This is a genomic window from Tranquillimonas rosea, from assembly GCF_900111315.1.
In the GTDB taxonomy this organism is placed as follows: Bacteria; Pseudomonadota; Alphaproteobacteria; order Rhodobacterales; family Rhodobacteraceae; genus Tranquillimonas; species Tranquillimonas rosea.
Map to the genome: position 1 here is coordinate 225,452 of NZ_FOGU01000001.1, position 55,302 is coordinate 280,753.

Consider the following 55,302-nt stretch of genomic DNA (forward strand, 5'->3'; position numbering starts at 1 on the left):
CCACGGTCGCTCTACGGGCGGGCGGCGCTGATCCTGATGGTGCCGATCGTGACGGTCCAACTGGTCGTCTCGGTGGTGTTCATCCAGGACCATTTCGAGGACGTGACCGAACAGCTCACCCGCTCGGTGGCGATGGAACTGTCGTTCATCAGCGACCAGGTCGACGCGGCGGGCGATCCTGCGTCCGCGCTGACGCGGACGTCCGCGCTGGCCGCGACGCTCGACACCACCATCGCGTTGCCCGCCGAGGGCGCGGTGCCGACCCGGCGGCGGTTCTACGACCTGTCGGGGCGCAAGGTGATCGAAGTACTCGACGCCCGGTTGCCGGGGCTGTCGGGCGTGGACCTGGCCAGCGACATGAGCGCGGTGACGCTGTCGATCGACACCGATCAGGGGCCGCTTCGCGCGACCTTCCCCCGCTCGCGCGTGTCGGCATCGAATCCGCACCAGCTGCTGGTGCTGATGGTGGCGGTCAGCGCGCTGATGACGCTGATCGCCTTCCTCTTCCTGCGTAACCAGCTGCGCCCGGTGAAGCGGCTGGCCGAGGCGGCTGATGCCTTCGGCAAGGGCCGCACATTGCCCTACAAGCCCTCGGGCGCGACCGAGATGCGCGCGGCCGGCAGTGCCTTCCTCGCCATGCGCAGCCGGATCGAGCGCCAGATCGAGCAGCGCACGCTGATGCTGTCGGGGGTGAGCCACGACCTGCGCACGCCGCTGACCCGGATGCGGCTGAACCTCTCGATGATGGAGGAGGATGCCGACACGCGCGCCCTGCAGGAGGATGTCGGCGACATGGAGGCGATGCTGGACGCATTCCTGGACTTCGCCCGTGCCGAGGCGCTCGACGACCCCGAGCCGACCGATCCCGCCTCTCTCGTCCGGGCGGTGGTGGAAAAGGCCCGCCGCGGCGGCCAGACCGTGAGCGAAGGCGCCCTGCCCGAGCCGGCGCAGGTGCCGCTGCGCCCGGTGGCCATCGCACGCGCCTTGAGCAACCTCGTGGGCAACGCCGTGCGCCACGGCACGCGGGCGCGCGTCGGCTGCACGCTGACACCCCGCGCGCTGGTGTTCTCGGTCGAGGATGACGGGCCCGGCATCCCCGAGGACATGCGCGAGGCGGCGGTCAAACCGTTCCTGCGCCTCGACCCGGCGCGCAACCAGGACAAGGGCGGCGGCGTCGGACTGGGCCTGTCGATCGCCGCCGACATCGCGCGCCAGCACGGCGGCCAGCTGCGCCTTGCCGACAGCGCCGAGCTGGGTGGGCTTAGGGCGGAAATCGTCATCGCGCGATAGCGCGCGGGCGCTTTCCCAACCGGCGGCGCTCTGCTAAGCGACGCGGATGCTGCGCATCGACAATATCACCTTCTCCATGGAGGGCCGCCCGCTGTTCGAGGAGGCCTCCGCGACGATCCCCGAGGGCCACAAGGTCGGCATCGTCGGCCGCAACGGGACCGGCAAGACCACCCTTTTCCGGCTGATCCGCGGCGAGCTGGCGCTGGAGGGCGGCGCGATCTCGCTGCCGCCGCGGGCCCGGATCGGCGGCGTCAGCCAGGAGGTGCCGGGATCCGAGACCTCGCTGATCGACACCGTGCTCGAGGCCGACACCGAGCGCAGCGCGCTGATGGCCGAGGCCGAGACCGCCGAAGGCGCCCGCATTGCCGAGGTGCAGACCCGGCTCGCCGACATCGACGCCTGGTCGGCCGAGGCGCGGGCGGCGACGATCCTCAAGGGTCTGGGCTTTACCGACGAAGAGCAGCGCATGCCCTGCTCGGCCTTCTCCGGCGGCTGGCGGATGCGCGTGGCGCTGGCGGCGGTGCTGTTCTCCGCCCCGGATCTGCTGCTGCTGGACGAACCGACGAACTATCTCGACCTCGAGGGCGCGCTTTGGCTCGAGAGCTATCTCGCGCGTTATCCGCACACCGTGCTGGTGATCTCGCACGACCGCGGCCTGCTGAACCGCTCGGTCGGCGCGATCCTGCACCTCGAGGACCGCAAGCTGTCGCTCTACCAGGGGCCCTACGACACCTTCGCGCGGACCCGGCACGCGCGGCTCGAGGCGCAGGCGGCGCAGGCCAAGAAGCAGGAGGCCCGCCGGGCGCATCTGCAAAGTTATGTCGACCGCTTCCGCTACAAGGCCGACAAGGCCCGGCAGGCGCAGAGCCGGATCAAGATGATCGAGAAGATGGAGACGATCCAGACGCCGCAGGAAGCGGCGCTGCGCGCCTTCACCTTCCCCGAACCCGAAGAGCTGTCGCCGCCGATCGTCAATCTCGACGGCGCCGCCGTCGGCTATGACGGCACCCCGGTCCTGTCGCGCCTGACCCTGCGCATAGACCAGGACGACCGGATCGCCCTGCTCGGCCGAAATGGCGAGGGCAAGTCGACCCTGTCCAAGCTGCTCGCCGGAAAGCTCTCGGCCCTCGACGGCAAGGTCACCACCGCCTCGAAGCTGCGGGTCGGCTACTTCGCCCAGCACCAGATCGAGGAACTGCGCCCCGAGGAGACGCCGATCGAGCATCTGCGACGTCTGCGGCCGGCCGAGTCGCCGGGACAGGCGCGGGCGCGGCTGGCGGGCTTCGGCCTTCAGGCGGCCCAGGCGGACACGATCTGCGGCAGCCTCTCCGGCGGTCAGAAGGCACGGCTGTCGCTGCTGATCGCGACGCTCGACGCGCCGCACATGCTGATCCTCGACGAGCCGACCAACCACCTCGACATCGAAAGCCGCGAGGCGCTGGTCGAGGCGCTGACCGCCTATACCGGCGCGGTGATCCTCGTCAGCCACGACATGCACCTGCTGTCGCTGGTGGCCGACCGGCTGTGGCTGGTGAAGGACGGCCGGGTTGCGCCCTTCGACGGCGATCTCGAAGCGTACCGCCAGATGCTGCTGGCCCCGCCGCCGTCCGAAAAGCCCAAGAAGCCGGCCGCCGACAAGCCGCGGCGTCCGAGCCGGGACAAGATCCTCGAGATGCGCAGCGAGGTGCGCAAGTGCGAGGCGCGGGTCGAAAAGCTGTCGGACATGCGCGACAAGCTTGCCGCGAAACTCGCCGACCCCGAACTCTATGACGACGGCCGCGTGGGCGAGCTCGAGACCTGGAACCGCAAGTACGCCGAGGTGATGGAGGCGACGGAGCGCGCCGAGGCCCTGTGGATGGCCGCACTCGAAAAGCTCGAGAAGGCCCAGGCGTGATCGACTTGGGCTTCACCGTGACGGCTTTCGTCACGCTGTTCGTCATCATCGACCCGGTCGGCATGGCGCCCGTCTTCGTCGCCCTGACCTCGGGCATGGACAGCGGCCACCGCCGCGCGGTCGCCCTGCGCGCCGTGGGCATCGGGGCGCTGCTGCTGACGCTCTTCGGGCTGTTCGGCGAGGCGGTGCTGGGCTTCGTCGGCATCACCATGCCCGCCTTCCGCATCGCGGGCGGCGTGCTGCTGTTCCTAACCGCGCTCGACATGCTGTTCGACCGGCGCACTCAGCGGCGACAGGACCAGTCCGCGCCGGCCGAGGACCCGTCGGTCTTTCCGCTGGCCACGCCGCTGATCGCCGGGCCGGGCGCCATTGCAACGATGATCCTGCTGGTCGGTCAGGCCGGCGGCGAATGGCAGTCGGTCGCGATGGTTCACGGAGTGATGCTGATCGTGCTGATGGCGACGCTGACGCTGTTCCTCGCCGCTCCGCTGATAGAGCGGGCGCTCGGAGATACCGGCGTGAACGTGGTCACGCGGCTTCTGGGAATGCTGCTGGCCGCGCTGTCGGTGCAGTTTGTGCTCGACGGGCTGCGCGCCGTGGGCGTGGTGTCGGCGCCGGCCTGATCTTGGCGCGGCCCCTCGCGGCGCTTATCTTCCCGAAATGACCGGAAACGACATCGGCAGTCTTGCCTATCTCGCCCTGCTGGGCGCCGCGCTGATCGCCTATTACCTGGCCGCGAACCGGGCCGACCTTGGGCGCACGCTGCGGCAGGCGATGCTCTGGGGCCTGATCTTCGTGGGCGTCGCGGCCGCGGCGGGCCTGTGGTCCGGCGTGCGAGACAGCGTCGTGCCGCGCCAATCCTACGTGGCAGAGGGCGGTGGCCGGATCGAGGCGCCGCTGCGGGCCGACGGGCATTACCACCTGACCCTCGGGATCAACGGGACGGACATCGATTTCATCGTCGACACCGGCGCGTCCGAGATCGTCCTGTCCCGAAGCGACGCGCGACGGGCCGGGCTGTCGCCGGACGAGCTGGCCTATGTGGGGCAGGCCCGCACCGCGAACGGAACAACGCCGATCGCGGGCGTGATGCTGGACGAGGTGACGCTCGGCCCCGTGACAGACCGCAATGTCCGCGCCTCGGTCAATGGCGGCGAGATGGCGGGCTCCCTGCTGGGCATGTCGTATCTGGATCGCTTCGCGCGGATCGAGATCGCCGACGACCGGCTGATCCTCGAACGCTGAGCAGCCGGCGGCCCGTCAGGCCGCCGGACCGCGCCACGCTCAGGGCTTGCGGCGCTTCGGCGGCTGGTGGCCGCCGGCCCCGCGCGCAGCCTTCGACTGCGGCGGCGTGAACCGTTTCGACGTGTCCGCCGCATTGGCGCCGCCGGTCCGGCGTGCCGGTGCCGCGCCGCTTCGCGCCGTCTTGGGTCCGCGGCCTTCGGGACGTCCCCCCGACCCGCCGCCGGTCTTCGCCGGTGCGTGCTTGCCCGAAGCGGGCTTCGCCGAGGCGGGTTTGGGCGACGCCGATTTGGCGTGAGCGGGCTTGGCGGCAGCGGATTTGGCGGGACGGCCTGCTGGCTTGGCGCCCGCCGCCTTGTCCTTGTGCCCGTCGCGCTTGTGGGCGGGGGCCGGTTCGTCCTGCGTCCGCGCCGGGGCGCCGGCCTTGCGCGTGTCGGACGCGGGCGTTTCTGCCTCCGTCCTCTCCTGCGCGACCGGAGCCGGCGCCTCCTGCACTTTCGGCATCACCGGGGCCTCTTTCGGGGCGGGCTTCGCTGGGGCTTTGGGCGGCCGGGGCGCCTCGGTTTCGCGGGGACGCCCGGTGTCGGGCGCGCTTTCGATCTGCCGCACGGTCACGCCGTCCTCGAGCACACCGTTCGCCCCCAACGTCGAAAGGAATGCCGGAAGCCGCGCCTCGGCGATTTCCACGAAGGTTTCGGTCTGCTGGACACGGATCGCACCGATCGCATCCTTGTCGAGCTGTCCCGCGCGGCACAGAAGCGGCAGCAGCCAGCGCGGCTCGGCGCGGTGGTCGCGTCCCACCGACAGCGCGACCCAGGCGCTGGGACCGAAGGGCGCGCGGGCCTTCTCCGGCCGCGCGTCGGGCGCCGAAAGCTCTTCGGGGGCCGAGTGGCGTTCGCGGTAAAGCCGAAGATAGGCCGCCGCGATCGTCCGCGGCGATTGCGCCTCGAGCAGCCGGTCGGCAAAGGCGGCCTCGTCGGCGCCGATCTCGTCCGACCACGACGGATCGGTCAAGAGCCGCTCTTCATCACGGCGCAGGATCTCTTCGGCGCCGGGCGCGGTGGTCCATTCGGCGGTGACGCGGGCGGTCTTCAACAGGCGCTCGGCCCGCTTGACCGCCTTCGGCGGCACCACCAGCGCCGAGGTGCCCTTGCGCCCTGCCCGGCCCGTCCGGCCCGAGCGGTGCAGCAGGCCTTCGGCGTTCGACGGCAGCTCGGCGTGGATCACCAACTCGAGATTCGGCAGGTCGATCCCGCGCGCCGCCACGTCGGTCGCGACGCAGACGCGGGCGCGACCGTCGCGCATCGCCTGCAGGGCATGGCTGCGCTCGGCCTGGCTGAGTTCGCCCGACAGGCACACCACGGCGAATCCCCGGTTGGCAAACCGGGCGGTCAGCCGGTTCACCGTCGCCCGCGTGTTGGCGAACACGATCGCGTTCTGCGCCTCGTGGTAGCGCAGGACGTTGATGATGGCGTTCTCGGCGTCCTGGGCCGCGACCTTCAGCGCCTGGTAGGAGATGTCGGCGTGCTGACTGCGGTCCGACTGGGTGGTCACGCGCACCGCGTCGCGTTGGTAATGCGTCGCGAGGGTGACGATCATCGGCGGCACGGTGGCCGAGAACATCAGCGTGCGCCGATCTTCCGGCGCTGCGCCGAGCATGAATTCCAGGTCCTCGCGAAAGCCCAGGTCCAGCATCTCGTCGGCCTCGTCGAGAACCACGGCCCGGAGGTGACCCATCTCGAGCGAGCCGCGCTGGATATGGTCGCGCAGGCGCCCCGGCGTGCCGACCACGATATGCGCCCCGCGCTCAAGCGCGCGGCGCTCGTCGCGCATGTCCATGCCGCCAACGCAGGTGGTGACGCGCGCGCCCGCACCGGCATAGAGCCACGTCAGCTCGCGGCTCACCTGAAAGGCCAGCTCACGCGTGGGGGCGATGATCAGCGCCAGCGGCGCGGCGGCGGGGCCGAGCGTGCCGGCATCGTCCAGCAGCGTGGGCCCGATCGCCAGGCCGAAGCCTACCGTCTTGCCCGACCCGGTCTGCGCCGACACCAGGAGGTCGGCATCGTGCAGCGCGGGATCGGTGACCGCCTCCTGCACGGGGGTCAACGTGTCATAGCCGCGCTCGGCGAGCGCATCGGAGAGGGTCTGGATCATTCAGGAAGCCGTTCTGGGTGGGTCCGGCGACGCGACCGCATCGCCGCCTGTCCTGCGACAGGGGAGCCGCTTCCTAACGCAATCGGGCGCGCATGTATAGCGCGGAATCAGGCCCTGTCCGATCCGCTCGGGTCTCAGCCGGCAAGCGCGGCGCGCAGGGCGGCCCGCTCGTCCTCTTCCGGACCGGCAAACGGCGCGCGGCCCGCGCGGCTGTACCAGTAGGCGGCATTGCCCTCGTCGCCCTCGAGCCGGTGGAGATGCGCGTGCAGCCACGCGGCCTCGGGGCCCGGATCGTCCTGCACGACCGCATGGGCGCCATCCCAGTCGCCTGCCTCGAGCTTGTCGAGAGCGTCTCTCAGTGTCTCGTGCATGTCAGGGCCTCCCTTGGCATTGTCCCGGCCCCAGCGCGCGGGGCGGCGCGATGTTCCCGCGGGCGGGTAGTTGCGGACGTCGGAGGGGGCTCTGCCCCCGCCGCCTGCGGCGGCCCCCCGGGATATTTCGGGAACCAAAGAGGGTCCGGTGTGGATCAGCTTTCGGCCTTCTTCTGCCACGCGCCGGTCTCTTCGGACCAGTAGACCGCCTTGCAGCCGGCGCGGGTCAGGTCGCGCCACTGGTCCCGTGCGCGGGCGAGCGCATCGCCGTCGCCGCCGTCGAAGAGGATGCAGGTACGCTCGAACGCGCCGACCTCGTCGGCGGCGATGGCGGCGCCCTCGATTCCCATCAGGCAGGCGGCGCGGTTCGGGACATCGGTCTCGAGGGTGAGCAGGACCGGCTGGTCGGCATCGTGGGGGCCGCCGGCGACGCCATGAGGCAGGAAGCCATCCTCGGCGCCGAGCCAGAGCTGGCGGTCGAGCATCTCGATCCGCCGTGGCGTGGCGCCGCGCACGACCACCCGCCAGCCCTGGGCCAGCGACCGATCCAGCAGGAGCGGCAGCGCGGCCTCGAGCGGGCGCTGGGTCAGGTGGTAGAAGTAGACGGCGCCCACGGGCCCCGGCCTCAGCTCTCGTAGCGGTCGCGCACCAGCCGGTCGAGCGCGAGCACCCCCCAGCCGGTCGCACCCTTGGGCGCGTAGGTCGTCTCGGCGGAGGTATTCCAGGCGACGCCGGCGATGTCGATATGCATCCAGGGCACGCCGTCCTGCACGAAGCGGTGCAGGAACTCGGCCGCGGTGATCGCGCCGGCGGGGCGGCCGCCCACGTGCTTGACGTCGGCGACGCGGGATTTCAGGAGCTTGGCGTAGCCTTCGCCCAGGGGCATCCGCCACGCGCCCTCGCCCTCTGCCTCGGCCGCCTTGAGGAAGGCACCGCAGAGCGCGTCCTCGTTGCAGAACACGCCCGCGTTCTCGCCGCCGAGCGCGATCATCATCGCGCCGGTCAGGGTGGCCAGATCGACCATGCCGGCGGGATGGAACCGCTCCTGCGCGTACCAGAGCACATCGGCCAGAACCATGCGCCCCTCGGCGTCTGTGTTGATGATCTCGACCGTGTCGCCCTTCATCGTGGTGATCACGTCGCCGGGACGGTAGGCGGCGCCGTCGGGCATGTTCTCGACCAGACCGACGAGGCCCACGACGTTCGCCTGCGCGCCGCGCCGGGCCAGCGTCTTCATGACGCCGGCGACGGTGCCAGCGCCGCCCATGTCCATCGTCATCTCTTCCATGCCGGCGCCGGGCTTGATGCTGATGCCGCCGGAATCGAAGACCACGCCCTTGCCGACCAGCGCAAAGGGCGGCGTGCCCGAGGCGCCGCCGTTCCATTGCAGGACGACGACCTTGGAGGGGCTCACGCTGCCCTGCCCCACGGCGAGGAGCCCGCCCATGCCCAACTCGGCCAGCTGGTCCTCGTCCAGAACCTCGACCTCGACGCCGAGCTCGGAGAGCTCGACGAGCCGCTCGGCGAAGGCGGTGGTGGTAAGCTTGTTGGCCGGGGCGTTCACCAGGTCGCGGGTGAAGAACACGCCCTCGGCGCAGGCGGCGACGCCCGCCGCCTCGGCCTCGGCCTCGGCGGCCTCGGGCTTGGTGACCATCAGGGTCACCGCGCCCGCCTCTTCGGCGGGCTCGCCCGACTTCATCTCGGTGTAGTCGTAGCCCCTGAGCGCGATCCCCAGGGCGATGTCGGCCACGCCCTTGATCGCCCCCGCGAGCGCCAGCACCGCCTTGCCGCCGGCGGCCTTCGCGACCTCGACCCCCGCCTTGCGGGCGGCCGCAACACCGGGGCGCCGGTTCAGCTTGACCACGACCACCGCCTCGGCGGCGAGGCCGGTGGGATAGGCCAGCGTGCGCGCCTCGCCCGCGGCGAGCTTGCCGAACGCCTCGGACGCCGCGAACCGCTCGAGCGCGCCGCGCGTCAGGCGGTTCACCCGGCGCGCGCCCTGGTCGAGCTTGCCGTCCTCGTCGAGAAAGACGGCGACGATCCCCTCGGCCGCGGCGACGGCGTCGAGATCGAGGGCGGCGAAGGTGAGGGGCGCGGGCGTCGTCATCGGGCTCTCCATGTCATCGGGGCGGTCTGCGGGCACACCTAGCCGCTGCCCGCCGCCTTGGCCAGAAGACAGTTTCCGCCCCCACTCCGATCCGCTAGGGTGCGCGGCACGCGGGGCATCGTGGGGACGCTGGCGGACGTGGGAAGATTCGACCGATACATGCTGTCGCGTCTGATGACGCTGTTCGGCTTCTTCTCGCTCGTGCTGGTGTCGGTCTACTGGATCAATCGGGCCGTCGGCCTGTTCGACCGGCTGATCGCGAACGGCCACTCGGCGCTGGTCTTCCTCGAGTTCAGCGCGCTGGCGCTGCCGAACGTGATCCGCCTGGTGCTGCCGGTCTCGGCCTTTGCCGCGGCGATCTACGTGGTCAACCGGCTGTCCTCGGACAGCGAGCTGGTGGTGATCCAGTCGTCGGGCTATTCGCCGGCGCGGCTGGCGCGGCCGGTCCTGGCCTTCGGGCTGATCGTGGCGCTGCTGGTCTCGGTGCTGACGCACCTGCTGGTGCCGGCCTCGCTCCGGGCGCTGAACGAGCGGACGGCAGAGATCTCGCAGGATGTCACCGCGCGGCTCCTGACCGAGGGCGAGTTCCTGCATCCCTCGGACGGGGTGACCTTCTATATTCGCGAGATCACGCCGCGCGGCGAGCTCAGGAACGTGTTCCTGTCCGACACCGTCGACCCGGCCGAGCACCGGACCTACACCGCCGAGAGCGCGGTGCTGCTGAGAACCGACACCGGCCCGCGGCTGGTGATGTTCGACGGGCTCGTGCAGACGCTCGAGACCGCTACCGCATCGCTCTCGACCACACGGTTCGAGGATTTCGCCTTCGACCTGTCGTCGCTTCTGGACATCCCAGGCACCGGAGAGCCGTCGCCGGACGAGCTGCCGACCTCGGACCTGCTGCCGCCCTCGCCGGCGGCGGTCGCGGCGACCGGCGACCCCCCGGCCGAGCTGATCTTCGAGGGCGTGAGCCGGTTCGCGCAGGCGCTCAAGGCGATGGCGGCGCCGCTTCTCGGCGTGTCGATCATGCTGCTGGGCGGATTCAGCCGGTTCGGCCTGTGGCGACAGATCCTCGGGGCGGTCATCGCGATGATCCTGTTCGAGACGATCGACAACGCCGCCGCCGACCTTGCCGAGGGCGCGCCCGGTCTATGGCCCGTGGCCTTTGCCGCGCCGCTGGTCGCGCTCGGGGCCGCGGGGGGTATACTGTGGATCGCCGCGCGGCCGACACTGGTGACGCGGAGGGCGGCGGCATGACCCTGCACCTCTATTTCGCGCGGCGGTTCCTCCAGTCGTTCCTGATGGTGTTCGCGGCCTTCCTGGGGATCATGGTGCTTCTGGACCTCGTCGAGCAGATCCGGCGCTTCGACAGCGCCGAGGTGAGCTTTGTCCAGACGCTGGGGCTGACGATCCTGCACGTCCCTGAGAGCCTCTATGCCATCCTGCCGCTGATCGTGATCCTCGCCACGCTGTCGCTGTTCCTGTCGCTGGCCCGGACGTCCGAGCTGGTGGTGACGCGGGCGGCGGGGCGGTCGGCGATGCGCAGCCTGCTGGCGCCCCTGTCGGTGGCGCTGCTGCTGGGCCTTGCGGCGGTGACGGTGTTCAACCCGATGGTGGCGGCGACCAAGTCGCAATACGAGGTCGTCTCGAACCGGTTCGCCGCGGGGGATTCTTCGGTCCTGTCGATCAGCCAGGAGGGGCTGTGGCTGCGCCAGGGCGACGGCATGGGGCAGACGGTGATCCGCGCCGACCGGGCCAATCTCGACGGGACCGAGCTGTATGGTGCGACGTTCCTGTCCTTCTCCGACAGCGGCGGGCCGCAACTGCGGATCGAGGCCGAAAGCGCGCGGCTCGAGGAGGGCGCCTGGCAGCTGCAGGGCGTCAAGCGCTGGAACCTCGGGGCCGACAACCCCGAGGCGCGGTCGACGCGGGCCAACTCGATGCGGCTGCCCTCGACCCTGACGCGCAACCAGATCCTCGACAGCTTCGCGACGCCGCAGGCCATTCCGATCTGGGAACTGCCCGGCTTCATCTCGGATCTCGAGGAGGCGGGCTTCTCGGCCCGCAAGCACCGCGTCTGGCTGCAGATGGAAATGGCGCTGCCGCTTCTGCTGGTGGCGATGGTGCTGGTCGGGGCGGGCTTCACCATGCGGCATACGCGCTTCGGTCGGACCGGCGTGATGGTGCTCCTGGCACTGGGGCTTGGATTCGCGCTGTACTTCGTGCGCAACCTGGCGCAGATCCTCGGGGAATCCGGGCAGATACCGATCATGCTTGCGGCCTGGGGGCCGCCCGTCGCGGCGATCCTCCTGCCGCTCGGCCTGCTGTTGCACTGGGAGGACGGATGAGACTGCGCGTTGTTCTGGCGCTTCTGGGCTGGCTGATCCCCGCTCTCGCCGAGGCGCAGACCGCGTCGCTGGTCGCCGACCGCGTCGATCTGCGGGGCGGCGACACGTTGGTGGCCGAGGGATCGGTCGAGGTGCTCTATGGCCGGACCCGGCTGAGCGCCCCGCGCATCACCTACGACCAAACCGCCGACCGACTGCGGATCGAGGGGCCGATCACGCTGGTCGAGGGCGAGTCCACCATCGTCGTCGCGGACCAGGCGCAACTGGACACCGACCTGCAGAACGGCATCCTCGACAGCGCGCGGCTGGTGCTGGACCGGCAGTTGCAGCTTGCCGCGAACCAGATCACCCGTGTGGACGGACGCTATACGCTGCTGACGAAATCGGTCGCCTCGTCCTGCCGGGTCTGCGCCGCCGCGCCGGTGCCGACATGGGAAATCCGCGCCCGCCGGATCATCCATGACGAACAGGCGCAGCAGCTCTACTTCGACAGCGCCAGTTTCCGGCTTCTGGGCATCCCGATCTTCTACGTGCCCCGCCTGCGCCTGCCCGACCCGACGCTCGCCCGGTCTACCGGCTTCCTGCTGCCCACGGTGCGCTCGACCAGCGCGCTCGGCACCGGGGTGAAGGTGCCGTATTTCGTCACCGTCGGAGATCACGCAGACCTGACGTTCACGCCCTACCTGTCGCCGCAGACCCGCACGCTCCAGGCGCGCTGGCGGCAGGAGACGGTGCGCGGCGGCCTGAGCTTCGAGGGCGCGCTCAGCGACGACACCCTGCGCGAGGACGAGACACGCTATTACCTCTTCGGCAACGGCAGTTTCACCGTCGGCGCCGGGTTCACGCTGGATGTCGGGCTGCAGCAGGTGTCGGACCCGGCCTACCTGATCGACTACGACTATTCCGACCGCGACCGTCTGGTGAGCTTTGCGGAGCTGTCGCGCTATCGCCGGGACGAGGCGATCTTTGCCCGGATCACCGGCTTCGAGACACTGCGCGATTCCGAGATTCCGATCGAGGATCAGCTGCCCCGGTCCTACGCGCAGTTCGCCTTCGAGCGCAGCCACGACGTGGCCGGCGGCGTGCTGACCTGGGGCGCCGACGCCGCCGCGGTGCGTCGCAAGTCCGACGCACCGGGCGCGGGCCGCGACAGCCAGCGGGTCGGGCTCTCAACCGACTGGCGGCGACAGGAAACGCTGCCCAACGGCATGATCGCCGCGCTCACGACCGGCGTCGCGGGCCACGTCTACAACACCCGGCAGGATCCCACCTTCGATGACCAGACCGGCCGGCTGACCACCAGCGCCGAGGCGACGCTGCGCTGGCCCATGCGGCGGGTCACGGCGGGCGGCGCGCAACAGCTTCTCGAGCCGGTGGTCCAGCTCGCGTGGGCCGACGTGATCGGCGACACCGTGCCCAACGAGGACAGCGTCCTGGTGGAATTCGACGAGGGCAATCTCTTCAGCCTGTCGCGCTATCCCGGCCGCGACCGGATCGAGACCGGCGCCCGCGCCAATCTGGGCGTGCGCTTCACCCATCTCGCGCCCGGCGGCTGGACACTTGGCGCGCTCGTGGGGCGGACCGCGCGCTTCGACGAGACCGGGCAGTTCGAGGACGGCACCGGCCTCTCGGGCGAATCCTCGGACTGGCTCGTCGCCGGGCAGTTGCGGCTGAACGAGATGTTCTCGCTCACCGGCCGGACCCTGTTCGAGGACGACCTGACGGTCACCAAGGCCGCTGCCCGCATGGCCTACTCGACCCCGCGCGCGCAGGCCGCGGCCACCTATGTCTGGCTGCGCGAGGAACCCGACGAGAACCGCCCCGATCCGGCCCACGAGGTGACGCTCGACGCCGCCTACCGCCTCACCCGGCGCTGGTCCAGCAGCTTCGAGACGCGCTTCAACGTCGAGGCGGAGCGCGCCGCGGAGGCCGGGCTGGGGCTGCAGTACCGGACGGAATGCATCACCGTCGATCTTTCGCTCTCGCGCCGCTTCACCTCCTCAACTAGTGTGAGCGCGACCACCGATTTCGGGTTGGAGGTCTCGCTCGCCGGCATCGGTGCCGACCGCACCGGCGCCGCGGCGCGCAGTGCCTGCAACGGATGAACGGACGACAAAGGACGAAACCGCGCATGCAACGACTTCTCTCGCAGATCCTCCTCGCCGCGATGGTCTGGACGGGATGCACCGCGGCCGTGACCGCACAGAACATGTTCCGGACGGTCGCCACCGTGAACGAACGCGCCGTCACCGCCTACGAGGTCGACCAGCGCGCGCAGCTGCTCACCCTGTTCAACACGCCCGGCGACGTGCGCGAGCGCGCGCTCGAGTCGCTCATCGACGAGCGGATTCAGCTGGCCGCCGCCGAGGACGCCGGCATCACCGTCACCGAAGAGGAAATCCGCGACGGCCAGTCCGAATTCGCGGGCCGCGCCGACCTCAGCCGCGAACAGTTTGTCGCCCAGATCCAGCAGCAGGGCATCGCGCCCGAAAGCTTCCGCGACTTCGTCCGCGCCGGCATCGCCTGGCGCAAGACGGTCGAGGACCGCTTCGGCGGCAGCGTCAACATCTCGGAGACCGAGATCGACCGCGCCGCCGCCGCGCCCGAGGAACAACCCGGCCTGCGGGTCCTCTTGTCCGAGATCGTGCTGCCCGCCCGCAACGCGCAGGAACGGGCGCAGGCCCAGCAGGTCGCACAGCGCATCGCGGGCTCCGTCACCTCGCTGCAGGGCTTTGCCGCCGCCGCGCGCGAGAACTCGGCCTCGCCCAGCCGCGAACGGGGCGGCCGCATCGACTGGCTGCCGCTCACCAACCTGCCGCCGAACCTGCGGCCGGTGATCCTGGACCTGTCGCCCGGCCAGGTCTCTGCCCCGATCGACTTACCCAACGCCGTCGCCGTGTTCCAGCTGCGCGCGCTCGAGGAAACCGGCACCGCCCAACAGACGCCAGAGACGATCGACTATGCCAGCTTCCTGATCCCCGGCGGCCGCAGCCAGCAGGCGCTGTCCGAGGCCGCCCGCATCGACGCGCTGGCCGATACCTGCGACGATCTCTACGGCCTCGCCGAGGGCCTGCCGCCGCAACAGCTCGAACGTCAGACGGCCGCGCCGGGGCAGATCCCGCAGGACGTGGCCCTGCAACTCGCGCGGCTGGACCAGTACGAGACCTCGACGGCGCTGACACGCAACGACGGTCAGACGCTCGTCTTCCTGATGCTGTGCGAGCGCAGCTACGCCGACCCCGCGAGCGAGGTCGACCGCGGCGCGATCCGGCGGCAGCTGGTGAACCAGCGGATCAGCCGGCGGGCCGACAACTACCTCGCCGAGTTGAAGTCGAACGCCTATATCGCGATCAACTGACGCCATGAGACCTGCCCCCATCGCGCTGACCTGCGGCGAACCCGCGGGCATCGGCCCCGAACTCGCCGCCAAGGCATGGGCCGAGCTCGGAGCCGCCTTGCCGTTCTTCCTGATCGGCGACCCCGCGCACCTGCCCGCCCGGACGCCGGTGGTCGAGATCTCGGACCCGTCAGAGGCCCTCCGCGCCGTCGCCAAGGGCCTGCCGGTTCTGCCGCATCCCTTCGATGGCCCGGCCGAGCCGGGCGTGCCGCAACCGGCCCACGCGCGGGGCGTGATCGACGTGATCGCACACGCGGTGGACCTCGTGCAGGCGGGCGAGGCGTCGGCCGTCTGCACCGGCCCGATCAACAAGAAGGCGCTGAAGGACGGCGCGGACTTCGCCTATCCCGGTCATACCGAGTATCTCGCGGCGCTGGCGGGCGTGGACCGGGTGGTGATGATGCTGGCTTGCGACCAGCTCAAGGTCGTGCCAGCGACGATCCACATCCCCGTGGCCGAGGTGCCGGCGGCGCTGACCCGTGCCCTGCTCTACGACACGTTCCGCATCACGCACGAGGCGCTCATCCGCGACTTCGGTGTCGAGAGCCCCCGCATCGCGGTGGCCGGCCTGAACCCCCATGCGGGCGAAGGTGGCAGCATCGGGCACGAGGAACTCGACACGCTCGTTCCGGTGGTCGAAGCGCTGAAGGCCGAGGGGATGGGTCTGCTCGGGCCGCTCTCGGCGGACACGATGTTCCATGCCGCCGCACGCAGCCGTTACGACGCCGCGGTGGCGATGTATCACGACCAGGCGCTGATCCCGATCAAGACACTGGATTTCTCCGGTGGGGTGAACGTCACGCTGGGTCTGCCCTTCATCCGCACCTCGCCCGACCACGGCACCGCCTTCGACCTTGCCGGCCAGGGGCGCGCGGACGCCACGTCGCTGATCGAGGCGCTCAAGATGGCCGACCGTATGGCCCACGCACGGGCCGCAGCCGCGGGATGAGCGCCATCGACAGCCTGCCGCCCCTGCGCAGCGTGATCGCGGCGCACGGCCTGACGGCGAAGAAGTCGATGGGCCAGAACTTCCTTCTGGACCTGAATCTGACCGCCAAGATCGCGCGTCAGGCGGGCGACCTCGCCGGATCGGACGTGCTCGAGGTCGGCCCCGGTCCCGGCGGCCTGACCCGCGGGCTCCTGGCCGAGGGCGCGCGCCGGGTGCTGGCGGTCGAAAAGGATGGCCGGTGCCTGCCCGCTCTGGCGGAAATTGCCGAGATCTATCCGGGCCGGCTCGAGGTGGTGCAGGCCGACGCGCTCGAGATCGACCCGCTGGCGCACCTGACGCCGCCGATCCGCATCGTGGCCAACCTGCCCTACAATGTCGGAACCGAACTGCTGACCCGCTGGCTGGATCCCGGCCACTGGCCGCCGGTGTGGGAAAGCCTGACGCTGATGTTCCAGCGTGAGGTGGCGCAGCGCATCGTGGCGCAACCGGGCTCGAAGGCCTACGGACGGCTGGCGGTGCTGGCGCAATGGCGCTGCGACGCCCGCATCGTGATGGACCTGCCGGCCGAGGCGTTCACCCCGCCGCCCAAGGTCCGCTCGGCCGTGGTGCACCTGACCGCACGGGCCGAGCCGCGCTATCCCGCCGAGCCGAAGATCCTGCTGCCGCTGGTCGCCAAGGCCTTCGGCCAGCGGCGCAAGATGCTGCGCGCCGCCCTGCGCGGACACGCGCCCGACCTCGAGGACAGGCTGGCCGCCGCGGGGATCGCGCCGACCGAACGGGCCGAACAGGTGTCTCTGGAACGCTTCTGCGCGCTCGCACGCGAACTCGCGCGGTAGGCGTTACTCGGCCGCCTCGGCCGTGCCCGAGCCGGACTCACCGCCCGACGCCGCATCTTCGCCCTTCGACTTGGACTCGTCGCCCGAGTCTCCATCGGCCTTCGGCGCCTCGGTCTTTTTCGGCGACCGGCGGCGGCGCGGCTTGGGCTTGCTCTCGGGCGTCTCGACAAGACCGCTGTCCTGCCCGTCCTCGTTCGAGTCGATCACATCGCCGCCACCGGACTCGCCCTGCGCGGTCTCGGGCTGCGACGGCTCGGGCTGACCTTTCTGCTGGTCGTCCTGCTTCTGATCGCCCTTGCTGCGCTGCTGATCGTCGCCGTTACCGGAATTGCCCTTCTGGCCCTTCTGCTGATCGCCCTCGTTGCCCTTGTCGGGGTTCTGCTGCTGCCGATCGCGGCCCTGCTGGTCGGATTGTTCGCGGCGCTGCTCGTTCTCGCGCTGCGCCTCGGCCAGCATCCGCAGGTAGTGCTCGGCATGCTGCTGAAAGTTCTCGGCGGCCACCCGGTCATTCGCCAGCTGCGCGTCGCGGGCGAGCTGGTTGTACTTGTCGATGATCTGCTGCGGCGTGCCGCGCACCTTGCCTTCGGGACCCGAACTGTCGAACACCCGGTTGACGATGTTTCCCGAGGGCCGGTTGCGGTTCGACTTCGACCGCGAACGTGACTTCGATGATCTCATATTGCTTTGGTTCCGGCCTTGTTATGGCGTTGGCTCGATCCCTTGCCCACTCCCGGCCGCGCCTAGGGCGGCCACCGGATCGAGTGCGATATCTGGGCTATCGGCGAGGGGGACGCAGCAAACCGCATCCCACCGTCAGCTTCTCCGACAAATCATGCGAGACAGGCGATGACAAGCAAAAATTTGTGCAAATGCAGCCTGTAAGCGCCCTTTCCTGCGGGATTACACGTCCTTCTTGCGGGCAGTTACGACGCGGTCCCTGCTATCAATGTCGCGATGCACCGCCACGGCGTCAAGCCCTGCCTGCCGAAACAGTGCCGCGACGGCTGCGCCTTGCCCGGCTCCGATCTCGACCAGCAGACGGCCGCCGGGCGACAGGTGCGCCCCCGCCCCGGCGGCGATCACGCGATAGGCCGACAGCCCGTCGGCCTCGTCCGTGAGCGCGGCGCGGGGGTCGTGGTCGCGGACCTCGGGGGCGAGGTCGGGCATCTCGGCGGCGGCGATATAGGGCGGGTTCGACACGATCAGGTCGAACGTCCCCGTCACCGGCGCGAACCAGTCGCCCGCCACGATCCCGGCCCGGTCCGCCACCTCCAGCGCCGCCGCGTTGCGCCGCGCCACGGCGCAGGCGGCCCCGGACAGGTCGGTGCCCAGCCCGGTCGCACCGGGACATTCGGCCAGAAGTGTCAGCAGCAGGCAGCCCGTCCCCGTGCCAAGGTCCAGCACCCGCGCGAACGGCGCCTCAAGCGCCAGCGCGACGATCTGCTCTGTCTCGGGCCGGGGGTCGAGCGTGTCCGAGGTCACGGCGAAATCGCGCCCGTAGAACGCCCGCCGCCCGGTGATCTGGCTGACGGGCACCCGCGCCACGCGCCGGGCCACGGCCGCCTCGAACGCCTGCGCCGCCGCTTCGGGCAAAGTGTCGCCCGACACCAGCGGCACCCGTCCCGGTTCGATGCCGAGCGCGTGGGCCAGAAGCCACCGCGCATCGCGCGGCGCCCCCTCGATCCCGGCGTCCCGCAGGCGCGGGATCGCGGCCCGAAGCGCCTCGTCGCCGGTCACTTCAGCCCTCCATCTCGGCCAGCTTCACCGCCTGATCCTCCGAGATCAGGGCATCGATGATCTCGTCCAGATCGCCGTTCATCACCTCGTTCAGGCGATAGAGCGTCAGGTTGATCCGGTGATCGGTCAGGCGCCCCTGCGGGAAGTTGTAGGTCCGGATGCGCTCGGACCGGTCGCCCGAGCCCACCTGAGCCTTGCGATCGGCCGAGCGCGCGTCGGCGGCGCGCTGGCGTTCGATGTCGAACAGCCGGGCGCGCAGCACGTCCATCGCGATCTCGCGGTTGCGGTGCTGCGACTTCTCCGAACTGGTCACGACGATGCCGGTGGGCACGTGGGTGATCCGCACCGCCGAATCCGTGGTGTTGACGTGCTGCCCGCCCGCGCCGCTGGCGCGCATCGTGTCGACGCGCAGGTCGGCGGGGTCGATCTGGATGTCGACATCCTGCGCCTCGGGCAGTACCGCGACCGTCGCGGCAGAGGTATGGATTCGCCCGCCCGATTCCGTGGACGGAACCCGCTGGACCCGGTGCACGCCGGATTCGAACTTGAGCCGCGCGAACACGCCGTCGCCCTTCACGTTCGCGACGACCTCCTTGATGCCGCCCAGCTCTGTCTCCTGGTATTCGACGATCTCCAGCCGCCAGCCCTTCGCCTCGGCATGGCGCTGGTACATGCGCAGAAGGTCGCCCGCGAACAGCGCCGCCTCGTCGCCGCCGGTGCCCGGCCGAATCTCGAGGATGGCGGCGCGCGAGTCGGCGGCGTCCTTGGGCAGAAGCGCCAGCCGCAGCTCCTGCTCCAGCGCGGGTTTGCGCGCCTCCAACTCGGCCAGCTCCTCTTCGGCCAACGCCTTCATCTCGGGGTCGGACAGCAGCGCCTGTGCGCCCTCGATGTCGTCGAGCAGCGTGCGGTATTCCGCGATCCGCTCGGCCACGGGTCTCAGCTCGGAATATTCCCGGCCGAGCGCGGCCATGTCCCCGCTTCCGTCGGCAAGCCGGGCCTCCACGTATTCGAACCGCTGGGTGATCTGGGCAAGGGTGTCGAGGGGAACCATCCCGCTCTCGTCCTTCAACTCCCGCCGCTGGTCAAGGCCGGTTCAGCCAAGCCGCTGGCGCAACTGGGCGACCCAGTCCTCGGCGCGCTTGCGATTCACGCCCATGTCCGACTTTCCGAAACGCAGCCGCGAATAGATCACCGGCGCTGCGCCGCCCTCGGTCGGGATGGCGGCGACTGTGATATAATCGGGAAAGCCCCAGAGCTGCGAGCGCGTGACATAGGTGATCCGGCCCTCCTGCACGCTGCCGGCCAGCCGCTCGGTCCGGGGCGTCTCGCGGGCGATCGAATCTATCGCCTCGAGCAGCCCGGCGGTCGAGACCGGGAACACCGGCGCGGCGGCATTGCCCCGCGCCGGACGGACCAGCCAGCCGCCCTCTTTCGGCGGGTCGACCTCCATCGGGTCGACATGCCAGGCGGCGGCATCGGTGGGCGCCAACCGGACATAGGCCATTGCGGCCGCGATCACGACGACGAGCAGGGCGAGGGGGGCGAGGATCCAATTCATGGCCGGGCACCTATTCCACCAGGGCCGCCTTTCCAATGCCAATCGGCCGAAAGACGTGCCCACTACCACCGATGCGCCGGCGCCACCGCGGCGCCGACATGGATTTCAGCGAGAGGCACCGCCCCCCTGCATCCGGGCCACGGCCAGCAGGCAGAGGATCTCCATCGCCGCATGCGCCCCCGCTATGGCCGTGGCCCCCGCCGGGTCGTAGGGGGGCGACACCTCGACCACGTCGCCACCGCGGAAATCGAGCCCGCCGAGCGCCCGCAGCATCGCCGCGGCCTGCCAGCTCGCCAGACCGCCCCAGACCGGCGTGCCGGTGCCGGGGGCGAAAGCGGGGTCCAGCGCGTCGATGTCGAAAGAGAGATAGGCCGGCCCGTCGCCCACCGTCTCGCGGATGATTTCGTATGCCCGGTCTGTGCCCAGTTTGTGCACGTCCTGTGCACTGATGGTGCATATGCCCAGAGGGTCCGGATTGACCGTGCGGATGCCGATCTGCACCGACCGCGCGGGGTCGATCACGCCCTCCTTCACCCCCTTGTAGAACATCGTCCCATGGTCGATCCGCGCCGGCTCGTCATCCGCCCAGGTGTCGGAATGGGCGTCGAACTGCACCAGCGCCAGCGGCCCCGACCGCTCGGCATGGGCGCGCAGGATCGGCAGCGAGATCGAGTGGTCGCCGCCCAGGCACAACGTCGCCGCGCCCGCCCCGAGGATCGTCGCGGCATGCGCCTGCAGCGTCTCGGGAAACGCGGAAACCTGAGCATAATCAAAGGCCAGGTCGCCGTAGTCGACGACTGTGAGGTCGCTCATCGGGTCGACGTTCCAGCCGAAGGGCGGGTCGAAGGCCTGCAACGTCGCCGCCTCGCGGATCGCCCGCGGTCCCAGCCGCGCGCCGGGCCGGTTGGTCACCGCCTGGTCGAACGGGATGCCCGTGACGGCGATATCCACGCCGTCGAGATCCTTGGTATAGCTCCGCCGCAGGAACGACACCGCGCCCCCGAACGTGTTCTCGAACGCCTGCCCCCGCCGCTTGTCGCGCGTGAACGCCCCGTCGATCTCGGTCTTCGCGTCTTCCAGACCCATGCTCGCCCCCTGAGTAACTGCCCGATCACACCGCCCCCGCCCCGCCCCGTCAAGGCGGGCATGGACAGCCTTGCCGGCCTGTCCGATAACCGCCCCGGACCAGCCAGGAAAGACCCGCGATGGACAGCCACGACCCGATCTACGACACGCCCGAGGGGCTGCCCCGCCTGCTGCAATTGATGGCGCGGCTGCGCGATCCCGAGACCGGATGCCCCTGGGACGTCGAGCAGACGTTCGAGTCGATCGCGCCCTACACGATCGAGGAGGCCTACGAGGTCGCCGACGCGATCGAGCGCGAGGCCTGGGACGAGCTCGAGGACGAGCTGGGCGATCTGCTTCTCCAGGTGATATATTTCGCGCAGATGGGGGCCGAGCGCGGGCTCTTCGACTTCCACCGCATCTCGCGCACGATCACCGACAAGATGATCGCCCGCCATCCCCATGTCTTCGGCCCCGAGAGCAACGAAAAGTCCGCCGAACAGCAGACCCGCGACTGGGAGACGCAGAAAGCCTCGGAACGGGCGCGCAAGGGCGAAGGCGGCGTGCTCGATGGCGTGGCGCAGGGCCTGCCCGCGCTGACCCGCGCGCTGAAGCTGCAAAAGCGCGCCGCCCGCGTGGGCTTCGACTGGACGGACCGTGGCGATGTGCTGGCGAAGATCGCCGAAGAGACGGCCGAATTGTCGGAGGCCGCCGACAGCAAGGATCGCGACGCCGTCGAGGACGAGATGGGTGACCTGTTCTTCGTCCTCGTCAACCTGGCCCGCCACCTCGAAATCGACCCGGAGGCGGCATTGCGTCGCACCAACGCAAAGTTCACGCGCCGCTTCGGGGCCATCGAGCAACATCTTTTCCAACAAGGGAAAACTCCCTCCGACGCGTCGCTGGAAGAGATGGACTCGGCCTGGAACGACGCCAAGGCGGCCGAGCGGAACTGACACGATCCCGATTGACCCGAGTAAATCACTCGGATTTAACCGTGGCGACACTCAAACGGGAGGCTCCGATGTCACCACGCACGACCGTTCTCGCCCTGCTCGCCAGCGCCACGGCGCTGCCGGCCATGGCCGAGGTCAACATCTACTCTTACCGCCAGCCAGAGCTGATCGCGCCGCTTCTCGACGCCTTCACCGAAGAGACCGGGATCGAGACGAACTCCGTCTATATCGACCAGGGCATCGTCGAGCGGCTCCAGGCCGAGGGCGACCGCTCGCCCGCCGATATCATCCTGACGGTGGACATCTCGCGTCTGAGCCGCGCGAAGGAGGCGGGCGTCACGCAGGCGGTCCAGTCCGATGTTCTTGAAGAGCACATCCCCGAGGCCCTGCGCGATCCCGAGGGCCATTGGTACGGCCTCACCACGCGCGGCCGCATCGTCTATGCCAGCAAGGAGCGCGTCGATCCGAGCGAGATCACGACCTACAAGAACCTCGCCGATCCCAAGTGGGAGGGCCGGATCTGCACCCGCTCGGGCACCCACGTCTACACGCTGGGCCTCGTCTCGGCGATGATCGAACATTACGGCGAAGAGGAAACGCGCACCTGGCTGGAAGGCGTTAAGTCCAACCTCGCCCGCGATCCCGAGGGCAACGACCGCGCCCAGGTCCGCGCCATCTGGGCCGGAGAGTGCGACATCTCGCTGGGCAATACCTACTACATGGGGGCGATGATGAACGACCCCGAGCAGCAGGAATGGGCAAACGCGGTCAACGTCACCTTCCCGACCTTCGAGGATAACGACACCACTCACGTCAACATCTCGGGTGTGGCGATGACCAATTCCGCGCCGCACCCCGAAGACGCGAAGGCGTTCATGGAATTCCTCGCCTCGCCCGAGGCGCAGAAGATCTATGCCGACGTGGTGCACGAATACCCCGCCGACCCCGAGACGACGCCGTCCGACCTCGTCGCCGGTTGGGGCGAGATCAAGCCGGACACCACGAACCTCGAAGCAATCGCCGCCCACCGCGCCGACGCGCTGCGGCTGGTGCAGGAGGTGAACTTCGACGGCGGGGCCTGAGCCCTCGCGCCATAAGCTGCAAGATCAGGGCGCGATCCCAAGGGATTGCGCCCTTTTCTTTATACGGTGACGCACGGGAAACGCGACGCAGCCATGTGCCGGTCTGCGTCGAGCGTCGTTCATCTTTTCGGAGAATGGCGCGGTTGACGGGACTCGAACCCGCGACCCCCGGCGTGACAGGCCGGTACTCTAACCAACTGAGCTACAACCGCGCATCGCGTCGGCGAACCATCGGGGCAGCGGTGGCGCGGTTGACGGGGCTCGAACCCGCGACCCCCGGCGTGACAGGCCGGTACTCTAACCATCTGAGCTACAACCGCCCGCTGCCCGTCCGACGTATCCGCAGGACGTGGAGCGCGTGATAAGACCGAGCCCCGGCGGCGTCAAGCAGATTAGGGCCGGATCGCGGGCAAAATCCGCATGAAAAGACCTGACGTTCGGGCAATACGGCAATGGCTCCGCTCGGCCCTCGGGTGCTGCCCGGTGAAAATGACGTTCACCGATGCGCAGCGCTTGGGGTATTTCTTGTTTCAGGCCGAATCCGCGCGGACATGACGGAGAGAAACACGATGAGGGCGGTGATTCAGAATCGCTATGGGTCGCCGCAGGTGCTCCGCCTCGGCGATGTCCCGGACCCCGAGCCGGGGCCCGAGGACCTGCGCGTGGCGGTCGAGGCCAGTGCCGTAACCACCGGTGACTGGAGGCTCCGGGCCGCGGCCTATCCGCCGAGCCTGTGGCTACCGGGGCGGCTCTACAGCGGCTTGCGGGTGCCCAAGCACAAGGTGCCGGGCACCGTGTTCGCCGGCCATGTCGAAAGCACGGGCAGCGCCGTGTCGCGCTTTTCCCCCGGCGATCGGGTGTTCGGCATGACCACGCACGGCACGCACGCGGCACTCGTCTGCGTGGGGGCGACGTCGTGCGTGGCCCGGATCCCCGACGCCCTTTCGACTGAAGAGGCGGCAGCCCTGCCCTTCGGCGCGCTGTCGGCGCTGGTCTTTCTGCGCGACATGGCCGCGCTGCGGTCGGGTGAACGGCTGATGGTGATCGGGGCGACCGGCGGAGTCGGCATCCACGCAGTCCAGATCGGCCGCGCCTTCGGCGCCGACGTCACCGCCGTGGCCAGTGCCGCGAGCCTGCCCCTCGCCTCGGACATGGGCGCCTCGCATCTTCTGGATTATGCGCTGACGGACGTTCTGTCGGGGCGCCGCCGCTATGACGTCATCCTCGACACGATCGGCACCGCCTCGTTCCTGCAGGCGCGGCGGGCGCTGCGGCCGGGCGGACGCTTCGTGCCGCTGAACTTCGGCCTCGCGGACGTCGCCGTGTCGCTCGCCAGCCAGGTCATCGGCTCACGTCGCCTGCGCATCGGCATCGGCTCCGACCGGCAGGCGGATCTCGAGAAGATCGCTGGGCTCGTCTCGTCCGGCCAACTGCATCCCGTCATCGACGGTGTCTGGCCGCTGGACCGGATCGGCGAGGCACATGCGCGGGTCGAGAGCCGGCATACCCATGGCGCGGTGATCCTGCGCATGCCGCAGCCGGATCGCGGGGCCTGATGCCCTTCTCCGGCGGGATGACGGGAACGTGGATTGCCCGCGCGCGGTTGGTCGGTCAGCAATGCTGACGATGACCCGATCCGTATCCCGTGCGCTGTTGTGTGCCGCCCTCGCCGTTGCCGCCGTCCTGCTGGTCGGGGCGTTCGTGCCGGCGCGGCAACTTCGCGCCGTCACCACCCTGCCCGACAGCCTGCTGCATCTCGTCGGTGCGACGCTCCTGACATTCCTGCTGGTGCTGGCGCGTCCGGCCCGCTGGCGGACCTTGAGCCTCGCCGTGCTGAGCGGCGGGCTGCTGGTCGAGGTGCTTCAGCCGATGGTCGGGCGCGGCGCCGAGGGGCTCGACATCGCGGCGGACGTGACCGGGGTAATCATCGGCGCCTGCCTGGCGCTGATCCTGCGGTCTCCCGAGGACGATCACACCGCGCCGTCAGAGAGCCGGTAAGTGGTGGGTGGTGAGGGATTCGAACCCCCGACATCTTCGGTGTAAACGAGTACGGCGGATACTTACCAACCTGATTTTCCGACAAAAGTGGTTCCCATACACACGCCGAACTCTAGCGATTTGCACCAGAACAGACCGAGAATTTGGGAACCGCAATCTTCGCTCTAACGACGCCCTCGATTGGGCTGCATGATGAACCAAGCTCAACCGGAGGCTGCGAACGCCAGAAGCCGATGGCGCTGGAGGCGCATGCGCAGGACGGCCGCCCCACATGCGTCTAATCCAGCTACGCTACAACTTGCCTTGCCCATGTTGAAAGCCCTCAACAGGATCGGGATAAGCGGCAAAAGCATAATGTCACCGCAGTCAGATTGTTGGCTGCATTCTGCGGATGAATATATTATAGAGCAATCTCGTTCTGCGCGAGGAGTTGTATGTCGATCGCCAAAGTCCGGATTAGCTCAGTTCTCGTCCTCCTAGCCCTCGCGTCTCACCCTTCAGATAGCCAGGCAGACGGCTCCTTCTGGCAAGTCGACCTGGCACCGGGGTCGGTCTCGGCCGTGGCTTCCGTGGTGCGAGGTGACCTCACCTATGGCGCTGTCTATTCCAACACGGACGGGAGCGCGGCCGCGATTGCGAGCGTCGGATACGCCTTCCCCCTCCGCGATTGGGCCACGGTGAAGTTCGGACCCTCGCTTGGAGCCACGCGGGATGAGGGAGAGCCGCTCGATGATGTTGAACCCGGCCTGAAAGCCACCGTTGATCGCTACGCGCCTACTGAGTTCGGTGCGCTGTATCTGTTGGCTGAGGTGAACACGATCGATCGGTCTTGGTTTGCCCTGGCGCAGGCAAGCTTCGGCTCTGAGGGCTTCTCAGCCGAAATCTCTCGCGGCGGAAGCGACACCTACGATGAAGCCTCGCTGGCCTTCAACAAGCGGATCGAGGAGGCGCCATTGAGCCTTCGGGCAGGCTACCGTTTCTTTGCCAGGGAGGTCTTCGTCGGCTTTTCCGTCAACACGTTCTGACAGCGGGGACGCGAGAGATGTGCCGCGCATGAGACGGGCGACGCTTGTAGCTATCTGGGCGGTCTGCGGCTGAATGTCAGTCTTTGTGCGATATCCGACAGCATCGCCGATACTCTAACATGCCCGACCCCCGGCGCATTGTCCTCGGCATAAAAGCGCAGGAATAAGGCCTCACGCTGCGCGCCGTTGGGGAACAATTGCACTCTGGCACCGTCCATGGTGGGCGAGATCACCGATGCGTCGATCGGTCCGACCTCGCGGATATCAAGCGCTCCATGGGTTCCTTGCTCAAGACGTTTGCCACGTAGCCGCGCGGTGTCCGCCGTCAGGGACGTCAGCCACAGGTGGATCGGAGCACCGCTGACCGAGAAGGTCGCGCGCTCGGGTTCATCGGCCACGTGCCGTTCACGCCTCGGCAACTCGACACACGCCACGATTGTCACGCTCAACACGACCAAGTTGTAGATCGTCCAGAACAGGACAACCCACTTTCCGTCGCCGGCATCGTAATAGGCGAAGCTGTCCGAGACGATGCCGAGCAGAAGCCCGACCAGTGTCAGGACAAAGAGGGCCAGGAAGGGCGCCATCATCCCCCATTGGATCACGATCCGAGACCGGTCGCCCCCTTTGGCGGTGACCGAGAACGGGTGGCCGTTCGGCTTGAGAAGCCCGGTGAAGGCCGCCCGGCTGATTGGGATCGCCCCGATGAGTTGGCTCACGTCATTGAGGACTGGCACCACCATCCCGCGGCTCAAGAGGTTTAGCACGGTGATGATCCAAAGGAAGAATGGCCCGAAATGGGAGATCACATCTGGCAGCCGTGCATCGACCACCGTGATGTTGAAGTACCAGTAGAGCAGTGGATAGACGATCGCTGCAATCCTGAACGGGAACGTCGTCATCCAGAACAGCACGGAATCGATCACGCTCCAGCGGTCGCGTAGGCGCAGATTGTTACGGGCGAAGGGGCCCATCGAGGATCGCGCGATCTGCATCAGCCCGAGACACCAACGCGCGCGCTGCGTCACGTATTCCTTGAGACCCTCGGGGGCGAGGCCCTCGGTTAGCGGCTCTGTCAGGTAGACGGTCTTCCAGCCGATGTTCTGGAGGGCCAGGGTGAGCATGAAATCCTCGGTCACGCTCTCGGTCGGAAGCCCGCCCAGATCCTGTAGTGCCTGCCAGCGGCAGACCGAGGACGTTCCGCAACAGAACGCGATCCCCCACCCGTCGCGGGACGCCTGCATGTGGTCGAAAAAGAAGCGCTGCTCGTCGGGGTACGAGCGCCAGACCCCAAGGTTATGCTGGATCGGGTCGGCGTTGAAAAAGTGCTGTGGTGTCTGGACGAGGCCGACCTCTGGATCATGGAAGAGGGCCAGTGTTCGGGAAATGAACCCCCGGTGCGGCACGAAATCGGCGTCGAGAACCGCGACGAACTCCGGCGGCTCGGCATCCTCGGCGAGCCGCGCTAGCGCATGGTTGATGTTTCCGGCCTTCGAGCCCTTGTTATCGGGACGTCGCATGTATCGAACGCCCTGCGCGGCACAGAAGTCGCGCAGCCAGTCACGTCGCCCGTCGTCGAGCACAAGCACTTGCTTGTTTGCGTGGCGGAGGGATTTCGCGCCGATGATCGTCCGCTCGAGCACTTCCAGCTCTTCGTTATAGGTCGCGATCAGCAAGGCGACCCGCGGCTCTGTCGCGCCCCACCATCCACTGTTCGCGTCGGCCTCCTCGCTGCGAAGCCGAAGCCGGGACATGATGATGAACGCGCTGAACGAGCCGATCAGCGAGAGCATCTCCAGCAGGAAAAGCGAACCGCTGGCCAGGAAATCCAGCGTCAGGCCGGCCGGCGCCAGGGTCTCTGTCGCGCGCCATAGGGCGTAGCGGAGGCCGAGGAGGAATGCGACGGCGAAGAGCAAACCTCGGTGAAGGTTCCGACGCCGATCAATGATGGACGGAAGGATCAGACCGATGCCGGCGACCAGCAGGACCAGCAGCCAGGCGGACCCCAGTTCACTGAGATTGGGGAACGGCATGGCGTCAGCCGAACAACCCGCGGACCCAGTCGAGCGGGCGCCTGTCAAAGAAGGCCCGCCCGGTACGCCCTATGGCGCAGCCGAGTTCGTCATCCGAACGCAGTTCCGGCACCTGCAACAAGACATCATAGCGCTCGAGATGGCGTTGGCTCGGGGCGATGGCCAGGTTGCGATAGATCGTTCCCGCGCCACTTCCGGCAAGCCGTGCGACCGTGGCATCGAAGGTCAGGGAGGCTCCGAGCAATCTGAACTCTGCCGATTGCCCGGGCGACAACGTGTTGTAGATGCTTTCGGTCACTGAAAGCGTCACCATGGTCGATCCGCAATCGACCAGCCGGAGGATCGGGTCGCCGCGCTGCACGACCACGCCATCAGCCTGTAAAACCTCCCAGTAGGATCCCTCGACGGGAGAGGTGATCTGTCCGCCGCGCAAGGCGTTGACGCGCACCTGCTCACGGGCCAGGCGCTCTTCCACGGCCTCGAGCGCGGCCTCGGCGCGTGCTGCTTCTGCCTCGAAGCTGGCCAGGTCGCTTTGCAGCTCCACCACGCGCTGTTCAGCGTTCGGCGCATCGTTGTAACCGTCGCCAAGAAACACGCCCGCCTCGGCCGCGCGCAAGGCGATCTCCAGCACGGCGACACGTTCCCGCGCGTGATCGAGTGCAAGTTCTCGCGTGATTGGTTCGAAGGGTAGGCGGTCCTGCCCGTCATCCAGACCATCTACGAGTTGTTGCCCTTCCGCGCTCGGAAGACCTTCTTCCTGGAGCAGCTCCAGACGATTCCGGGCGTGATCGAGGCGCGTGCGCAGATCGGTCAGCCGTTCTTTGCGATACGTCTCTCCCCGAGCGCGTAGACTGGCCATTATGGCTTGGGTCTTTTCCATCATCGAACGCGCCGCGGCGAGTTCCGCCTCGGCGCGCGCACGCTCCAGGCGCAAATCGTTCAGACGAAGATTGTCGACCAGCGCGTCTTCGATCGAGGCAAGTTCCTCTGCCTGCGAGACGCGAGACCCGAGCGTGCGGTCCTGTAGGTCGAGCGTTCCCGCGACATCGGCCCGAAGCGTCACGACCTCGGCGTTGATCACGGCGTCGGCGCTCGCCCCGGCCATCTGCTCTCCGACGATGATCCACACCGCCAGAAGGACGACAACCAGCCCGCCTATCAGTCGGAAAAAGCGCATGCCGGGATCCTCGCTACTCTGCCTCCGGGTGTAAAACGGGAGGCGCCCACCCAAATTCCACCTCTAGATGATCAGTGTTCGGAAACGGCTTCAACCCGCGGCGCAGGTCGAACTCTCTGCATCGGCCACTTGAACGAGCAGGTAGAGGGAGGCCGGGTAGTAGGGTCCTCGGACGGGCGAGCCGGCAGTCGAAGCGTCGACCAGGTGACAGGCGATCAGATTCTTTACTGCGATGTATCCCGGCAAGTCGCTTGTTGCCACGATGTCTCCGAGTAGGTTCCGCGCTACCACGACTTGACCCTTGTGTGCACTGATAAGCCGCTCACGCGCCAGCGCGACCGCGGGATGCGACCGTCGTCCCGACCAGATCAGGTAGAGAGGGATCCGCAATGCATCGTAGGCGGATCTCAGGTCATGTTCCTGCGGCGAGACGTATCCTCTCTCTGTGACATCGATCCAGTCAGGCATGCGACCCGTGTGCGCCAGTTCCGCAAGACAGGTCTCGCCATGGTCGGCTGCACGGATGAGACGGGCGTCATTGTTCGCCATGCCCAATTCGCGGAGAGCGCGCGGCATGATGTAGGATGGGTTGAGCAACACGCGCGCCGAGCCTGCGCGCGCCTCGGCAGAGGGGCGCAAGAGCAGCTCAGCGGCGGCGCGCGGGTCTGGCCAGAGGCAGCTTGCCGAAATATCACGTGCGATTGCCAAGTAGACTTCGGCATCGACGTCCCAGCCCGAGTCCCGTGCCGCGCGCAACAGGGCCCACGCCCGAAAGAGATCGCCGTCGGTCGCGTTATGCCAGTCCGCGCCCTGGACACCGGCTCCCGGTGTCCATCGCCACGCCATCAACGCATCGCGGCGGACAAGGAGGTTGGCCCGCGTCCAACGCTCGATCCTATCGAAAGCATCCGAGTCGCCTCGGGCCTGCGCCAGAAGCAGGCCGTAGCCCTGACCCTCCGAATGACTCGCATCCTCCTGTTCCGGATCGACCACACGCCCGTCATCCCGTAGAAACCGGCTTTTCCATGCAGTCCAAGCGTCATCCAACTGCGTCTCTCCATGGGTTTGACGACCGAGCGCGAGCTGGGGAAAGCCGAACGCTGCTCCAAGCAGGGCAAGAAGCATTCTGCGGTTCATAACCGTTCCTCTTCACTGGCACATTCAGCATGCCCTCGACGGCCCGCGAGTGCTGTGACACAGGCGTGCCGCCAAAGTTGCGTAAAGGCAACCTGGAGTACCTACCGATGATAAGGCCACGTTATTGCGTAGAGATAGGCGGCCGTCTCAGAAAGGACAAATTCTCCTTGGATGTTATCTACGGAAACCCTCTTCAAAGGTAGGCGTGTCGGATGGCAGAGGTCGTCGTAAGGTAGTGCAAAAGGTGTTCGGAGAGCATGAATGAGCTTTCTCAAGCGCGAGTATCAGTATCAACCGAGCCTCCGCCGATCTCTCGTCGGGTTTATGGCGGTGGCATGCGTGACGGCCATGATTTCGCTTGTCTTGGGGGTTCGGCACTACGCATCGGATTTTGAGCGATCTGTACAGGCGAACCTTGTGCAACGGGGCACGGAGTCCGTACGCATGACCTTCGCGAACGCGATGGCGCGGGAGTGGGAAAGCCTCGAGGCCGTTGCCGAGAACGTCAATCTCGGCTCGCGTGAGCAGATGACTTCGTTTGTTGATGCGGTGGTTGAGGCCAGTAACCGGATCGCCTGGGCCGGTGTGGCGGACTTGTCCGGCCATGTCTTGGCAGGCTCGAATGGCTATCGAGAGGGCGAAGATGTCGGCGGTCGCCGTTGGTTCCGAGAGGGATTGAAGACACCGAGTTTCGGCAACGTCTTCTCCCTGGATCGGGCCGGCGGCGAGGACCGCTACTTGAACATGTCTGTGCCCATCAAGGGGCCTGATCTAATCGTCGATGGTGTGATGGTCTACCGGGTGAAGGTGGACTGGATCGAAGAATACCTGACAACCGCTGCGCGCGATCTCGGTCTCGATTTCTTCGTGCTGAACTCCGCCGGGGAGATCGTTATCGATGGTGATCTCTCCGGTTTTGGGCCCCTTTCCGAGAACATCGCTTTGGCAGCTACGATTGCCTCGGAACGTCGCTTCATGCGAGCCACCGCGGACGGGGCATATCTTGTTGGTATCCATACGAAATTGACGGCTGACACCATGCCTCGCTCGGGTTGGACGTTGGCAGTGCGCGTGCCAAGCACCACACCACAAGGAGATGTTCGTGACTTGACGCAGGTTCTTCTCGGTTTCTGCGGGCTCGTCCTCATGGGGATGCTCTTGTTCTCGATACTCTTCGGTCAACACTTTCTGCGCCCCATTCAGAAGCTTGCCGAGACCGCTCGGTCGATTGCCAACGGTGATGATCGGTATCCGGAGGAGCTTGACAGTACCCGCGAAAGTGCGGCCTTTTCCGATGCCTTGGCCATGATCCAGACCCGGCTGTCATCTAAGTGAATGCGCTCTTTTCCGTGCTCCGGACTGGTTGGCACGGAGGTCGGCTTCGACACTGTCCGCGGTAATCCACTGTGGCTACGTATCGGACAATCTGTACTCGAGCGTGCATCCTCTGATGTGCCGAGTCGGTCGTACTTGCTTTGACCAGTGCATTCGGAGGGCAACACCGGGGCCGATGTTCGCGACTTGAGCCGCGAATGCTCCCGATTCCGGTCCGTTTCGCGTCGGTTGAAATCGCTCAATCCGCACCGAAACCGCACCAAGGGCTACGACGCCCCGCCCCCCCGCATCGGCTCGCCGCCGGCATCCCAGTAAATCCGCAGATCGGCCGCGCCCTTCCGCCCGCAGCGCGAGCACCAGGCGCGCGCCAACATCTCCTCCCGAGTGGCGCTCGGAAGCTCGTCATGCGTCAGAACGAGGCGGACATTCGCTCTGCGGCCAGTGCCTTCGGAGAGCGGCGCAAAGGCGGGTGCTCACAACTTGACCCCGTGTTGTTCCCGATTCCGGTCGGTGTCGGGGAGTTTGGAGCTCATGCCCCCTTCAATTCCGAGAGTCGTGAAGCCTCGTTTCGCTGGGATATGGGAAGGTGCTTTAGTTCTGCCGTGCCTGACTTAAACCAGTTTGGTAAAACAACATTATAATGCCTCGCGGCTATGTCTCGGCGTTGACGGCTCTTCGACCTTGTGTCCTCTTGCTACGCTACGAACTTTGTCACGCGAAGAACATGATACAACGCTCAACACAGATTGACCGCTTCGAGTCCTCCGAGATGGAGGAGCGGATCAACCGCTTCAACGACGTTCCGATGAAGAGACGGGACTACGTGAGATTGGCGATCGTCTTGGTGCTCATGCTCGCATTGTTCGCAGTCTCGGCCGCTCTAGTAGTTTGGATCGCGGAGACGTATTTCTGGATACCTGTGAAGCCTTCTTAGTCTGCAATGGAAGACCCGCTTCGCATATCTAAACGCTGCGCGATCAAACTAAATCGGTCCAGAGATTACAGGAACGGACTGTCTTCAACTTCTTGCACCCTTTCCACAACCACCCCGACGCGCTTGCCCGCCGGATCGAAGTGCCGTGATTTTACGCGGTAGGCCACCGGAAGATCGCCTTGCGGACTGTAGACATAGTCGCCGACTGACGGGATGTTTGTTGGCTCCATGTCCATATCCCGCATCGGCTGCGGATGCTCTTCACCGCCGGGGTTCGGCACGAAAAACACTACATGCAAGGTATCAGCTGCTCTGCGCATGGCTTAGCTCTCGGCTCTCCGAATACGATGTTGCCAACACGTCGCGAACACGTGGCAAATGCCCTAGGACGGTTCGTCACCTCCGACTTTACCGTTAGCGACGCGACGGCTTCTCAGAGTAGGTGATACTGATCGACCTGATCGTCAAACCAGCGTCTCGGCGCGGTACGCTGCCATAGTTCAAGAGAATGCCTACACTACCCGCTATAAACCCGCATCGGCTCGCCGTCGGCATCCCAGTAAACCCGCAAATCGGCCGCGTCTTCCGCCCGCGGCGTGAGCAACAAACGCGCGCCATCAGCTCCTCACGCGTGCCGGACTAGATGGCGAGCGGTACATGCAGCGGGAGATAGGCGGGTGGCGCGGTCGGCGCCAGTGCCCTCTCTCGCAGGGCGTGCCGGTAGTCCCTCCGGGCCTACCAAAAATCCAAATTTATCCAGCACAATCAATGCTTTTGTGTCCCACACTTTCGCGCCGGGGCGCATTGCGGGTCAATGGCATACGGGGCATGTGTCCCACGGAATCGGCTGCTATTTCGTGTTGTCTCTGATGCCCTAGATCACGCTTGAAACGGCCTTGGCCGCGAAGCTCATCGCCGAGACGACGCGAGCCCCGCACCGGTTGCTCCTCGAGCTCACGGCCCTACGGTCAAGGAAGCCAAGGGGAGAACGAGTGAAGGAAAGGAGCCCATGGGCAAAGTACGTAACACCCTGAGCAAGGTCTGGGACGACCTGAACCCCAGCGATCCCAGCCCGATGTACCTCGTGAAGCTGATGGCTGCCATGATGGGCGCCTTCGCGATCGGGCTGCTGATCCACTTCATCAAGGTGTAAGTCGCAACGCATCCGGCATTGTGAGGCGCGCCCCCTCCTCACGGCGCGCCTCGCCCGGCATGGTCGGGCAGCTTGGGGAACTGATCATCGGGCGGTGCGGAAAATACACCTGAGAGACGACAGGCACGAGATAGCCCAACGATCTACTCCGCATCTCGCCAGCTGCCTCCATACCCCCGCATCGGTTCGCCGCCAGCATCCCAGTATATCCGCAAATCGGCCGCGCCCTTCCGCCCGCAGCGCGAGCACCAGGCGCGCGTCAGCAGTTCCTCGCGAGTACCGCTCGGAAGGTCGGCAGGCGTCGGGCCGAGCTGGACGTTGGCGGTGTGGCCGCAGCCGCACCAGATGGCGAGCATGTACATGCGGCGGGAGATAGGCGGGCGGCAAGGTCGGGGCCAGTGCCGGCTTCGGACCCAGGATTGGATTCGCAGTCGACGACGCCAGGGCGGACATCCGCAGTCCAACCGGTCGCGGAAAGTTCACTGCGGCATTTCTATTGCGCGATCTATATGGTAAGAGGCCCGCACGCGCTGAGATATGAGCATGTCTGACAAAATGGAGCAAAATCAGCATCGTAAATGGAAGGCATGGGTTGTTCCGATGCTTGCCGCAGCGATCGTGTTTGGGCTCCTGAGTGTCGTTCAGGCTATCAGCTTCTGGGCTTCTATCGTCGCCGCGATCATCATTGCGGTTGGAGGATTGATCCTACTACGGGCCCTGTAGATCAAAGCCAGTCTGCTTCGGCGGCGGCTTCACTTCGATCACTCGCGTGATTATCCGATCCGTCGGTCGCCAAACCTGCCCCTCCCGTTCTTCGGATATTTCGATCTCGACCACCATCTGAATGCCCTCTGCCATCGGTAAGTCTAGGGCACCGTCTGCCATGGCATTGAGGAACGCCTGATCCTTTATTGGCGCCCCGAATGCGCCGTATTTCGACTGGAAGCCCCAGCGGCGCGAGGTGTCGTTACTCAGGATTGGACGTATCAGGGTTAGCTCAATTTGCTCAGTGGTAGTGCGCTGTTCAGGCTCCTCCTCGAGCTCAGTGTCGTGCCCCAAAGGAAACTGGTCGCGCCGGACTACGCGCGAGGGTTTACCTTCGCGATTTGAGGTGGAACCCGCACCGACAACCTTTCGATCTTTCTCTAAGGCCTCGTATACGAGTCCGGCTTCACTTCGCGCAGTACCAGTTCGCAGAAGGCCAACGACATCTTCGGCGATTTGACTCATCTCTTCGTCGGATAGGACTTGAACTTCTTCAGGAGCATCCGGGCCCTTGATGTAGTCCATGACCTCGCCAACACCCCACGCAGCTGCCTCCTTGAATAAGAAGATGATGGAGGTCGTTATTGCCCCAACAATCGCACCCCGCGTATGCGGATCACTCGGCAGCTTGATAATGCTCCTGATCCGCTGACTGCCAGGAAGTGAGCTCTCAAGCTCGACATGCCAGTCGGCCATCGGATCGAGCTGCTGACCCACCGACTTTATCATCGAGACCCAAGCCAGTTGGGCGCGCGCGGCAGCCTCCAAGTCAATAAGGGAGCCCTGCTCCAAATCTACGTATAGGGTAAGTCCAGCTTCCGACATATGCGACCTCATCAATACGGTCGCAGTCAGACCAGACCGGGACGCTTAAAGAAAGAGCTTCGTTCCTTTCTGCGCTTCTGAAACTGGATGCCGGGGGAAATGCGTCACGCTCCGGCGGAGGGCGTGACGGTACGCGCACCACGCCGTGCGGACACCCTTCGCCCGGCGGCTCATCAGCCCCAGACCAGCAAACCCACGAATACCGCGACGAACGCCACGAAGCCCGCGATAAGTGAGAGCAGCCCGTTGCCGATCCCATCCTGCGGCCTGGCCTCCCCATAGCGATTGCTGACGCGGATAGCGACGATCAGCGCGACGATGACACCGGCGAAGCCAGCGCCGAGGATGTTCAGGATGATGTCCATCGTCGTCAGCCCTTCACCAGCAGCCGCAGGTTCCAGAGCGCGACCAGCCCGATGCCGGCCGCGAACGCCCAAACGGCCACGGGATCACCGATGAACCGGACCAGAACCCATGCACCCACGACGGTGAACACGATCTTCACCACCCACCACGCCGACCCGGCCCAGGACATGATCCAGCGCATGACGGGCGCCGCCTCGACGAAGCCCCGCTGCAAGGCGATGATGGTGGTGATGATGTCGGCCAGAGTGGCGAGGGCGAGCGCGATCAGGGCGGCAGTCATTTCTTCACGCCCGACATCAGCGCGGTCTTGTCCTTCGAACCTTGCGAGGATCCGAAGTAGAATTGCGTAACGCTCGAGACCGCGCCGCCGAGAAGGCCGATCAGTGCGATCAGCACCTCGCGCATGCCGGTTGGTGGAGCCACGAACATCAGCGTGCCGAGTACGGCGAAGAACCCGGCGATGATGACGCCGGCCAGCACCATCGGGAACAGTGCGCCCTTATGGCGCGCCCGCGCGTCGGCCCGGTCCTTCGCCGCGATCTTGAGGCGGGCGGTGTACTCGCTCTCGAGCGCCGCCAACGCCTCGAGCTCGGCTTTGCCCATGTCCTGCACCGCGGCCCGCAACTGCGCGTCAGGCGCGTCCGGGCGCCCAGTCACGGCCTGCGACACCTCGCGCACCACACGACCCGCCAGCGGCCCGCCGAGCGCGCCTGCGACGGTCGGGGCCACCTGCCCCACTGCGTCCTTCACGATCTTGCTCACGTTCATGCCGCGATCTCCTGCGTCCGGTCGAAAAGGGTGTCGGGGATGTCCTGCCACTTCAGGAACGACCGCTTCAGCCGGTTGTGGTAGCCATGGGTGGCATAGGCCGGGCCGTTGTACCCGCGGGCGAAGCCGGACCAGTCGTGCCGGCGCAGCTCGTCATCGAGCCCGGCCGAGACGATGTAGTCGACCATCGCCTGGAGATGCGCCTCCTCATCTTCGGCGAAGGCCTCGACCATCTCGCGCGCCGCCTCGAACCCAGCCATCTTGCAGTTGAAGCCCATGATCTGGCCGAGACCCCAGCTGGCCGAACGCAGCGCCGCATCCTCGTCGATCTCGATCGCTGCCTTCAGCCGCGGATAGCTGTCGCTGGGATAGGACCGCGTACCCCACCGGGCATAGGCCAGCCCCTGCCCCGCGGCGCGGTCGCGCTTGGCGCCGGGCCCCAGCTCGCGCCAGAAGATGTGCGGCTCGAACAGCATCGCGACGCGGCCGTCGCCGTCGAACCCGGAGCCACGCGCCTCGACATCGATCACGGCGTGCAGCTCATCCTCGCCGACGCCGATCTGCGCACCGATCTTCGGCAGGTCGATGTCGTCGAGCGTCCTGGCCGCGCCGCCGAAGGTGATGGGCTCGAGTCCCGGATCGGGTTGACCCTTCGTCGCCAGGTAGTCGGTCATGGCGCCGCGGGTCAGCTTGCCCATGATGCCGTCGGCAGGGCCGGGATCGTGGCCCAGGTCGTTGAGCGTCATCTGAAGGACGCGGGTCGTTCTGTCAGACATGGTGTGCCTCCATAAGAAAAAGCCCGCTCACTGGCAGGCTGGTGGGGTCGAGATGATGGGTGGACGTACTACTTTCGGCGTAGTGCCGAGTGTGTTGGCACTATGAGTGAGTGCGGGCCGTCGGGGCGCTCAGGCGTGCCGGCGGCCTCGCTTTCACGTTCACGAAATTGGAAGTGGATAGGGCAACTGCGGTGTTCTCTTAGTTTGAGAACCTGCCAAGGTTGGTTTGCCGGGACATTTTCCAGGCTTTATCCTAGGTCCGTCGGGGACTGTGAGTGGTGTACCCCGGCGGGCTTTGCTCTTCTGAAATCTGCATGCACGACCGCGAAGAGCTGATCAGCTCTAGATATTGGCGGTGACTGTCGACCGGACTGTCGGCGCCTTCGTTCGCTTCGGCGTGGTTGATGCATTCATCGCCGTTTCCGGCCAAGGGGTACTCGCTCGCTACTGAAATCGGCTGCACGACACCCTATATCTAAAAGGCCTCATTTTCGGGGCGGGAGGTCAGCCAATGTCTACCCTTCAACCGGAATGGATGCGCCGGGACTATGCCACCTACCTCGTGCTGGCGGCCATCGCTCTCATAGTCGCATCGTATTTTGCTACACCCTATCTCACTCCGGGCGCGACCGATGCTCCCAGCACTGTGGCGCCTTCTGAGTAAGCGTTCGACCAGCGGGCGTGAGGATACGTCGCTCGGACACGCTCTGAAGCGCCCGCCAGCTACCACGTCTTGAAGAACTCAGGCCGCCTCGGCGTCACCGCCCCCGAGCTTGAACCGCCGGGAGATCTTCAGCCGGACGAAGGTTGTGCGTAACCGCTCGATTGTGACCGCAGCTCAGACCTCGGCCTTCCAGTTCCAGGGGAGGAGCTCGTCGAGACGGTTGATCTTGTGATCGTGGATGCGGTCGAGGACGTCGGCGAGCCAGGCCTGGGGGTCGAGACCATTCATCTTCGCTGTCTCGATCAGGGTCATGGCCCGGGCGAGCGTCTCGCCGCCGCTGTCGGACCCGGCGAAGAGCCAGTTCTTCCGGCCGATCCCGATCGGGCGCATGGCGCGCTCTGCGGGATTGTTGTCGATCCCGATGCGTCCGTCCTCGAGGAACAGCTCGAAGGACGGCCAGCGGGAGAGCCCGTAGCGGAAGGCCTTGGCGAGATCGCCTTTACCCGGGATGCGCAGCAGCTGGGCCTCGGCCCATACCTTGAAGGCGTCGACCATGGGCCTGGAATGCTGCCCGCGCGCGGCCTTGCGCAGCTCGGCAGGCTGACCGGCGATCTCACGTTCGGCGTCGTAGAGCTTTCCGATCCGGTCGAGGGCTTCTCGCGCGATCTCGGACGTCGTGGCCTCCCAGACATCATGGAAGTCACGACGCAGATGAGCCCAGCAGGCTGCCTCGCGGAACTGGCTGCTGCCATCAGCGCGTGGGGCGTAGAGCGGATTGAAGCCGGCATAGGCATCTGCCTGAAGGATGCCGCTGCTATCCCGCAGATGGCGCTGAGGGTGTTCGCCTTTCCGATCCGGGGAGAAGCGGTAGACGACACCCGGTGGCGCCGTGCCGGCCCAAGGCCTCTGGTCTGAGACATAGGCCCAAACCCGCCCTTGCTTGATCCCCTTTCCGAGGCCGCGGTCCCGACGTGACCGGTCCAGCACGCGGATCGGAGTGTCATCTGCATGGAGGATCGGTGCAGCCATCACCTCGGTCTCGATCCGCTCGATGACAGGGGCGAGCACCTTCATGGCCCCGCCGCACCAATCCAGAAGCGTGCTGTCGGGGATATCGGCGCCCATGCGTGCGTAAATCTCGTGCTGACGATACAACGGAAGATGGTCGTCGAACTTGGAGACGAGGATCTGGGCCAGCAGCCCCGGACCAGCCATGCTGCCGGGGATCGGGCGGCTCGGGGCCGCAGGCTGCACCATCTGCTCGCAGCGGCGGCAGGACTTCTTCACCCGCGCGATCTGGATCACCTTCATCTGCGCGGCGACCAGGTCGAGAAGTTCGCTGACATCCTCGCCCACCACCCGCAGATCACCGCCGCAGTCGGGGCAACAGGTGCCAGGATCGAACTCGCGGCGTTCGCGGGGCGTGGCGTCCGATACGCGCGGTCTGCGTCGTGGCTTTGCCTCAACAACAGGAGCGTCGGCTGCGGCAGGCTCATCGTTCTCGATCGGCCCGTCACGTTGCTCGGCAGCCGCGACCAGCAGATCCTCCAGCGCCAGCTCGAGCTGCGCGATCTCCCGTTCGATCTTCTCGGAAGATTTGCCGAAGGCCTGCTTCTGGAGCTTGGCAATCCGTAGGCGCAGCGCCTGGACCAGCTGTTCATGGGCCTGGAGCGTGGCCGACATCCGGGCATTCTCTGCCTGAAGGGCGGCGATCACCGCCTTCAGAACGGTGGGGTCATCGGTGAGGCCGTCGGCACTGTCGGACATGACGACAGATACCATGACGCGTCGCATATAGCCAATAAAACAAGGGGTTCTGGGAGAAAATTACCCCACCCGCGCTGGTGGTGCGCCCCAGTCCGGGCGTCTCCAGTCGATCCCCTCCCATAGCATCGCCATCTGCGCGGAGGTCAGCCGGGCAACGCCGGTCTCGGCGGTCGGCCACGGGAAACGGCCGCGCTCAAGCACCTTGTAGTAGAGGCAGAACCCCTGGCCATCCCAGTAGAGGAGCTTCAGCCGATCGCCCCGGCGGCCCCGGAACGCGAAGACCGCGCCGCTCGCGGGCTTCTGGCGCAGGACATCCTGGGCCATGGCCGACAGACCCGCGATGCCCTTCCTCATATCGGTGACGCCGCAGGCGAGGTAGACCCGGACCCCAGTGCCCGGCCCGATCATGCCGCCTCGACGAGGCGGATCAGCCGGACGAGAGCGTCATCCTCGATCTGTCCGTTGCAGCGAAGGGTCCGGCTATTCCCCAGGACGATCTCGAACCGAAGAGCCTCCTCGGGTTCTACATCGGGAGTTTGGTCCAGCTCCTCCACGACATGCTCGACCGGCAGAAACACGGCCCCATCGGATCTCGGCCACATCCCCTTCCGCCGAAGCTCGCGACGCCACTGATAGATGTGCTGACGGGTCAAGTCGTGGCGCCGCGCGACGTCCGCAACGGTCGCCCCCGCGACACCGACCTCCAGAAGCATACCGAGCTTCTGATCATCGGACCAACGCCGTCGCCGCTCGACACCGACGATCACCTCATGCCGCATATCTGTCCCCGCCCGATACGACGTCGTTAACGACGTCAATAACGACGGAGTATAAGACCCGCGCCCGAAGGCAGGCAGGTGGCCTCAATCGGGCGGTTACGGTTGTGCGAAGATGCAAAGGGTTTAGGTATACCAGTGGTGTTCCCGTGTGGGGACTCCGACTCCTAAACTCGGTCGCCGCGGCTCTGTCGCCGGCGGCCGTTTTTTTAGTGGACGACCGTGTATTTACTTTAGCGGATGTCGTTTCTTGGCCCTCTCGGTCGAGAACAAGATAGCGACCACGGATCGACCGGTGCATCCTGTCTATGGATCGACCCCAACCGCTCTCGAGCAACCGATCCTTGGAGCCGCCGGGAAGACAATAATCCCGGATGCCCGCCCGGCGGCCTCCATTCTTCATCACAGATTGCAGTGTCCAGCAGGAAGCCTCACGTCCGCGACGGCGCCCCGCACGGGCCCGCCGTTCGATAACAGCGACGCCAGCCCGACAGGGCCTTGCGTCGCCTACTCGTCAGCACGCGTCGTGTCGGGCGCGATCGATAGATCATCTTTCTCTCGCACCAGGGCCGAGAAGGACATCACGACCAGAAGGATCGCGATGGCGAAGATCACGCCGAGCATGAAGGTGTCGTCGACTGGCGGTTCGGGACCCATCGCTCGATCTCCTTGCCCCGTAGAGGCGAAGGTGTCCCGGCAGGTCGGAGCCGGGACTCCCACCCCGGACGTACACTCAGTTGGCCTGGATCCATCTGACCGCCCGTCCGGGGCATCAATGCTCGCAATATAACTTCGTCATCCAATGACGATCTTGATGCCGCAGGTTGGATGAGTCGGGAAGATGGAAAGTCCGCCGTCGACGCCCCTCATCCGGCAACCGGCCATTTATGGCCCATGGTCTACAGGCGACAGACCTACCGACCCACACTCCTGCGAAGCAGGGCGATCAAATGCCAGTGATCCACTGATCCGGGCGGCTTGCAAATGCACCTGTACTGAGCGCGGGGTGGTTAGCAAAGTGGACGAGTGGCGACGTCCGATTGCCAATCGTCTGGGCGCAATGGCGGATTTTCGCCGTTGCCAAGCGATTGACACCGCCTACCTTTTTCAGGCGCGAGCAATGCTCGCCATCTCCGGCGCTCGTCGGAGTTCGTGTGGTGCGGCTCCGGCGAGCGTTCTTAGAACAATGCGATATCGGTTGAATCAGTTCCGATCGGCGCCACCTAACGGGGCGTTCTGCATCCAGCAGAGCAGTGAGTGAGTGCCGGGCCGTCGGGGCCCAATCGGACCTCGGCGGCCTACATGAAGACCTTGGCCACGACCCACACCGCGACGAAAGCTGCGAATAGCATGCCCGCGCCAGCCAGCAGCCAAGCGAGCCAGATCGCCAGGGATTGGTCCGGATGCTTCAGGGCGCCACACTGATCGCAATAGTCGCCGTCCAGTCGCATCCTGTGACCGCATGTCTTGCAACGGTAGGGCCGGAACATGGGATGTCGCATGGGAGGAGTGCCTTGCTCTTCAGTCGACGCGTCGACTGATGCCCAGCCACTACCGAGCAGCTACACCATCGGCGACGTCAGGTCCAACAAACGACATTTATTGTTGGTGGCGCTGTAGAAATCGGTGAAACCCGAACGGCGCCTTCCCATATATCCAGCACCCCGCTCATGGGGCCGGAGAGAATACTATGGCTACTGTCCAACCCAAATGGATGCGCCGGGACTACATGATCATCGGAGTACTGGCCATCATCGCGATCGCAATCGCGTCATACTACGGCGCGCCCTACTTCAGTTCGGGTGAGTCCGTCATGCAGCCTGAAGTCCCCGCTGCAACGGCGCCGGTCGAATAAGCTGGCATCGCTCACCGCCTGAAAAACCGGAACCGGATAAGGCAACTGCGGTGTTACCGCAGTGGGAGCGCCAGCTATCGCTGGTCTGCCGAGATTTGCTCGGCGATCTCCTAAGCCCGTCGGGGTAGTGTGGTGCCGTCCCGACGGGCTACGATTGTCTTGATGCAAGTCCGCCACATGTAGAGCTTTTCACGTTGCGCAAATGTCGCGAAGAGAAGAACAGGACATCGGACCTCTCCTGTCGCTTTTGCGACCGGTCCCGAGGCCGCCGGGCACTTCATCCCAATGTCCCGGCCTGGCGGCCTCAATCCCATTTGCGGCAGAAAACTGCTGATCTCGGGAGGCTGCATTGTCGGCCAAGCCCAGCTTGCGCATGTTATAAAACGGCTGCGTCGTTACTGACCGGTCGGAGGTCGTCGCCTCCCCCAAACACCTAGCACCGGAGCGGCGACCTCAATTATCTTACCGATCCCCGAGCTTGAACCGCCGATAGATCGTCAGCAGGAACGTCACCGCGAGCACGGCCTTGGTGGCCACGATCAGCCAGGGCACGACGTGCGGCGCCATGACGTCGATGTTCCGCGAGATACCGGTGAAGAGCACGGTCACGCCGACCATGGCATAGCCGGCCGCGATTGCCCGGCCCGGCGGTTGGGCCCGCGCATTGATATGCGCCAGCCACCAGCACGTCAGGATGATGATCGCGGATGTCAGGTTGTTCGCTGCCAGGAGCATGGTCATCTCTCGCCTCTCTCGAGGACGAGACGACGCACGCCTCTGATGGCGGCAATCCCGCCCTCACCCATGATGAAGCCCGCGGCCAGGTAGGCCCAGGTCCCGCCGCCGGTCACGCTGTCGAGCACGTGCCCGACCAGCCCGCCCAGGAAGATCGCCCCGAAGGCGCCGGCGAGCCCTTCCACGATCCTTCGCTTCCAACTCGCCTGGGGCGCAAACACGGCCCGTACATAGGCCCCGGCGGCACCGGATAACATCAGCGCGCTGACCTGCTCTGGCATCTGCCCGAACAGGGTCCGCACGGTCTCGGCAAACGTCATGCCGCCTCCGTCGTTTCGTGGAAGTTCAGCAACTGGCAGCCAAGCGGCGATGGCCGCGGCAACCGGCGTTCAAGCACAATTTCAACTTGACGATTCTGTCGTGCTGCGGCGGTCTGCCGCTGTAGTAATCCGCCGGAGTGTTTTATGCCGCACGACCCTTACAACATCGACAAAGCCGAGTTCTCCGACCATGACATGTGGACACGACACGATGCATTAATTTACCGAAGTCCGCGACCGCCAGTAATTAATTCGTCGTTTTACCCCGTGTACCAATACAACGACCTATACTCTGTATCAATTCTACCCCTAATACACCACATCGAAAACCCGAGCATCGACCCCAATTTCCGCTCTAACCTAGAAAACGGCTTCGATGACGTTTGTCGGCCAAACCCAACGGCCATTTCGGAAATTCAAAGGCTTGTAGGCAACGTTCGCTTTACCAATGAAGAGCGAAGCCCCACCACATTCTTGCGCCGTCTTGCAGAGGCGATGCAGGCGGATGTGGACACCATTGAGAGCGCCAATCCTGGCAAGACCAACGTCATCCTATGCGGCGGGAAGGACAGCCTGAACCTTCTTCTTCTGAGGTGGAGCAACCCTACAATAGTTCTCAGTGCGGACCCCAATTTTGCGCTTGTCCAGAAATTTGTAGAGGACAATGCACTTGGGCTTGAAGTGCAACGACTGAACGACAAGGAAGATCAAAGCCTGAAAAATACTGAGATCGCCGAAGCCGGATGTCAGGTAAATCATGGCAGTTGGAAGTGGACACCTGCCATCAAGCAAGTGTCGGACAACTTTGAAAAGAACGTCGTCTTTTGGAAAGGTCAGCTTGGCGATGTTTATCTGACATCAAACTGGCGGCAATACTCCGATTCCCGTAGCGTCTTGTACAAGAAGTTTCGTGTGCTTTACCGGCGTGGCGGCGATAAGTTTCCTACTGCGCGCAAACTCGGCGACCTCGTTTTCGCGCCGAGCACCGTTAAGCGACTAGAGCGTAGCATCGTTAACCGAGGCGCAGTGCTTCAGGGATCGCACATGGGGTTCTTGCGTAGTATCTGCGATTGCCTTTTCGTTTCAGCCTACCACGGACCGCAAACCACTTCGGTACTTCACTCGATGCATCTGCCAAGTCTCATCGGGGAAGACATACGCCCAGCTCTTGGCCGCGAAATTTTCGGGCAAGAAGTTGCTTACCCAACGAAAAACCCCGGTCCTCCTCGCTCCACGTTTAGAACGAATTGGCGCAGCATTTCAGGGTTTAAAGAGGCCATGCAGGTACATGGTGTAACAATATAAATGATACGCTGGGCGGGGTCTCGTCCCCGCCCAGCTCTTACACCTGGTAGTAAATCCCGTTGTAGAGCATGAACTGAACTGGCTGCATGGCAACCATAGCAATATCTGCGGCAGATTTCGTTACGATGTCGCCAGACGACGGGGAGGACGCGTGCTTAAGCGTGCAATTTCCGTTGACGTCTATCACAGTGACTAATCCGTTAACGTCAGTTCTACCGGCCGCAGACCCAAGGATGTTTTCGCCGGTTGCGTTGTTCAGGATAACAAAGTCCTGGTCACGGTCCCAAAAGTTCCCGGATGTGACCTCGTAAGATTCCTGCCTGACTGATCCGTAGTATCGCGCACGCTTGTGCAGGCTATCCCCGAGCCAGATTCCATCCGAACCATATGCGCGAAGCGGATACGACGCTACATCATTGCCGTTGCCAAATAGAATCTGTCCAGTGTTGAAGTCGAGCTTGAACTTCCTCGAGGCGATCACGTCGTTCGTTATGTATTTGTTGCCGAAACCGTTGTCGTTCACAATGTCCTCGAACGGTCCATCGACGGTTGGGTCGTCCAGCGAGCAGATCAGTGTGTTGTTCACGCCCTGCGGCCCGAACTCGATGCTGCCCGCACCGCCGTTTTCGAACCGCGTGTTGAGGAAGACATTGTTCGTGCTGTTGCAGTAGATGGCGATTTCGGCATCGGCGGAGCCAGAAAAATCCTCAAGATTTGTGCCAATGAACGTGTTTCCGTTGTTCTCTTGATCGGGCATGTAAAAACCATACCGGTCTGGCTCGGTGTCCCATGCAGCGTCAATCCTGATCACACCCCCGATTAGAGTGTTCTGGTTCACGCCCTGGACGCCTCCAGTAGCGTTGTAGGTGAACGCGATGCCGCGCTGATTGTTGATGATCTGCCCGAGGTGGATCGTGTTGCAGACCATGTTTTGCGAGTTGCCGCTCGGGGTCTTGTCGAGGGCTTTCAGCTCAAGGCCGATATAGAAACCGCGAATGGCGCGGAGATGCACCTGCTCGTAGTGCAGAGCATTCAGTTGCACCCCCACCGAGGTGCTATCCGTCCCGGCGTCCCAATCCGGTTGATCCGTGCCGGTGTTCTGGTCGCGTTCGATATTCGGCAGTACCATGCGGCGGGTGCCGGTCTGGCCGTCCCCGAAGGCTTCGATTGCAGCCCCGGTCCCGTTGTAGGTAAACAGCGCCCCGGAGGCCGCGACAAACCCCACTCCGATAGGGATGGAAACGGTCGTAGCCTCGAGCACATAGTTCCCGTTGGGCACCCATACGTCTACGCTTCCCCGGGTGCCTCCGTCTAACTCGGATGCCGCGATGGCCGCGTTGACAGCCGCTGCCGTGTAGCCACCGAAGGCGGGAACAGAATAGCCTGTCACATCTGGCACGACACGAAGCTTCACGCCCCCCGCCGTGATCTTGTGGTAGCCGTTTACAGCATCATCCGAGATAGGCTGAGCGTCCGATGCCGCCACCTTGGCGCGGAAACGCCCGTATTCAATGAAATCGCCCTCTGACACACCGAAAATGCCGCCGCCGTAGCCCAGGCTGGTATTCTGGAACAGGCCGTCGGGCGTATCGAACTTCCGCGCCAGGGCCTGCAACAAGCTGTCCACGCTGGTCTGCGTCGGCAGCTTCGCAAGCTCGCTCTCAGACCCTTCGTCATTCAGGTAGGCAACAAGCTGGTTCGACACCGTCGCGAGGAAGACCTCGCCGTCGCTCGTGCCCGCGATGCCGTCTGCCGCGGACGTGTAGACCGTGCCCGAGCCGATGCCGACAGCGAGAGCGGTGTTGTCGATCGACTCCTGAAGGCGATCCACGACCGCCTGGACCGCCAGCTCGAGCGTGTTGCGCGAGGTGAACTTAGGGTTGCTGCCCGAGGCGGACAGCCCAAATTGCGGTGCACTCATGCCTTGCTCCGTCAGCTGGTGGTGGTGGCGGAAGCGCTATCGCTGAAGGGCGACGTGCTGCCGAAAGGCCCGAACGAGCGGGCGAAGTAATAGCGGGTCTGGCCGTTGTTCAGGCCTCCCTCCGTAAGCGATGCCGAGCGGTTGGAGCCGATGTAGATCGGGTCGCCGAGCTGCGTCGCCGCGGCCTCGCTATCGGTGTCTGCGCCCCAGATCTCGACGCCCCGCGTCTCTGGATCGTTTGAGGTCGCGAACTCCAGATAGACTGAATTGGCCGAAGGGGTGACCTGGATAAATGTTGGCGCCGTGAGCGTGATCGTCAGGCCCTCGGCCGCGACCCCCTCGACGGTGCGATAGCGGGACTTGCCGGCCGCCGCCACGGTACGAACTCGGATGTCGTAGACACCGGAGGAGCTGAGCGCGTCCGTGATGCCGTAGACCTGGTCGCTGTCGTCCCGCACGTCTCCGCTGATGATGCGGCGCTCGGACCAGCCGGCTTCGGCGGTCTGACCCGGATCGTATTCCCTGATCTGCCACTCATAGGCGTCGACGCCTGACGACAGCGACGGATCAAAAGCGAACCGGAGCCTGGGCAATACCGTGTCGCCCGTGTCGAGGTTGGCGGCCGAGACAGTGATCGGTCCCGGCAACTGCACCTCGCCCCGATCGCCGTCATAGGGCTCGGTGACGATCTCTTCCTCTTCGGCAGCGGACCACTCGTAGATCGCCTCGCTGTGCAGGACCATCGCCGCCGGCATCACCATCGCCATGGCGTCGTCGCCCTCTCCACCCATCGGACGGAAGGCCGGGTGAATGGTCTCGATCTCATAGGTGCCGTCAAACACGTCATAAGGCTCCGGGAACGCCACGTTGGCCGTGCTGCCCGCGACCAGGTCGAAGCACTCGGGCGGCAGCTGCACGCCCTCGATCCGGTCCTGCCGGCGCATCCGCAGGCCTTCGATCTTGCGCACGCGCATTCCTTGCGTCGCCGAGGGGCAGAACGGCAGCGAGAGCTTTTTCGGCGCGGCGATGCCGCCGTCCTGTTCCCGCGCCCCGGGGATCGGCCAGGGCTGCAGGCTCGCCATCTCGTAGCCGCGCGCGGGCGAGAGGTACTCGACCCGCAGCTCGTTCACGAGATCAGCGCCCGGCACCATGTCCGAGAAGGTGAAGCCCTCGCCCAGCACATCGTCGACGGTCGCCGCCGGCGGCTGCCAGACACCGGGCGCGATCGCCAATTGCCCGCCGATCCGCACCAGGTTCGCCGCGCCCGACAGCACGAGTGGGTTCACGACATCCTCGATCTCCGGACGATCATAGGTCAGCGTGCCGGCCGCCCGGTAGCGAGGCTCGGACCCGCCGTCTGCCGTCTGGATCGTCTCGTCGCTGGCATTCGCCGCATCGATGAAGCTCTGCAGATGCAGGTTCAGCGCCCGATACTGCCGCATCGGGTTGCGGCGCAGGGCGTCGAGCACGCAGAGCGCGTGATTGTCCGACCATTGCCAGGTGCTCTCATCGTCGGGGTCTTGCGCCGGGTCACGCGGGTCCCAGACGAACGACCATTGCCCCTCGACCTCGACCAGCGGCGGCACCGAGGGCCAACGGAGGTTGAACTCCTCGCTGGCCCCGGCCTCGAGGCGCATCCAGATCACGGTCCGCCCTTCCCAGCGGTCGCTGGCCTTCCAGAGGTCCTCGTCGCCGTCGACGGCCCATGGCACGTTGTCGAGGAAGAACTGCGGCGGCGCGCCCTGGTCGCCGCGTCCGATCCACATCTCGACATGGTTCTCGAACAAGTCGCTGGCGGCTTTCGCGCCCTCGCCCTGCAGATCGAAGGGATCGCCGGTGAAATCGAGCCGCCGCTTGTCGAAGTAGATCACCGGATCGGTGAGCTTCGATGGCCGGCTGTTGAGGATCCAGCACCCCCAGATGAAGCGCGTCCGCACCGGCATCGCCACCGGCGTTCCCGTGGCGCGCGTGAGGCCGAGGGCATGGCGATAGGCCGGGTGCGGATCGGGTTGCGACAGCTGCCTTGAGACGTCCTGCGCGTCCTGCTGGCCGCCGGAGATCGCCCGGATCGCCGTGCTCGCGAGGTAGCTGACGCCGAGATTGACGGCGGCTCCCGCGATGAAGCTGGCGGTGCCGTACCCGACGCCGGCCGACATCAGGCCGCCAACGATGGCCGTCTCTATGCCCATCGCCACGCCCCCATCAGATCGCCATCCATCATCTTGAACCCGCGCCGCGACTTCGCGACGTACTCTCCCGGCCGGATGCAGAGGCCGAACGTCGTGCCGCCCCGCGCGTCGGGCCGCGCGACGAGGCAGAGATCGCCCGTTCGCGGGATCGCGACCCGCTGCATGCCAGAGGCGCTGAAGGCCGCCTCCGACCAGGCGAACCAACCGCCGGCCCGCGCGACGATCCGCATCGCGCCCGTGAAGCTGTCATAGGCGGGTCGACCGCTCGCCAGCGGGTCGCGCCCGAAGAGTGCCGCCGAGACCCCGCAGGCCGTCGTCAGGCAATCGTGCCGGCCCCGCACGAGCGGCCCGCGCATCTCGCGCCGGGCCGCCGTGAAGACCTCCGCCGGGCGGATGGTCACGGCGCCGGCCACACCGGCGGATTGACCCTGCGCTTATCGGCATGAATCAGGTGCCGCCCGGCCGTGTCGCCGGGATACTCGGCCTGCTGATCCTCGGCGCTGTGCTCGACCGAGGCCTGCGCCCGTGGCGGCGGCCCCATCCCGAGCCCCAACAGCAGGTCGTGGCTGTAATCCTCACCCTCGCGCGCGAGCTGGAAGGTCCGCTCGTCGAAATACCCTGTGAACAGCAGCACGGGGTCGGCGGCGAGGACATTGCCATGCATCCAGGTCGTCACCCCGAACCAGACCGCGATCTCGCGATTGCGGATCACGCGGCCGCGTTCGGCCAGGATCGTCTCGAGCGTGGCCGAGACGCGGATCATGCCCCCGTCAGCCGTCAGGCCCTCGCCCTCGGCCGGCGCGGCGAAGTCGAAGAGGTTCACCTGCTCGTCACCGTCGACGACATACCCGCCGCCGAGCCATGTCTTGCCGTCCCACTCCATTGGGAAGCGGCCGGTGTGGACCCGGACCGGGCCATCGGGCCAGTCGGCCTCGATCAGCAGGCAGGGAGCAACTGGAGCGGCTGACAGAGCGACCAGAAGCTCGGGCGAACAGCCACGTCTTAGCGCCATAAAGAACCTATCTGAGTTTGACTCGACCGAACGCCGCCAGCGACGGTCGCTTTGCCGGAATCAGGGAAATATCGATGAGCGATAGCGACAAGGTGGCCGCGGCCCGCAAATCCATTCAGGCTTTGCGGCCTGAGCAAACGGAACGCGGGCCCACTATGTCACTGGAGAAACTCAAGGAGACCCTTGAGGCGATGCAGGATGCGATCGAAGACTTGGACCGGCGGCTGCCCAAAAACTAGCGCCAGCGCAGGGACTCGCCCTCAAACGTCCACACGAGGGGGCGAGCCCCTTCGCTCCACTGAACACCCTCAGAGGTTTGGCGTTCTCGGGCAAACAGCCGCTTCAATAATTTCAGCATCGTTTCACCTCCATGGATCTACGTGTGTGAATCCGCCGGGATACTCGTGCTCGAAGACCTCGCGGAACTGCCACTCGAACGACCACGAGCCGCTCACGGGCTGGATGGCGCGCGGGCGGTTCAGCGCCTGGAACACGACGTCTCGCCGCTCCCCGACGCTGACGAGGCCGCCAAACGAGAAAGCTTCGTCCAGTCGGATCGTCGCCCAGCCGTAGGCGTCCGCCCTGGCCACCGTCAGAATCCGACGCGTTTCTTCGCCCTCACCGTCGCGCATCACGATGAACTCTGACGGCCGCACGACCGCGCCCGCCGGGAGGCCTTGAACCTGAACCAACGGCCAGCCATCGTCTGTCGTCGGCGTGCCGTACATCTCCAAATTGGCAGACCAGGACATGTCGGCGCTCTCCGCAGTCCATAGGAGCTCGTCACCGCTAGCGCGCCAGTTCAGGAGCTGATTCACGAGGTTCCGCCCGCGCGCATGCAGATGCCAGAGCGGCGCCATGGACGGCACGCGGACCAGCTGCGACCCGAAACCAAGCTGGTCCTTCAGCATCTCGATATAGCCGGCACTGGCCATGTCCGCCCCGATGCCGGTCACGGTGGCCGTCGCGAGATACCGGGGCGCCCCTGCACCGGAGACACGCGAGGGCTTTCCAAAGTAGCTCCGCGACCTGCCGATAGGGTGGTGGCGCGTCAGCTCCCACGCGGTGAGGCCGACCGGCGGCCAGGCAATGACCTTTGCCATCACTTGCCCCAGCTACTTTTCTGGCCGTGCCTCATCGACCGCTGCAGGCTATTGTTGTTCTGCGCGAGACGGCGATCCATGTCCTGCTGCCACTGCATGCGCATGCGGGCCATGATCGTCCCGTTGTCGCTCATGAAGAAATCGCCGCCGGTCTGCCGCGGGGCGGATTGCGGCCCGCCCTGCCCCTTCGTGTGATCGACCACCGACTCCCGAGGGTGCATCACGGCCCAGAACCCGCCCTTGCCGTCGAGACCGCCCGAGCGCGGGCCATCGCCGGTGTAGCCGCCACCGTCGTAGATCGGCCCGGCGAGGGCCGCTGAGGCGTTCATGGCCGGGTTCACGCCGCCAGTGCCGCCGATCCCGCCGAGCGCGCCCATCAGGGCATTGGACAACGGTCCCGTGATCGACCGGCGCACCCAGACCTTCGCGAGATCGGCGAGGATGGATTGCACCAGGCCCTTCACCTTCAGCTTGCCGGTGGTGACGAACTCGGCGATCGCGTCCTCGGCTTTCTTGAACCCGCCGACGATGGCCTCGCCGACACCCCCGCCCCAGTCCTTCGCGCCCTTGGCGTAATCAGCGAGCTTGCCTGTGACGGCATCCCAGCCGGTCGCGACCTTGTCAGCCGCTTTCTTGCCTTCTTCACCGGCTTTCCGCAGCGCCTCGCCGGCGCCACCCGCGGAATCCTCCGCACCCTCGAGCGCCGCCTTCGTGGCGCGGTCGCGGACATCTGCGAAGAAATCGCCCATCGGGTCCCGGCCCATAATCTGCGCCGCCTTGCTCCGGAAATCGCCATAAGCTTGATCACCGCGCTCAATCGCGGCGTCGCGCTTGCCCTCCGCCTCCGACCTCAATGTCTCGATCGCGTTGATGCCCTCGATCACCGTCGGCTTAAAATTCGTTCCGAAGACGCCGTTCAACTTGTCCTTGATGGAATCGATGAAGAGCTCGATCGAGCCGCCCAGCTTCCGGAGAATTGTAAGGACACCCTCAGCAGCCCCCCAGAATGCGGCGGAGAAGATGTCCGGAATGACTTTGACGGCCGTCTTCACTCCCTCCACCGCGACGGTGACGCCATTGATGATGAAGTTGCCGACGACCCGGACACTGGCCGTCACCGCGTCCCACGCCTTCTGGAACCAGGGCGCGATCTTCTCGATCAGCGGGCGCAGCTTGTCGCTGATCCGGCTGCCGATCACCGAGACCGCCGCCGAGACGGTGTCTCCGAGGCTCACCGACGCGTCCGTCGTCTCGTTGATCTCGTGCCGGAGGCCGAGGAAGGCGACGCCGGCGGCGGCCGCCGCGGCGGTGATCAGCGGGATCCGGGTCACGAGGCCGCGGATCATGCCGCCGAGGTCACGGAAGATCGCCCCGACGCCGCCGTTCCCGAAGCCGTAGATTTGCGCGATCTGGGTGCCCTGCTGCGCCATGACGGTGAACGGGTTCATCCCGCCCGCGAGCGACACGCCGATATCGTTGACCTGGTAGAACAGGCCCTGCATGCGCCCCGCGGCCATGCCCGACGCTCCCGCCATGCCCTGGATCGCGGTCGTGCGGCCCTTCAGCGCGCCGATGCTCGCCAGCGAGGCCTGCCGCTCGCGCTGGATCGCCGCCGCCATCTCGTCGGCCGAGATCGCGCCCTGGGCATGGGCGGCTCGGATGTCGTTGATCGTGTCCTTGTACCGCCGCACCACGCCGAAGACGGGGTTGTACTTGGCCCGGAGCTCATCGAGGGCGCGGCCCTGCGCCAGGATCGCCGAGGTGCTCTGCGTCACGGCCGGGCTGACGCCGGCCATCCGGTTGATCCGGTCCTGCATGTCCGAGATCGCCGGCGCGGTCGCCCGCATGCTCGCAGCGGCCCGCGACGCCTTGGCCGCCAGCCCTTCGAGCGCGCGCAGAGCGTTGCCGCTGGCCCCTTCGACACGTTGCAGACCGGCCGAGGCCGGTTGCGAGCCGGTCGCGACGGCACCGAGCGCTTCCTGCCCGGTACGACCGATGTCGCGGAACGCATTCTTGACCTCGACACCGCCGTCCGCGCTGATCCGGACCGAGACCGATTTCCGGCTCATTCGCGGCCTCCCGACGCCGCGATCCGGCCGTTCTTGCTGTCAGACTGCATGATCGTCCTTCCGAATCCGCGGTCAGCCGAAGTCGCCGAACTCATCAGCACCTTCGGCCTCGCCGACGCCACCAACGACATGCCCGCGCTTCACCTCCGCCGACCGCTCATTGATCTTGCGGCAGGCGACCTCTTCGACCTCCGGCAGGAGATCGGCGACGGCGAGCGTGTCATAACCCAGGGCGTGGGCCATCTGGAGCGCGGCGCCGATATCCCAGCCGAGGACGGCGCCCTCGATCGCCCGGACCTGCCCGCCCATTTTCATCGCCAGGTCCCAGACCTGCGCGCCCTCTAGGGTTTGCGGCTGCCGGTCGACCGCGGGGCACGCTTGGCATTGCCGCCCTTCGATTTCGATGCACCCGCTGCAGTACGCCGCGCCCCCGCCGAAGTGCCAGTCTGCGAGGGCGCGGAGCCGTTTTTTTCCTGCTCCAGACCCAGCCAGCGCGCCATGTATCGCTCCGCCCAGGCCTCGTAGAGCGCGTAATGGTCGAGGAGCGCCTCGACCGCCTCCGGCGTGACCTTGGCCTTCTTGCCATCATCGCCCTCGACGCCCCGCCAGTCGCGGATCACCAGCTTGGCCACGGCCTTGTTGAAAGCGAGCGCAGCCTCTTCGTCATCGTCCGAAGCTCCGCCGGCCTCGCGGTACGGCGCGAGGAGATCGTCGCGCCGGGCCTGCGCCATCACCGACGAGGTCGCGGGCGCCGCCAGGACGGAGACACCCGGCAGCAGGTCGACCCATTCGGGGTCGCGGTTCAGGTTGAGACGCATGGGCGCTCCTTTAGGCGTTGTTCGGGTTGTCGTAGCTGTCGACGTCGTTGACGAGCGTGGCGGTCGCCATCCGGCCGCCGCCGGCGGTCTGCGCCGCCTGCCAGGCGAAGGTCGCCTCGACGCCGCCGGGCCCTTCGATCGTCTGTTTCGGCTTCGGCAGGTAGACGGCGTGCGCGGTCAGGGTGAACCTGGTGTCGGCGTCGATCTCGTAGCCGAAGGCGAACTCGGCCGGCGTGCCGTTAACCGCCGAATCCAGAAGCGTCTTGTCGGCAAAGCGCACGGTGATCTCGCCCGAGAGCATCGCCATCGCTTCCTCGAGACCGTCGATCTTGCCGTCCTCGCGGATGGTTTCGATCCGGTCGAGATTGTTGCCATAGGTGATCTGCCCCGAGACGACGTTCGCCAACTGCGAGCCACCGCGCTTGATCGAGCCGTTGAAGGAGCTGAAGCGCTGCAGCGCCATCTGCTCGAGCGTGCCGGCGGCGCTGGCCGCCGCGGGGTCTTCGCCCTGGGCGATTACGTTGACCGTCGCGGTCACAAGCCCGCTCCGCTGCATGGTCCAGTTGATGCTGTTGGCCTTGCAGCCCGGGAACATCGCGTAATGCGGCACTTCGGGCATGCCGGTCTCGATCGCGAAGCTCGGGATCGCCCAGCTCGCCGACTGGAACTCGTGCGAGTACGGCGCGCCCGATCCGGTCATGGTGGGGTCGCCGAAGAGCGCCTTCAGCCAGATGCCGAGATAGCGCGCATCGATCGGAACGACGATGTCGCCGTCGGCGGTGATCGCGTCCTTCGTGGGCGGCAGAGGATCCCGGCCGAAGCCCAGGAGCTCGCTCTCGAGGAGCGGTTGCTCGCTCCCCAGCCCGGACGACGCGAAGGGCATCTTCCAGAACGCTCCCGCGCTCGGCGGCGTGCCGTATGCGCTCTCGAAGGCGAGCGCCATCTGCGCCCGCGCACCCCGTGCTCGTGCCATGATCCTGTTCCTTTCCGATGCTCAGCTCAGGGGGTCGGGCGACCCGTATTGAAGAATGATCCCGATGGTGGCGGCCTTCAGGGTCGCCGCGCCCTCGACCGGCAGGTCGATCGGCTCAGGCGCCTCGCCGATGACGTAATCGCAGAGCCCACCGAGCGTCCGGTCGGCCGCCAGCGCCGCTGCGACGGCCGTCTTCGCCGCGTCGAAGACCGCGTCGCGCTCGGTGGCGCTGTTGCGATCGACGACCAGGTCGAGCTCGGCGCGGTGCTCGTAGAAATACACCGGCGGCGAGATCAGCACCTCGGGCTCGCCGGGATCGCCGTCCCGCAGGATCAGCGTGCCCGCCGCCGGGATCGTGCCCGGCAGCGTCGCGTTGCGCTCGAAGCTCGCGCCCGCCGGCTTGGCGGCGTCCAGCAGGGCGGCCAGCGCCTCGAGGATGGTTTCGCTCGTGCTCGCCATCAGCGCGCCTCCGGCCATTTCGATACGATCAGCTCCGGCAGGCGGCCCTCCCAGCGGC

Annotated in this window: 55 protein-coding genes and 2 tRNA genes (2 of these 57 only partly in view); 19 read left to right on the forward strand and 38 right to left on the reverse strand. The window is 66.1% G+C overall.

The features are described 5' to 3' along the window. The 4 genes in view from BMZ25_RS01025 to BMZ25_RS01040 are tightly spaced (at most 46 nt apart) and all read left to right on the forward strand, a layout consistent with a single transcriptional unit that may run on beyond the window. Nucleotides 1–1,290, forward strand: partial view of an ATP-binding protein gene (locus tag BMZ25_RS01025; protein WP_092687075.1) — the 3' portion only. Its footprint begins 30 nt before the window's first position; only the last 1,290 of its 1,320 coding nucleotides appear in the window; its start codon lies off the left edge, out of view; the stop codon is at nucleotides 1,288–1,290. A 46-nt stretch (nucleotides 1,291–1,336) separates the two neighbouring features. Beyond that, nucleotides 1,337–3,184, forward strand: a complete 1,848-nt coding sequence (locus BMZ25_RS01030; protein ID WP_092687078.1) for an ABC-F family ATP-binding cassette domain-containing protein — start codon at nucleotides 1,337–1,339, stop codon at nucleotides 3,182–3,184. After that, entirely contained in the window at nucleotides 3,184–3,807 is a 624-nt protein-coding gene (locus BMZ25_RS01035; RefSeq protein WP_092688158.1) for a MarC family protein, read from the forward strand. The genes BMZ25_RS01030 and BMZ25_RS01035 overlap by 1 nt, the downstream gene beginning before the upstream one ends. 37 nt (nucleotides 3,808–3,844) lie before the next feature. Then, the gene (locus BMZ25_RS01040; protein ID WP_092687081.1) at nucleotides 3,845–4,429 is read left to right on the forward strand and encodes a retropepsin-like aspartic protease family protein; all 585 of its coding nucleotides are present in this window, start codon (nucleotides 3,845–3,847) and stop codon (nucleotides 4,427–4,429) included. A gap of 39 nt (nucleotides 4,430–4,468) precedes the next feature. On the opposite strand, the gene BMZ25_RS01045 is transcribed toward BMZ25_RS01040, so the two are convergent. From BMZ25_RS01045 to BMZ25_RS01060, 4 genes are all read right to left on the reverse strand, one after another. Then, nucleotides 4,469–6,580, reverse strand: coding sequence for a DEAD/DEAH box helicase (locus tag BMZ25_RS01045; RefSeq protein ID WP_092687084.1), 2,112 nt, complete (start codon nucleotides 6,578–6,580; stop codon nucleotides 4,469–4,471). Between the two features lie 134 nt (nucleotides 6,581–6,714). Then, nucleotides 6,715–6,951: a hypothetical protein gene (locus BMZ25_RS01050; RefSeq protein WP_092687087.1), complete on the reverse strand. Its 237-nt coding sequence runs from the start codon at nucleotides 6,949–6,951 to the stop codon at nucleotides 6,715–6,717. Nucleotides 6,952–7,106: 155 nt separating this feature from the next. Next, complete coding sequence (locus BMZ25_RS01055; RefSeq protein WP_092687090.1) at nucleotides 7,107–7,565, reverse strand: DNA polymerase III subunit chi; 459 nt, start codon at nucleotides 7,563–7,565, stop codon at nucleotides 7,107–7,109. Between the two features lie 11 nt (nucleotides 7,566–7,576). Further along, entirely contained in the window at nucleotides 7,577–9,058 is a 1,482-nt protein-coding gene (locus BMZ25_RS01060; protein WP_092687093.1) for a leucyl aminopeptidase, read from the reverse strand. A gap of 159 nt (nucleotides 9,059–9,217) precedes the next feature. On the opposite strand from BMZ25_RS01060, the gene lptF reads away from it, so the two are divergent. The 6 genes from lptF to rsmA are packed head-to-tail and all read left to right on the forward strand — an operon-like array spanning nucleotide 9,218 to nucleotide 16,588. Continuing rightward, on the forward strand, nucleotides 9,218–10,315 hold the full coding sequence (lptF, locus tag BMZ25_RS01065) for an LPS export ABC transporter permease LptF (protein WP_235859746.1): 1,098 nt from the start codon (nucleotides 9,218–9,220) through the stop codon (nucleotides 10,313–10,315). Continuing rightward, nucleotides 10,312–11,406: an LPS export ABC transporter permease LptG gene (gene lptG / locus BMZ25_RS01070; RefSeq protein WP_092687096.1), complete on the forward strand. Its 1,095-nt coding sequence runs from the start codon at nucleotides 10,312–10,314 to the stop codon at nucleotides 11,404–11,406. Before lptF ends, lptG begins: the two co-directional genes overlap by 4 nt. Then, a complete protein-coding gene (locus BMZ25_RS01075; protein ID WP_092687099.1) occupies nucleotides 11,403–13,511 on the forward strand; it encodes an LPS-assembly protein LptD in 2,109 nt (702 codons plus the stop codon). Before lptG ends, BMZ25_RS01075 begins: the two co-directional genes overlap by 4 nt. Nucleotides 13,512–13,537: 26 nt before the next feature. Beyond that, nucleotides 13,538–14,764: a peptidylprolyl isomerase gene (locus tag BMZ25_RS01080; protein ID WP_177190347.1), complete on the forward strand. Its 1,227-nt coding sequence runs from the start codon at nucleotides 13,538–13,540 to the stop codon at nucleotides 14,762–14,764. A gap of 4 nt (nucleotides 14,765–14,768) precedes the next feature. Further along, the gene (pdxA, locus tag BMZ25_RS01085; RefSeq protein WP_092687105.1) at nucleotides 14,769–15,752 is read left to right on the forward strand and encodes a 4-hydroxythreonine-4-phosphate dehydrogenase PdxA; all 984 of its coding nucleotides are present in this window, start codon (nucleotides 14,769–14,771) and stop codon (nucleotides 15,750–15,752) included. Continuing rightward, nucleotides 15,749–16,588 (forward strand): 16S rRNA (adenine(1518)-N(6)/adenine(1519)-N(6))-dimethyltransferase RsmA, encoded by an 840-nt coding sequence (gene rsmA, locus BMZ25_RS01090; protein WP_092687108.1) that lies wholly within the window; start codon nucleotides 15,749–15,751, stop codon nucleotides 16,586–16,588. Before pdxA ends, rsmA begins: the two co-directional genes overlap by 4 nt. 3 nt (nucleotides 16,589–16,591) lie before the next feature. Here rsmA and BMZ25_RS01095 read toward each other — a convergent pair whose 3' ends face one another. From BMZ25_RS01095 to speB, 5 genes are all read right to left on the reverse strand, one after another. Beyond that, nucleotides 16,592–17,266: a DUF4167 domain-containing protein gene (locus BMZ25_RS01095; protein ID WP_092687111.1), complete on the reverse strand. Its 675-nt coding sequence runs from the start codon at nucleotides 17,264–17,266 to the stop codon at nucleotides 16,592–16,594. A gap of 222 nt (nucleotides 17,267–17,488) precedes the next feature. Next, nucleotides 17,489–18,325: a peptide chain release factor N(5)-glutamine methyltransferase gene (gene prmC / locus BMZ25_RS01100; protein ID WP_092687114.1), complete on the reverse strand. Its 837-nt coding sequence runs from the start codon at nucleotides 18,323–18,325 to the stop codon at nucleotides 17,489–17,491. Nucleotide 18,326: 1 nt separating this feature from the next. Continuing rightward, on the reverse strand, nucleotides 18,327–19,376 hold the full coding sequence (prfA, locus tag BMZ25_RS01105; protein WP_092687117.1) for a peptide chain release factor 1: 1,050 nt from the start codon (nucleotides 19,374–19,376) through the stop codon (nucleotides 18,327–18,329). 42 nt (nucleotides 19,377–19,418) lie between these two features. Next, complete coding sequence (locus BMZ25_RS01110) at nucleotides 19,419–19,883, reverse strand: DUF1499 domain-containing protein (RefSeq protein WP_092687120.1); 465 nt, start codon at nucleotides 19,881–19,883, stop codon at nucleotides 19,419–19,421. A 105-nt stretch (nucleotides 19,884–19,988) separates the two neighbouring features. Beyond that, complete coding sequence (speB, locus tag BMZ25_RS01115; RefSeq protein WP_092687123.1) at nucleotides 19,989–20,969, reverse strand: agmatinase; 981 nt, start codon at nucleotides 20,967–20,969, stop codon at nucleotides 19,989–19,991. 119 nt (nucleotides 20,970–21,088) lie between these two features. On the opposite strand from speB, the gene mazG reads away from it, so the two are divergent. Both mazG and BMZ25_RS01125 read left to right on the forward strand, forming a co-directional pair. Beyond that, nucleotides 21,089–21,904, forward strand: coding sequence for a nucleoside triphosphate pyrophosphohydrolase (gene mazG / locus BMZ25_RS01120; protein ID WP_092687126.1), 816 nt, complete (start codon nucleotides 21,089–21,091; stop codon nucleotides 21,902–21,904). Nucleotides 21,905–21,972: 68 nt separating this feature from the next. Next, the gene (locus tag BMZ25_RS01125; protein WP_092687128.1) at nucleotides 21,973–22,986 is read left to right on the forward strand and encodes a Fe(3+) ABC transporter substrate-binding protein; all 1,014 of its coding nucleotides are present in this window, start codon (nucleotides 21,973–21,975) and stop codon (nucleotides 22,984–22,986) included. Between the two features lie 135 nt (nucleotides 22,987–23,121). Here the strand turns inward: BMZ25_RS01125 and BMZ25_RS01130 are convergent. Beyond that, nucleotides 23,122–23,198: transfer RNA gene (locus tag BMZ25_RS01130), tRNA-Asp, on the reverse strand. 31 nt (nucleotides 23,199–23,229) lie between these two features. Further along, a tRNA-Asp gene (locus BMZ25_RS01135) sits at nucleotides 23,230–23,306 on the reverse strand. A gap of 249 nt (nucleotides 23,307–23,555) precedes the next feature. Here BMZ25_RS01135 and BMZ25_RS01140 point away from each other — a divergent pair. The 3 genes from BMZ25_RS01140 to BMZ25_RS01150 all read left to right on the forward strand — a co-directional run bounded on the left by BMZ25_RS01140 (nucleotide 23,556) and on the right by BMZ25_RS01150 (nucleotide 26,009). Then, complete coding sequence (locus BMZ25_RS01140) at nucleotides 23,556–24,542, forward strand: NAD(P)-dependent alcohol dehydrogenase (RefSeq protein WP_177190348.1); 987 nt, start codon at nucleotides 23,556–23,558, stop codon at nucleotides 24,540–24,542. A gap of 70 nt (nucleotides 24,543–24,612) precedes the next feature. Further along, nucleotides 24,613–24,984, forward strand: a complete 372-nt coding sequence (locus BMZ25_RS01145; protein ID WP_143071476.1) for a VanZ family protein — start codon at nucleotides 24,613–24,615, stop codon at nucleotides 24,982–24,984. Between the two features lie 434 nt (nucleotides 24,985–25,418). Further along, nucleotides 25,419–26,009: a hypothetical protein gene (locus tag BMZ25_RS01150; RefSeq protein ID WP_092687137.1), complete on the forward strand. Its 591-nt coding sequence runs from the start codon at nucleotides 25,419–25,421 to the stop codon at nucleotides 26,007–26,009. Between the two features lie 50 nt (nucleotides 26,010–26,059). Here BMZ25_RS01150 and BMZ25_RS01155 read toward each other — a convergent pair whose 3' ends face one another. The 3 genes from BMZ25_RS01155 to BMZ25_RS01165 form a co-directional block, all read right to left on the reverse strand. Then, nucleotides 26,060–28,042, reverse strand: a complete 1,983-nt coding sequence (locus tag BMZ25_RS01155) for a glycosyltransferase family 2 protein (protein WP_092687140.1) — start codon at nucleotides 28,040–28,042, stop codon at nucleotides 26,060–26,062. A 4-nt stretch (nucleotides 28,043–28,046) separates the two neighbouring features. Then, nucleotides 28,047–29,219, reverse strand: coding sequence for an HlyD family secretion protein (locus BMZ25_RS01160; RefSeq protein ID WP_092687143.1), 1,173 nt, complete (start codon nucleotides 29,217–29,219; stop codon nucleotides 28,047–28,049). A gap of 90 nt (nucleotides 29,220–29,309) precedes the next feature. Further along, nucleotides 29,310–30,344, reverse strand: coding sequence for a family 8 glycosyl hydrolase (locus tag BMZ25_RS01165; RefSeq protein WP_177190349.1), 1,035 nt, complete (start codon nucleotides 30,342–30,344; stop codon nucleotides 29,310–29,312). 273 nt (nucleotides 30,345–30,617) lie between these two features. Between BMZ25_RS01165 and BMZ25_RS01170 the strand changes: the two genes are divergently transcribed. Next, nucleotides 30,618–31,691, forward strand: a complete 1,074-nt coding sequence (locus tag BMZ25_RS01170) for a cache domain-containing protein (protein WP_092687149.1) — start codon at nucleotides 30,618–30,620, stop codon at nucleotides 31,689–31,691. A 999-nt stretch (nucleotides 31,692–32,690) separates the two neighbouring features. Here the strand turns inward: BMZ25_RS01170 and BMZ25_RS20365 are convergent. Then, nucleotides 32,691–32,945, reverse strand: coding sequence for a hypothetical protein (locus BMZ25_RS20365; RefSeq protein ID WP_143071477.1), 255 nt, complete (start codon nucleotides 32,943–32,945; stop codon nucleotides 32,691–32,693). Between the two features lie 689 nt (nucleotides 32,946–33,634). Here BMZ25_RS20365 and BMZ25_RS20650 point away from each other — a divergent pair. Beyond that, on the forward strand, nucleotides 33,635–33,778 hold the full coding sequence (locus tag BMZ25_RS20650) for a hypothetical protein (protein ID WP_177190350.1): 144 nt from the start codon (nucleotides 33,635–33,637) through the stop codon (nucleotides 33,776–33,778). Between the two features lie 708 nt (nucleotides 33,779–34,486). Here the strand turns inward: BMZ25_RS20650 and BMZ25_RS01180 are convergent. The 12 genes from BMZ25_RS01180 to BMZ25_RS01225 form a co-directional block, all read right to left on the reverse strand. Further along, nucleotides 34,487–35,239, reverse strand: coding sequence for a hypothetical protein (locus tag BMZ25_RS01180; RefSeq protein ID WP_143071478.1), 753 nt, complete (start codon nucleotides 35,237–35,239; stop codon nucleotides 34,487–34,489). 302 nt (nucleotides 35,240–35,541) lie between these two features. After that, nucleotides 35,542–35,733: a hypothetical protein gene (locus BMZ25_RS01185; RefSeq protein ID WP_092687157.1), complete on the reverse strand. Its 192-nt coding sequence runs from the start codon at nucleotides 35,731–35,733 to the stop codon at nucleotides 35,542–35,544. A gap of 5 nt (nucleotides 35,734–35,738) precedes the next feature. Continuing rightward, a complete protein-coding gene (locus BMZ25_RS01190; protein ID WP_092687159.1) occupies nucleotides 35,739–36,014 on the reverse strand; it encodes a DUF5658 family protein in 276 nt (91 codons plus the stop codon). After that, on the reverse strand, nucleotides 36,011–36,502 hold the full coding sequence (locus BMZ25_RS01195; RefSeq protein WP_092687161.1) for a hypothetical protein: 492 nt from the start codon (nucleotides 36,500–36,502) through the stop codon (nucleotides 36,011–36,013). The genes BMZ25_RS01190 and BMZ25_RS01195 overlap by 4 nt, the downstream gene beginning before the upstream one ends. Next, nucleotides 36,499–37,278 (reverse strand): N-acetylmuramidase family protein, encoded by a 780-nt coding sequence (locus BMZ25_RS01200; protein WP_235859747.1) that lies wholly within the window; start codon nucleotides 37,276–37,278, stop codon nucleotides 36,499–36,501. Before BMZ25_RS01200 ends, BMZ25_RS01195 begins: the two co-directional genes overlap by 4 nt. An 838-nt stretch (nucleotides 37,279–38,116) precedes the next feature. Beyond that, nucleotides 38,117–39,709 carry an IS66 family transposase gene (tnpC, locus tag BMZ25_RS01205; protein ID WP_143071480.1) on the reverse strand — a complete coding sequence of 531 codons (1,593 nt, stop codon included), beginning with the start codon at nucleotides 39,707–39,709 and terminating at the stop codon, nucleotides 38,117–38,119. Nucleotides 39,710–39,769: 60 nt separating this feature from the next. Next, nucleotides 39,770–40,117 (reverse strand): IS66 family insertion sequence element accessory protein TnpB, encoded by a 348-nt coding sequence (gene tnpB, locus BMZ25_RS01210; RefSeq protein WP_092687167.1) that lies wholly within the window; start codon nucleotides 40,115–40,117, stop codon nucleotides 39,770–39,772. Next, nucleotides 40,114–40,488: an IS66-like element accessory protein TnpA gene (tnpA, locus tag BMZ25_RS01215; protein ID WP_092687170.1), complete on the reverse strand. Its 375-nt coding sequence runs from the start codon at nucleotides 40,486–40,488 to the stop codon at nucleotides 40,114–40,116. Before tnpA ends, tnpB begins: the two co-directional genes overlap by 4 nt. A 504-nt stretch (nucleotides 40,489–40,992) precedes the next feature. Further along, complete coding sequence (locus BMZ25_RS20655) at nucleotides 40,993–41,142, reverse strand: hypothetical protein (protein WP_177190351.1); 150 nt, start codon at nucleotides 41,140–41,142, stop codon at nucleotides 40,993–40,995. Between the two features lie 641 nt (nucleotides 41,143–41,783). After that, nucleotides 41,784–41,987: a hypothetical protein gene (locus BMZ25_RS20660; protein WP_177190352.1), complete on the reverse strand. Its 204-nt coding sequence runs from the start codon at nucleotides 41,985–41,987 to the stop codon at nucleotides 41,784–41,786. 815 nt (nucleotides 41,988–42,802) lie between these two features. After that, nucleotides 42,803–43,081 (reverse strand): hypothetical protein, encoded by a 279-nt coding sequence (locus BMZ25_RS01220; protein WP_092687173.1) that lies wholly within the window; start codon nucleotides 43,079–43,081, stop codon nucleotides 42,803–42,805. Beyond that, complete coding sequence (locus BMZ25_RS01225; protein ID WP_092687176.1) at nucleotides 43,078–43,395, reverse strand: hypothetical protein; 318 nt, start codon at nucleotides 43,393–43,395, stop codon at nucleotides 43,078–43,080. Before BMZ25_RS01225 ends, BMZ25_RS01220 begins: the two co-directional genes overlap by 4 nt. A gap of 144 nt (nucleotides 43,396–43,539) precedes the next feature. Between BMZ25_RS01225 and BMZ25_RS20370 the strand changes: the two genes are divergently transcribed. Then, nucleotides 43,540–44,700: a hypothetical protein gene (locus BMZ25_RS20370; protein ID WP_143071481.1), complete on the forward strand. Its 1,161-nt coding sequence runs from the start codon at nucleotides 43,540–43,542 to the stop codon at nucleotides 44,698–44,700. A 37-nt stretch (nucleotides 44,701–44,737) separates the two neighbouring features. On the opposite strand, the gene BMZ25_RS01235 is transcribed toward BMZ25_RS20370, so the two are convergent. The 4 genes from BMZ25_RS01235 to BMZ25_RS01250 are packed head-to-tail and all read right to left on the reverse strand — an operon-like array spanning nucleotide 44,738 to nucleotide 49,822. Then, nucleotides 44,738–46,621: a hypothetical protein gene (locus tag BMZ25_RS01235; protein ID WP_092687182.1), complete on the reverse strand. Its 1,884-nt coding sequence runs from the start codon at nucleotides 46,619–46,621 to the stop codon at nucleotides 44,738–44,740. An 11-nt stretch (nucleotides 46,622–46,632) separates the two neighbouring features. After that, on the reverse strand, nucleotides 46,633–48,810 hold the full coding sequence (locus BMZ25_RS01240; RefSeq protein ID WP_092687185.1) for a phage tail protein: 2,178 nt from the start codon (nucleotides 48,808–48,810) through the stop codon (nucleotides 46,633–46,635). Next, on the reverse strand, nucleotides 48,801–49,211 hold the full coding sequence (locus BMZ25_RS01245; protein ID WP_143071482.1) for a DUF6950 family protein: 411 nt from the start codon (nucleotides 49,209–49,211) through the stop codon (nucleotides 48,801–48,803). Before BMZ25_RS01245 ends, BMZ25_RS01240 begins: the two co-directional genes overlap by 10 nt. Continuing rightward, complete coding sequence (locus BMZ25_RS01250; protein WP_143071483.1) at nucleotides 49,208–49,822, reverse strand: hypothetical protein; 615 nt, start codon at nucleotides 49,820–49,822, stop codon at nucleotides 49,208–49,210. Before BMZ25_RS01250 ends, BMZ25_RS01245 begins: the two co-directional genes overlap by 4 nt. Before the next feature lie 74 nt (nucleotides 49,823–49,896). Here BMZ25_RS01250 and BMZ25_RS20665 point away from each other — a divergent pair, with 74 nt between their 5' ends. Next, entirely contained in the window at nucleotides 49,897–50,061 is a 165-nt protein-coding gene (locus BMZ25_RS20665) for a hypothetical protein (protein WP_177190353.1), read from the forward strand. A 123-nt stretch (nucleotides 50,062–50,184) separates the two neighbouring features. On the opposite strand, the gene BMZ25_RS01255 is transcribed toward BMZ25_RS20665, so the two are convergent. The 7 genes from BMZ25_RS01255 to BMZ25_RS01285 all read right to left on the reverse strand — a co-directional run. Then, nucleotides 50,185–50,925: a hypothetical protein gene (locus tag BMZ25_RS01255; protein WP_092687194.1), complete on the reverse strand. Its 741-nt coding sequence runs from the start codon at nucleotides 50,923–50,925 to the stop codon at nucleotides 50,185–50,187. Next, nucleotides 50,925–52,994 carry a phage tail tape measure C-terminal domain-containing protein gene (locus tag BMZ25_RS01260; RefSeq protein WP_092687197.1) on the reverse strand — a complete coding sequence of 690 codons (2,070 nt, stop codon included), beginning with the start codon at nucleotides 52,992–52,994 and terminating at the stop codon, nucleotides 50,925–50,927. Before BMZ25_RS01260 ends, BMZ25_RS01255 begins: the two co-directional genes overlap by 1 nt. A 72-nt stretch (nucleotides 52,995–53,066) precedes the next feature. After that, nucleotides 53,067–53,309, reverse strand: coding sequence for a DUF7697 family protein (locus tag BMZ25_RS01265; protein ID WP_092687199.1), 243 nt, complete (start codon nucleotides 53,307–53,309; stop codon nucleotides 53,067–53,069). A 26-nt stretch (nucleotides 53,310–53,335) separates the two neighbouring features. Then, nucleotides 53,336–53,812, reverse strand: coding sequence for a hypothetical protein (locus tag BMZ25_RS01270; RefSeq protein WP_092687202.1), 477 nt, complete (start codon nucleotides 53,810–53,812; stop codon nucleotides 53,336–53,338). Nucleotides 53,813–53,822: 10 nt separating this feature from the next. Continuing rightward, the gene (locus BMZ25_RS01275) at nucleotides 53,823–54,785 is read right to left on the reverse strand and encodes a phage tail tube protein (protein ID WP_092687205.1); all 963 of its coding nucleotides are present in this window, start codon (nucleotides 54,783–54,785) and stop codon (nucleotides 53,823–53,825) included. A gap of 21 nt (nucleotides 54,786–54,806) precedes the next feature. Next, nucleotides 54,807–55,244, reverse strand: coding sequence for an acyl-CoA transferase (locus BMZ25_RS01280; RefSeq protein WP_092688167.1), 438 nt, complete (start codon nucleotides 55,242–55,244; stop codon nucleotides 54,807–54,809). Then, nucleotides 55,244–55,302, reverse strand: partial view of a DUF6441 family protein gene (locus BMZ25_RS01285; protein ID WP_092688170.1) — the 3' end only. Its footprint extends 589 nt past the window's final position; the window shows 59 of its 648 coding nt (coding positions 590–648); its start codon lies beyond the right edge, outside the window; it ends in the stop codon at nucleotides 55,244–55,246. Before BMZ25_RS01285 ends, BMZ25_RS01280 begins: the two co-directional genes overlap by 1 nt.

Coding starts and splice junctions, on each gene's coding strand:
- BMZ25_RS01145 (WP_143071476.1), top strand. CDS start 24,613: ATGACCCGATCCGTATCCCGTGCGCTGTTGTGTGCCGCCCTCGCCGTT.
- BMZ25_RS20370 (WP_143071481.1), top strand. CDS start 43,540: ATGCCGCACGACCCTTACAACATCGACAAAGCCGAGTTCTCCGACCAT.
- BMZ25_RS01235 (WP_092687182.1), bottom strand. CDS start 46,621: ATGAGTGCACCGCAATTTGGGCTGTCCGCCTCGGGCAGCAACCCTAAG.
- BMZ25_RS20650 (WP_177190350.1), top strand. CDS start 33,635: ATGGGCAAAGTACGTAACACCCTGAGCAAGGTCTGGGACGACCTGAAC.
- BMZ25_RS01240 (WP_092687185.1), bottom strand. CDS start 48,810: ATGGGCATAGAGACGGCCATCGTTGGCGGCCTGATGTCGGCCGGCGTC.
- speB (WP_092687123.1), bottom strand. CDS start 20,969: ATGGGTCTGGAAGACGCGAAGACCGAGATCGACGGGGCGTTCACGCGC.
- BMZ25_RS01260 (WP_092687197.1), bottom strand. CDS start 52,994: ATGAGCCGGAAATCGGTCTCGGTCCGGATCAGCGCGGACGGCGGTGTC.
- BMZ25_RS01050 (WP_092687087.1), bottom strand. CDS start 6,951: ATGCACGAGACACTGAGAGACGCTCTCGACAAGCTCGAGGCAGGCGAC.
- lptF (WP_235859746.1), top strand. CDS start 9,218: ATGCTGTCGCGTCTGATGACGCTGTTCGGCTTCTTCTCGCTCGTGCTG.
- BMZ25_RS01190 (WP_092687159.1), bottom strand. CDS start 36,014: ATGACTGCCGCCCTGATCGCGCTCGCCCTCGCCACTCTGGCCGACATC.
- tnpB (WP_092687167.1), bottom strand. CDS start 40,117: ATGATCGGGCCGGGCACTGGGGTCCGGGTCTACCTCGCCTGCGGCGTC.
- lptG (WP_092687096.1), top strand. CDS start 10,312: ATGACCCTGCACCTCTATTTCGCGCGGCGGTTCCTCCAGTCGTTCCTG.
- BMZ25_RS01275 (WP_092687205.1), bottom strand. CDS start 54,785: ATGGCACGAGCACGGGGTGCGCGGGCGCAGATGGCGCTCGCCTTCGAG.
- BMZ25_RS01110 (WP_092687120.1), bottom strand. CDS start 19,883: ATGAATTGGATCCTCGCCCCCCTCGCCCTGCTCGTCGTCGTGATCGCG.
- BMZ25_RS01075 (WP_092687099.1), top strand. CDS start 11,403: ATGAGACTGCGCGTTGTTCTGGCGCTTCTGGGCTGGCTGATCCCCGCT.
- BMZ25_RS01220 (WP_092687173.1), bottom strand. CDS start 43,081: ATGACCATGCTCCTGGCAGCGAACAACCTGACATCCGCGATCATCATC.
- mazG (WP_092687126.1), top strand. CDS start 21,089: ATGGACAGCCACGACCCGATCTACGACACGCCCGAGGGGCTGCCCCGC.
- prfA (WP_092687117.1), bottom strand. CDS start 19,376: ATGGTTCCCCTCGACACCCTTGCCCAGATCACCCAGCGGTTCGAATAC.
- BMZ25_RS01030 (WP_092687078.1), top strand. CDS start 1,337: ATGCTGCGCATCGACAATATCACCTTCTCCATGGAGGGCCGCCCGCTG.
- BMZ25_RS01265 (WP_092687199.1), bottom strand. CDS start 53,309: ATGAAAATGGGCGGGCAGGTCCGGGCGATCGAGGGCGCCGTCCTCGGC.
- BMZ25_RS01125 (WP_092687128.1), top strand. CDS start 21,973: ATGTCACCACGCACGACCGTTCTCGCCCTGCTCGCCAGCGCCACGGCG.
- BMZ25_RS01255 (WP_092687194.1), bottom strand. CDS start 50,925: ATGGCAAAGGTCATTGCCTGGCCGCCGGTCGGCCTCACCGCGTGGGAG.
- BMZ25_RS01080 (WP_177190347.1), top strand. CDS start 13,538: ATGCAACGACTTCTCTCGCAGATCCTCCTCGCCGCGATGGTCTGGACG.
- BMZ25_RS01165 (WP_177190349.1), bottom strand. CDS start 30,344: ATGCTTCTTGCCCTGCTTGGAGCAGCGTTCGGCTTTCCCCAGCTCGCG.
- BMZ25_RS01155 (WP_092687140.1), bottom strand. CDS start 28,042: ATGCCGTTCCCCAATCTCAGTGAACTGGGGTCCGCCTGGCTGCTGGTC.
- BMZ25_RS01185 (WP_092687157.1), bottom strand. CDS start 35,733: ATGGACATCATCCTGAACATCCTCGGCGCTGGCTTCGCCGGTGTCATC.
- BMZ25_RS01180 (WP_143071478.1), bottom strand. CDS start 35,239: ATGGCCGACTGGCATGTCGAGCTTGAGAGCTCACTTCCTGGCAGTCAG.
- BMZ25_RS20665 (WP_177190353.1), top strand. CDS start 49,897: ATGAGCGATAGCGACAAGGTGGCCGCGGCCCGCAAATCCATTCAGGCT.
- BMZ25_RS01195 (WP_092687161.1), bottom strand. CDS start 36,502: ATGAACGTGAGCAAGATCGTGAAGGACGCAGTGGGGCAGGTGGCCCCG.
- BMZ25_RS01160 (WP_092687143.1), bottom strand. CDS start 29,219: ATGCGCTTTTTCCGACTGATAGGCGGGCTGGTTGTCGTCCTTCTGGCG.
- BMZ25_RS01150 (WP_092687137.1), top strand. CDS start 25,419: ATGTCGATCGCCAAAGTCCGGATTAGCTCAGTTCTCGTCCTCCTAGCC.
- BMZ25_RS20655 (WP_177190351.1), bottom strand. CDS start 41,142: ATGGGTCCCGAACCGCCAGTCGACGACACCTTCATGCTCGGCGTGATC.
- rsmA (WP_092687108.1), top strand. CDS start 15,749: ATGAGCGCCATCGACAGCCTGCCGCCCCTGCGCAGCGTGATCGCGGCG.
- BMZ25_RS20660 (WP_177190352.1), bottom strand. CDS start 41,987: ATGCGACATCCCATGTTCCGGCCCTACCGTTGCAAGACATGCGGTCAC.
- pdxA (WP_092687105.1), top strand. CDS start 14,769: ATGAGACCTGCCCCCATCGCGCTGACCTGCGGCGAACCCGCGGGCATC.
- BMZ25_RS01140 (WP_177190348.1), top strand. CDS start 23,556: ATGAGGGCGGTGATTCAGAATCGCTATGGGTCGCCGCAGGTGCTCCGC.
- BMZ25_RS20365 (WP_143071477.1), bottom strand. CDS start 32,945: ATGCGCAGAGCAGCTGATACCTTGCATGTAGTGTTTTTCGTGCCGAAC.
- tnpA (WP_092687170.1), bottom strand. CDS start 40,488: ATGCGGCATGAGGTGATCGTCGGTGTCGAGCGGCGACGGCGTTGGTCC.
- BMZ25_RS01200 (WP_235859747.1), bottom strand. CDS start 37,278: ATGTCTGACAGAACGACCCGCGTCCTTCAGATGACGCTCAACGACCTG.
- BMZ25_RS01095 (WP_092687111.1), bottom strand. CDS start 17,266: ATGAGATCATCGAAGTCACGTTCGCGGTCGAAGTCGAACCGCAACCGG.
- BMZ25_RS01045 (WP_092687084.1), bottom strand. CDS start 6,580: ATGATCCAGACCCTCTCCGATGCGCTCGCCGAGCGCGGCTATGACACG.
- BMZ25_RS01170 (WP_092687149.1), top strand. CDS start 30,618: ATGAGCTTTCTCAAGCGCGAGTATCAGTATCAACCGAGCCTCCGCCGA.
- tnpC (WP_143071480.1), bottom strand. CDS start 39,709: ATGTCCGACAGTGCCGACGGCCTCACCGATGACCCCACCGTTCTGAAG.
- BMZ25_RS01060 (WP_092687093.1), bottom strand. CDS start 9,058: ATGACGACGCCCGCGCCCCTCACCTTCGCCGCCCTCGATCTCGACGCC.
- BMZ25_RS01225 (WP_092687176.1), bottom strand. CDS start 43,395: ATGACGTTTGCCGAGACCGTGCGGACCCTGTTCGGGCAGATGCCAGAG.
- BMZ25_RS01280 (WP_092688167.1), bottom strand. CDS start 55,244: ATGGCGAGCACGAGCGAAACCATCCTCGAGGCGCTGGCCGCCCTGCTG.
- BMZ25_RS01250 (WP_143071483.1), bottom strand. CDS start 49,822: ATGGCGCTAAGACGTGGCTGTTCGCCCGAGCTTCTGGTCGCTCTGTCA.
- BMZ25_RS01270 (WP_092687202.1), bottom strand. CDS start 53,812: ATGCGTCTCAACCTGAACCGCGACCCCGAATGGGTCGACCTGCTGCCG.
- BMZ25_RS01040 (WP_092687081.1), top strand. CDS start 3,845: ATGACCGGAAACGACATCGGCAGTCTTGCCTATCTCGCCCTGCTGGGC.